Below are 57,671 nucleotides of genomic sequence, written 5' to 3' on the forward strand. Positions count from 1 at the left end.
CACGTACGCACCGCCCGGCGGAGGACTTCGAGATCGTCGCCGGATAAGGCAAGAGAAGTCCCGCGAAGCCTGTCCGGGGAGTTTTGCGCGCCCCGACCTTTCGCCGAAGACGCTACCTCCCACCAGGAGAGCGCGATGCGGGCGATCTCCCCCTTTACCCACTGGTCGTAAGGCGCGTCGCTGTGCGCGACGACGCGCAGGCGGGGTACGTCGTAGACCCGCCGGAAAAAGGCGACGTCACCGAAGTAGGCGAGAAGCAGGGCGACGGCGAGAAGCCCCGCGTAGACGAAAAGCGCTGCCCGCGCATCGTGCTTCATGGCCTGTCCCTCCCGCCAATCAGGATGCCCTGCGGCGGGAGGTTCTAAACGCCCTAGGCGCGTTTCGCACCTCGAGAGAAAAGGCGCTACTTGCGCTTCCAGAGGAGGCCGCGGAGGCGTCTCCCATAGTCGACGACCTCCCCAGCAAACTCGAACATCCGGGGAGAAACCATTCCGCGAACACGGGCCACCCTTTCCGGTCCCCCGCCTACCTCCACGGCGAGAAACCCCCCGGGCCTCAGGAGCATTTCGGCGAGAGCGGCGATCCGGGGGTAGGGGCGAAGGCCGTCGGCTCCGCCGTCGAGGGCGAGGATCGGCTCCCAGCGCACTTCCGGGGCGAGCGCGGGAATTTCCTCCGTGGCGACGTATGGGGGGTTGGCGACGATCCCGTCATACGCCGCCGCAAGCCCTTCGGGCAGGGCGGAGGGGGCAAACGCGTCTCCCCAAAGAATGCGCACGCGCCCTGCGAGCCCGAGCCTGCGGGCGTTATGGGCAGCTAGGCGAAGGGCAGTATAGGACACATCCAAAAGATCCGCCGTCCAGCGGGGGCGACGGGAGAGGAGGGCAAGTCCCAAGGCCCCGCTTCCGGTACCCAGGTCGAGGATGTGTCGGGGTTTTTCGAGGTCGTCTTGGGTGAGTGCGAGGACGGCCTCGACGAGGCGCTCGCTGTCCCCTCGCGGAACGAGGACGTCGGGCGTCACCGTAAGACGCAACCCGAAAAACTCCGCCTCGCCTACGAGGTAAGCAAAGGGGATTCCCCATCCCCGGGCCCGGAGAAAGGCCGAGATCAGCGGCTCGGGAACGCGAGGTTCTCCTCCGCGCATCGCCTCCAAAAAGGCTAGGGCGCTCAGGCCGTAAAGCCATTGGAGGTAAAAGCGGGCCTCCGCCTCCGCTTCCGAATCCCCCTTCCCCGCACGAACGAGACCCTCACGCAACGCTTCGTATGCCTTGCGAAAGGACAACGTCGGGGCACGACCGTCCTCCCTACCCCCGTACATCCCTAGCCATTCCCCTCGCGGAGCAATGCCTCCGCCTCGAAGTGAGTTTCGAGGGCGTCGAGGAGCTCGTCGAGGTCGCCGTCCAACACTTCTTCGAGTCGGTAGAGGGTGAGGCCGATGCGGTGGTCCGTGACGCGGTTTTGCGGAAAATTGTACGTACGAATCCGCTCGCTTCGTTCTCCCGTCCCAACCGCCTGACGCCGCGTCTCCGAAAGTTCCGCCTCGCGCTGGCGCGCGTAGTAATCGAAGAGCCGCGCCCGCAAGATCTTCATCGCCTTTTCCCGGTTCCGGTGCTGGGAACGCTCGTCCTGCACGGATACCGTGATTCCCGTGGGAAGGTGAACGATGCGCACCGCAGACATCGTCTTGTTCACGTGCTGACCCCCCGGCCCTCCGGCGGAAAAGACGTCAATGCGCAGGTCCTTCTCGTCGATCTCCACCTCCACGTCCTCGACTTCAGGGAGTACGGCTACCGTAGCCGTGGAGGTGTGGATTCGCCCTCCCGCTTCCGTCTCCGGCACGCGCTGCACGCGGTGCGTTCCGCTTTCGTACTTCAGGCGGCGGTAGGCCCCCTTTCCGCGAATCTGGAGGACGACCTCCCGCACGCCGCCGAGGTCCGTAGGGTGCATGTCGAGAACTTCCGCCGTCCAACCCCGGCGTTCCGCGTACCGACTGTACATGCGCAGGAGGTCCGCGGCAAACAGGGCCGCCTCCTCCCCTCCCGCCGCCGCGCGAATTTCCAAAAACACGTTCTTCGTGTCGTGCGGGTCGCGGGGAAGAAGTAGCCGCCGAAGCTCTTTCTCGAGCTTTTCTCGTTCTTCCTTGAGACGCTCGAGCTCCTCACGGGCAAGCTGGCGGAGTTCCGGATCGCTTTCGTTCGCGAGGAGCTCGCGGGCCTCCTGTGCGGCGCGCTCTAAGCGCTCGTACGCGCGGTAGCCCTCGGCGATCGGCGCGAGCTCCGCCTCTTCCCGCGAGAGCGCTTCCAGCGCCTCGAAGTCCTGCCGTTCCGCCGCCTCTGCAAGAAGGCGCGTCACGACTTCGTGGCGTGCAGCGAGTTCTCGAACCTTCTCCCACATCTCCACCACCTCCTTCGTTCGCTGATCGGGGAGCGATACGAAAAGGTGGGCCAAGGCGACGCCCTGACCCACCCTCCGCAACCTGCGCAAGAACTCTCCTCCCGTTCCGTTCGCCGAAATGCCGTTCAGAACGTCCCGGCGGGAAGTGCCCTCCCCAAAGCGTCGAATTCCGGGTAGAGCGCCCGGGGGTTCTCTCCACTCCGGACGCGCTCGGCGAGAGTTTCAATCCGGCGCACGAGATCGGGGTCTCCCGTGACGCGCACGTCCACACGCGGAAAGCGCGACGCAAGGTGGGCGCGCACGCGTTCCGACGCCCCTTCCTCCCCCGCGACGCCCACGAATACCGTGCGGCCGACGGCGAGAGCTTCCACCTGGGTTACGCCTTGGACTCCCGCAGCCTCTTGCGCCACCTGCGCCGCAAGCTCGGAAGCCTCCATCGCCCCTGCAGGAGAAACCCCAGAAGGGCGGGAAGCACGCCCATCCCGTGCGGCAAGGGGGGTAAATCCGTATCCTTCTGGAGCGCGCCCTTCCGCCGAAACCGGAGGGCCTGCGGGAAGCTCTTCCGAAGTGGGCCGTCCCGGAGCGGGAGCCGCACATCCTCCGGACCCGAACGAGAGGGCGAGGGAAAGAAAGAGCCCCGCCCAACCTACGCGTAGAACCCTCTTCACAGACAGCCACCTCCCGTCCCTAGGGTGGACGGGAGGGGAAAGTTTACGCAGGATAAGCTGTCAGGAAAGGTTGTAGCGCTTTTTGAACCGCTCGATGCGGCCGCCGGTGTCTACGTACTTTTGTTTGCCCGTGAAAAACGGGTGGCATGCGGAACAAATTTCCACGTGGATCTCTTTCTTCGTAGATCCCGTGCGAAACGTATTTCCGCAGGCGCAGATCACCACGGCGTCCTCGTAAAACTCCGGGTGAATGCCCTTCTTCATCCTCTTCACCTCGCCCTTCCGCCGATCACACGAAGGGTATTGTACTACGAAAACGTGCAAGGACTCAAGGCGACGGGGGCGAAGGAAAAGAGAAAACCCCCTCAGGGGAGAAAGGCGAGCGGGTTTTGTGGTGTTTTCTGGTACCGGACCTCGAAGTGAAGGTGTACGCCGGTGGCGTTCCCCGTCTGCCCCATCCAGCCGATTGGGTCCCCCGCCCGAACGATTTGTCCCTCCCGGACGTACCGCTGGGCGAGGTGGGCGTAATACGTCTCGTACTCCCCTTCGTGCCTGAGGATCACGAGGTTCCCGTACCCGCCGTTTGTTCCCGAAAAGACGACCACGCCGGATCGGGCGGCCAAAATCGTGTAGTCGCCGCGGGCGCTCACGAGATCCACCCCGAAATGGAACCCGCCCCCCCGAGGGCCGAAAGGGCTCGTGATGAGCGGGGCACGAACCGGCCAGAGAAAGTGCGGGGTTTCCCGCGCCGCCCGCGGCCCTACCCGCACTTCGGCGGCGACGAGCGGGACGACGGCAACGCGATCCTTGGAGGAGGCGGCAAGCTGCGCCCGTTCGCGAAACGCGCGGGCGGTGGGAGAGGTCGGGGTGGCAGAAAAAAGGAGAGAAGCGGGTTGTCCCGGGGCCCCTTCCACACCGTGGCGGGGAAGGTCTCCCGCAACGTCCAGACCGAAAAGACCCACGGTCCTCCCTCCCCTTCGAAACGTTCGTTTCGTCCTTCTCTTCAAGGTATGCAGGAAGGGGGAGGGAGAACCCAGGGAATTACGCCTCTTTTTCCGTCCCGTGGGGGACGAAGTCCTTAATCACGAGGCTCGGCTTCTGCCCGAGGCGGTGTTCCGCATCTACGAAACGCACGGTACCCGTCTTCGCACGCATGACCACGGAGTGGGTGATCGCCCTCGATCCGGTGAAGCGCACGCCGCGTAGGAGTTCGCCGTCGGTAACCCCCGTCGCGGCGAAGATCGCGTCGTCTCCCCGAACGAGGTCGTCGAGGTAGAGCACGCGATCGGGGTTGTCGATCCCCATCTCCCGCAAACGCCGAAGCTCCGTCTCGTTTTGCGGCTTGAGGCGGCCCATCATGTCGCCTCCCATGCACTTCAGCGCCACGGCGGCGATCACCCCTTCCGGCGCTCCCCCAATCCCCACGAGCATGTCGATGCCCGTGTGGGGGAAGGCGGTGCTGATGGCGCCGGCGACATCGCCATCGGGGATGAGCTTGATGCGTGCCCCAACCTCTCGGATGCGGGCGATGAGTTCTTCGTGCCTTGGGCGGTCGAGGACGACGACCACGACGTCCTCGACATCCTTCCCCTTAGCCTTGGCGACGGCCCGGATGTTTTCTTCGATGGGACGGTCGATGTGTACGTACCCCTTGGCTTCGGGGCCGACGGCGATCTTGTCCATGTACATGTCGGGGGCGTGAAGGAGGTTCCCGCGATCGGCAATGGCCACGACGGTAATCGCATTCCACAACCCCTTGGCGACGATGTTCGTCCCCTCGAGCGGGTCGACGGCCACGTCCACCTTGGGGTGACCCGGTCCGCGAAGCCCCAAGGGCTCGCCGATGTAGAGCATCGGCGCCTCGTCGAGTTCTCCTTCGCCGATCACGACGACGCCGTCCATGGGAACCGTGTCGAACATGGCGCGCATCGCCGTGGTTGCCGCGTCGTCCGCCTCGTTCTTCTTCCCCCGACCCATCCAACGCGCCGCGGCGATGGCCGCCGCCTCCGTTACGCGGACGAGTTCCAACGTCAAACTCCGGTCCACGGCCTCTCCCCCCTGCTTTCTTCCCTGCCCTGCGCGGATTTCTCGATGCGGGATGCGAAAGGTCGCGCTCCCAGGGGAGCGCGACGCACGCTCGCATCCGACTGGCCGTTGTTTACGCCTTGCCCGACGAGCCGAAGAGGCGCATCTTCGCCTTCACCACGGCCTTGATCGCCTCGCGACCGGGCCCGAGGTACTTCCGCGGGTCGTAGAGGTCGGGTTGTTCCGCGAGCACGCGGCGGACGGCTTCCGTCATCGCCTGCATGTTTTCCGTGTTGATGTTGACCTTCCCCACGCCGACCTCGATCGCCCGCCGAATCTGATCGTCGGGTACCCCAGAGGCGCCGTGCAGGACGACGGGCACGGGGATCTTTTCCGTCACGGCTTGGATGATGTGGTGGCGGATGTTCGGAACGCCCTTGTACACCCCGTGCGCGGTGCCTACGGAAAGGGCGAGGGCGTCAACTCCCGTCTCCTCGTAGAAGCGAATTCCGTCTTCGGGACGGGCGAGGAGTTCCTCTTCGTTCGTAATCTCATCTTCCGTCCCGCCAATCGCGCCGACTTCCCCTTCTACGGAAACCCCCACCGCACGGGCCATGCGCACGACGAGCTTGGTCTCGCGGATGTTCTCTTCGAGGGAGAGGTGGGATCCGTCGAACATTACGGAGGTAAACCCTGCCCGGATCGCCTGCGCGCACTGCTCGAAGCTCGTCCCGTGGTCGAGGTGCAGGACGACGGGCACGAAGGTCCGTTCCGCGAGCGTTTTCGCGATCGCTACCGCGAGGTCCCACCCGCCCATGTACTTAATCGCACCTTGGCTCACGCCAAAGATGACCGGCGAACGTTCTTCCTCCGCGGCCTCGATAATCGCCTGGGCGAACTCGAGGTTGTTCAGGTTGAACTGGCCGACGGCGAACTTCTCCTTGCGTGCGCGCTGCATGAGTTCCGTCATCGATACGAGCGGCATGCGGATCCCTCCTCGCAATTGCTCGGCCGCACAGGGCCACATCCTGTATTATAGCAAAGAATTCGAAGAGGCGCCCCCTCGAAAACGGTCCAAAAGTTCCTTCAAATGCTCTATGTCAAAAGGTTTCGCCAGGAAGGCGTGCACGCCGAGGCGCTTCGCCTCTTCTTCGATGTCGCGCTCACCGTAGGCCGTCATGAGCACTACGGGAAGGTGGGGATGGGTCTCGCGGATCTTCCGCAGGAGCTCCAAACCGCTCATCCCCGGAAGCTTGACGTCAAGGAGGAGGAGGTCGGGCGGGCCTTCGGAAAATTTCTCTAAGGCCTCGCGCGCGTTCCCGGCAAGCACGACCTGAAAGCCCTGCTGCTTGACAACTTCCGCGAGCAAAGCGCGTATCCCGACCTGATCGTCGACGACCATCACGCGCATTTTCACAAACCCCCCGGAAAAGGATCTCTCGGCCCGTCTTTCGACCTCGCTTTTCCATTATAAGACAAGCTGGGGGGAGGAAAGTTCGGCCAGGGAAAAGTTGGAAAAAACGTCGCCTTCCTCACGAACGGGAAAGAAGCAAAAGAGCCCGAGGATGTCCTCGGGCTCATCGTGTTGCCTAGCGAAGCGGAGTGCGGGCGCGCGCCTTGACGGCCGCACCGATGAAGGCGAGAAAGAGGGGGTGGGGACGCGTGGGCCGCGAGGCAAACTCCGGGTAAAACTGAACGGCGACAAACCACGGATGCCCTTCGAGGCGGAAACCCAAGAGGTACTCGCGGCCTTCGCTCCACGCCTCGGGAAGGCCTCCCCGTCGCCCGAGCTCTTCGGCCCAGGAAAACGGCACCCCCTCCCTGTGCCGCATGCGTTCCTCGATCCGCTCTTTCCCGTAGATCTCGGAAAGCATTCCCCGCGGAGCGAGTTCCACAGGACGGGCACCTACCCACCCGTATCCCGGAAGAGAAGCGCTCACGGGCAAACCCTTAGCCTCGGTCGGTCCTTCGGAACCCCAGACGCCCAAAACCTCCCGCAGGGCTACGGGGAAGCCATACCCTAAGGCGAGAAACGGAATGCCCGCACGGCGCGCGTAGCGAGAGGCCAGAGCTTTGCCGTCTTCCTCGCGGTCGTCCCACGTCCCCGGGAGGACCAGAGCGTCGAGCTTCCCGAGGCGCGCGTCCGGATTGCCGCGCGCGAGCTCCCGGGCGTCGATCCAGTCAATTTCCAACGCGACGCCGTGGGCGATGGTCGCGTGGCGCAAGGCCTCGACGAGGCTCAGATAGGCGTCGTGGAGGGCGACAAATTCTCCTACGATCCCTACGCGGACCGTACCCGAGAGGCGCGCCACGCGCTCCACCACCTCTTCCCAAGCGGAGAGGTCCGCGGGCGGGAGGGAGAGTCCGAAGCGCTCGACCACGATGCGATCCAAGCCTTCCTTCCGGAGGCGAAGGGGAACTTCGTACGGCGTGGCGACGTCGAGGTTTTCGATCACCGCCTCCGTCTCGATGTCGCTGAAGAGGGCGATCTTTTCCCGCACGTCCCGCGGAAGCGGCTGCTCCGTCCGGCAGACGATGGCGTTGGGTTGAATTCCGATGCTCCGGAGTTCCTTCACGCTGTGCTGTGTGGGCTTCGTCTTGAGCTCCCCTGCAGCCTTGAGGTAGGGGACCAACGTGACGTGTACGTAAAAGACTCGGTTGCGCCCGACGTCGTGGCGAACTTGCCGGATGGCCTCGAGGAAGGGGAGAGACTCTATGTCTCCCACCGTGCCTCCGATCTCCACGATGAGGACGTCGGCCTCCGATTGCTTGGCCAATCCGTACACGTGGTCTTTGATCGCGTTCGTGACGTGGGGGATCACCTGAACGGTGGCGCCCCCGTAGACGCCCCGACGCTCGTTGTCGATGACCTCTTGGTAAATGCGACCTGCCGTCACGCTCGAACGGCGCGTAAGGGCCACGTCGATGAAGCGCTCGTAGTGACCGAGGTCGAGGTCCGTCTCCCCCCCGTCTACGGTCACGAACACTTCTCCGTGCTGGTAAGGGCTCATCGTGCTCGGATCGACGTTGATGTACGGATCGAACTTCATGATCGCCACGCGCAGCCCGCGAGCCTTGAGGAGAAGCCCGAGCGAAGCCGCCGTAATCCCCTTGCCCAGCGAGGACGCCACGCCTCCTGTGACAAAGACATAGCGCGTCATCGTGCAAAACCCCTTCGACCCGTTTTCCCCCGCGGGTTTGTCTTCCCTTCGCCTCTACACCCGCAAGCACCCTCAACCGCACACTCGACAAATTCTAGACCGGGCATTCGTACCCGTCAAGGGGTTTCTTCTTCCCCCTCGAACTCTCCGTCCTCCTCCTCGGGAAGCGGGAGCTCTTCGTCGAGCGGTTCCTCGGCGAGGAGATCCTTTTCCAGGTCTTCGAGCACGACCTCGCCTCCCTCCTCGTCGAGCCCCAGAGGAAGGAGGTCCTCCTCTTCCGCTTCGAGAAGATCTTCCTCGAGTTCGTCTTCTTCTTCGAAGGTGGGAATGAGTTCTTCGTACTTATCGAAGGGATACCAGTCCCGAAGTCCCCACTGCCCTCCTCCTACGTGGACGAAGCGCCCGTCTACGTTGAGGGAGGTGTAAAGCTGAGCCATTCGAGCGACGTCGTCCGGTGCATATCCCTTTTGCGCAAGGACGCGGGCGGCAATCTCTTCAAACGGCATGGGTTCGTGCTGGGAAAGGCCCACCAAAAGGCGGTACGCCAGTTCAACCATCGGCGTCTCGCGGACGTACTCCTCCTCCCAACCCATCCTCATCCCTCCCGAACGAAATCGACGTTCCCATTCTAGCCCAAAACCCACCCGGCGTCCCGTCCGCACTACGGTCGGCCCTCGCCCGGAGAAAAGAGAAAGAGCAGTTCGCGTACCGCCTTGGCCGCAAGTACGGCGGTGATCCCCGTATCGTACGCAGGCGACACCTCGACGAGGTCTGCACCTACCAGGCGGACGCCGGCGCGGTAGAGACGTTCGACACCGGCATAAAACTCCTGGGGCGTGATGCCGCCCGGCTCGGGCGTCCCCGTTCCGGGTGCAAAAGAAGGATCGAACGCGTCGATGTCCAGGGTGAGGTATACGGGGCACCGGGCGAGACGATCGGCGAGTTCTTCGATCGCATCGCGGAAGACGAACGGTCGAAACACGAGGTGTTCCGCCGCCCAGGCCCATTCCTCGGCATCTCCGGAACGAATGGCAAGGCTGAAAACGCGCTCCGAACCGATCTTTTCCGCAACGCGGCGAATCACCGTGGCGTGGGAAAGCTCTTCCCCTTCGTATACGGACCGAGCGTCGGCGTGGGCGTCTACGTGGAGGACGCACAGATCCGGAAACGCCGTATGCGCCGCCTCCACGAGGGGAAGGGTGAGGAGGTGCTCCCCGCCCAAGGCAAAGGGGTATTTCCCGCGCCGGTAGACCGTCTCCCCAAAGGCGCGAATGGAAGCGAGGGAGCGGTCGCGCGCGCCGTGCGGCAGCGGGAGATCGCCCACATCTGTGTAGGAAATTTCCCGAAGGTCGCGCCGTAGGTAGGGGCTGAAGGTTTCGAGAACCTGGGAGGCGGCACGGATCGCCTGCGGACCGAAGCGCGTGCCCGGCCGAAAGGAAGTCGTGAGATCGAGGGGGACTCCGAAGAGGAGGACGTCTCCTTCCGCCTGCGCCTCGAGAAAGGCGGGGAGAGAAGTGCCACCCAAGGTCATGCTTCCCCTCCTTCCCGGAGAGCCGTGAGGAGTTCGCGCGGAAGCGCAAAGGAGGCGCGGTGCACCTCCGGCGTGTAGTACCGCGTGGGGAGGGCCTCGGCGCGTGCGGCATCGAAGGTGAGGGGATCGGGACCGAGGCTACCCAAGGTGAAGCTCCACAACCCCGAGGGATATGTGGGGATCGACGCGAGGTACGTCCACACGCGCGGGAACGCACGACCTACAAGGTGGTGGGCGCGAACCACACGTTCGCGCTTGAGCCAGGGGTTGTCGGTCTGCGCCGCAAACAGCCCGTCCGTTCGCAGGGCGCTGCGCAGCTTTTCGTAAAAGGCGAGCTCGAAGAGCTGGACGGCCGGACCTACCGGTTCGGTGGAATCTACGAGGATGACATCGTAGTACGCCGTTCGGCCGTCGAGAAAGGCAAAGCCGTCGGCGACGTGCACATGTACGCGGGAATCCCGGAGGCACTTCCCGGCTTCCGGGAAAAACGCCTCCGCCACCCGAAGGACGGCGGCGTCGATCTCTACGAGGTCTACGCTTTGCACGGAGGCGTGGCGCAAAACCTCACACGCAACGCCGCCATCTCCGCCCCCCACGATGAGCACGCGTTCGGGATGCGGATGCGTGACAAGGGGAACGTGGGCGAGCATCTCGCTGTAGACGTGGCCGTCGCGCTCCGTCGTCATGACCATGCCGTCCAGAAGGAGAACCCGACCGTAGGCTTCCGTCTCCAGGACGTCTATCCTCTGGTACGGCGACACCTCGTGGTGCAGGCTCCGGCGGACCTTGAGGCTTAACGCAACTCCCTCGGCTTGGTATTCGGTAAACCAAAGTTCCACCCGGGATCCCCTTTCCCTTCCAGGATCGGCGACCTACCGGGACGATTATACGCTTCTTACGCGGGAAGTCCAGTCGACCGACGCAAGGTTTGGCCCCGTTCCCCCGGAACCCATACTGAGAGGAAGGGGAGGGAGGGCCCGTGTGGAGACAGATCGCACACGTCTTCTTCATCCTCATCGTCCTTCTCGTGGCAGGCACGACCGCACTTGCCGTCCTCGTGATCCTCACACCCCTTCCGTACGAACCGCGCGAGGAAATCCATCACCCAACGCTCCTCTACGACGCAAAGGGCCAGGCGTTTTCTCCCTTGGGAGGGAACATCTTTCAAATCCCCTTGCGAAAGGAGGACATCCCCCCGCTGGTCAAAGCGGCGACGCTCGCCGTCGAAGACCGGAGGTTTTACCGCCACTTGGGCGTTGATCCCCTGCGCCTCCTCAAGGCGCTCTACGTCAACGCGCGTACGGGGGAAATCCGCGAAGGCGGAAGTACGATCTCACAACAGCTCGCGCGGAACCTCTACCTGAGCCACGAGCGCACATGGACGCGAAAGTTCAAAGAGCTCGTGTACGCCTTGCGCCTCGAACAGCGCCTGAGCAAGGAGGAGATCCTCGGCCTCTACCTGAACACGATTTACTACGGAAACGGGGCCTACGGGATCGAGGCGGCCGCGGAACGCTACTTCGGAAAGGCAGCCAAGGACCTCTCCCCCGCCGAGGTGAGCTTCCTCGTCGGATTGCCCAAGGGTCCCACCCTGTACGATCCGTACCGCCACTTCGAACGAGCCCGTCAGCGACAGCGCGAGGTCCTCGACGCCATGGTTGCCGCGGGAGTCCTTACCGAGGACGAGGCCGCACGGGCGTGGAAGGAGGAAATTCGCCTTCTCCCTCATCCCGAAGAAGCGAGGACGGCGCCCTACTTCGCCCGCCAGGTCGAGACCTGGCTCGAAGAAACCCTCGGAATCGACGAAGGGACGGCCCGGCGGGCGGGGCTTAAGGTCTACACGACCCTGGACCCCCAGGCCCAGGCTGCGGCCGAAGAAGCCGTGCGCCGGCACATCCCGCCGGATGCCGACCTTGAAGCGGCGGTCGTCGTCGCCGATCCCCGCACGGGGGCCGTGCTCGCCCTCGTCGGCGGAAAGGACTTCGCAAAAAGCCAGCTCGATCGCACGCGCGCGCCGCGCCAGCCCGGATCGACGTTCAAACCCTTTGTCTATCTCACCGCACTCGAAGAGGGCTACACGCCCCTCACCTTGGGTCCGAGTCGGGAAAAGACGTTCGTCCAGGCGGACGGAACGCCGTACACCCCGAAAAACTACGGCGACCGGTACGCAAATGCGGACGTCCCCCTCGCGTACGCGATCCAGACGAGCGACAACGTCTACGCCGTGGATACGATCTCCCGCCTCGGCCCGGAACGGGTCGCCGTCCGAGCCCGCGATGTGGGAATCGCCGAACCGCTCCTCCCCGTCCTCTCCCTCGCCCTCGGGACCTCCGAGGTGAGTCCGTGGTCCCTCACCCAGGCATACGCGACGCTTGCCGCGGGGGGCGTGTACCGCCCCCTCTACCTCGTAGAACGCGTCGAAACCGCAGACGGGCGACTTCTCTACGCGCACCGTCCGGAAGAACGGCGGGTCGCCGGCCAGGATACGGTCTACGTCCTCACCCACCTCCTCGAACGCGTTCTCGACGAGGGGGGGACGGGGCACCTCGTCGCCGCCCGCTTGAAACGTCCGGCGGCGGCGAAAACCGGAACGACCGCGGTGGACGGGTGGATGGCCGGGTATACGCCCTTTCGCGTCGTCGTCGCCCGAGTAGGGTACGACCAGGAACGCACGCTCGACAACCGGGAGGCCGCCCTCGCAAAGTTCATCTGGGCCGACACCTTGGAAGGGGCCTCACACGACCTTCCTCCCGAAGACTTTACCCCGCCTCCCGGAGTCACCTTCCTCTCCGTAGATCTGCGTTCGGGTTGGAACACGGGCCGGTTTACGGAGGGAAGTACGCGCCTCGCCTTCGTACGGGGAAGCGAGCCTACGCTCCTCCCCGCGGCAAAGCCTACGCCTCCTTCTCCTGAGGGACCTTCGCTTTGGGAGCGCCTCAAAGACCTCTGGCCCCGCGTCCTTCCGTAAACGCGAGGTACGCGGCTCCGAGGACGCCCGCATCCTCCGGATGCTCTCCTGGCAAGAGGAGGTCAGGAGAGAGAAACTCCGGCAAGGCGTACCGGGGAAGGGCCTCGCGGAGCGGGGCGAAGAGCACCTCTCCCGCGCGGCTCACCCCGCCGCCGACGACAACCCGTTCGGGGTTCAAGGCGTTCACGAGGCCGCCGACGACGAACGCCAGGGCTTCTGCCGCCTGCCCGAAAATCTCCCGCGCGGCGGCGTCTCCTCGACTCGCCGCCTCCGCCACGTGGCGGGCGGAAATCCGTCCCTCGCGGGCAAGAACTTCCGCGAGGTAGGGCGATCGCCCCGTTTCCGCCGCTTCGTGGCCGCGGCGGGCGATGGCGCGACCGGAAGCTTCCGCCTCCAGACAGCCGCGCTTCCCGCAAGAACACAAATCCCCGCCCTCGCGCCGAACGGGGATGTGGCCGAATTCGCCGGCAAAGCCGCGTGCCCCGCGGAGGAGCTTTCCTTCCGCAAGAATTGCCCCCCCGACCCCCGTTCCCAAGGCGAAAAAGAGGACCCACTCGGCTCCCCGAGCGGCTCCCCGCCAAAGCTCCCCGAGAAGGGCGACGTTTGCGTCGTTCTCTACGGCGACGGGGAGGGGAAGTGCGCGGGCGAGGCGATCCCGCAGGGGAACGTTCCGCCACCCCAGGTTCGGGGCGTGGCCGACCACCCCCGTTCGCCCGTCGACCCACCCCGGGACGCCGACCCCCACAACCGCCACCCCCTCCCCATTCGTAAGAAGGGACCGAACGAGGTCTAGGAGCGCCTCGAAGACGGCTTCTCCTCCTTCCCGCGGCGTCGGCACGCTTCGAAAGCGGAGGATAGCCCCGTCTTCGCGGACGACCCCTCCCTTGATCTGAGTCCCTCCAACATCGATCCCCACGGCGTACATTCGCCGACCCCCCTCGTGCGTTCGTCTCAGGGCCTTAGGGCAAAGGCGCTTCGCCGGCCAGGTGTCGTGTTAGAATGGGGAGTGCTCGTCGGACGAGTTCATCGGGCGCGAGGCGCGCGTCGAGGCGGACGAAGCGGGGTTCGGAGCGAACGAGGCGTTCGTAGCCTTCCCGAACGGAGGCGTGGAATGCGGCGTCCAGACGGTCGAAGCGGCTGTAGACCCGCCCCTCGTCGCGCGTGAGGCGCTCGAGGGCCTCCTCCACGGGGAGGTCGAGGTAAAAGGTGAGAGAAGGCCACAACCCTTCGAGCACGACTTCGTTGATCGCGCGTACCCGTTCTACCCCGGCTCCTCGAACCATCCCTTGATACACCAGACTTGAGTCGACGAAGCGGTCCACGAGTACGACGCGCCCGGCCTCGAGCGCCGGGCGAATCACGCGAACCACGTGCTCACGGCGCACCGCCGCGTAGAAAAGCGCCTCGGTCAGGGGATCGACGTCCGCAGACTCCTCGCTGAGGAGAAAGGTGCGCACCTGTTCTCCCAGGGGAGTCCCCCCCGGTTCGCGGGTGAACACGACGTCGTACCCGGAGGAGACGAGCTCCTCCCGAAGACGGAGGGCAAACGTGGTCTTCCCGGACCCTTCCGGCCCTTCCACGGTAACCAGACGGCGTCGGAGGAGGGTAAGGAGCGTCTCTTCTCCCACGAAGATTCCCCTTCTTCCCCTAGATCGTCGTCGCAATCAACCCGAGGCGACGCAGCGGGCAGGGTACGTATTCCTAGGACAACAGGACCAATTTCCCGGTCTCGTTGGCCCAAGAAGCAGGAAAGTTCCTCGAAATTGCGGAAAGAATACCAGGGAAAGCGGTTTCGAGTACTAGTCTACGAGAACTACGGATTTACGCGTAGAAAGGGAAGCGTCCATGCCGTCTTTCTTTCCGCCAAAAGACGAGGCAAGTTCGGGGTTCCCGATCCCATACCTCGATCTGTGGCGCGGATTTTTCGAACGGGGAGAGGAGAGGTTTCCCCGAGCCGAAGTCCGCGACCTCTGGCTTGCCTATCGCGATTCAAACCTTTCTCCCTACCGCGAACCGGAAATCTGGACCGTTCCCGAGGGAGGAGAAGGGCAAAAGGAGTGCCGCCGTGTCGTGGAATCCCTCGTTCGGGAACTCGTACGTGCCGGGGAGGCCGGGTTTCTCCTCGCGTGCGTAGAGGCGACGGGCGTCGCGTCGGCAACCGCGGCCGATCCGGAAGGGACCACGTTTTCCGAACGTCCGTTTGAAATTCGACCGGGAACCGTGCTCGCCTTCCCTCCCTATCCGCCCACGGCCTACGCCCTTGTGCGCCGTGGGGGAGCGGCGACCTGGCTCGTGGGCGCGGAGCACCCCCACGTGGCCTGGCACCGCTCTACGTCGTTGGCCGTATCCCTTCCCGGATCGGCACACAGGACGCTGGTGGCCTTCTTCCGGGGCTACCCCCCCGTACGCCGGATCGCCACCGCGATCCTCGCCGCCCTTCCGCGCCTCTCTCCCTCCGGAAGTTCGGAACCTCAGCCGCGACCCCAGTCTTCGCCGTTTACGGCTCTGCGGCCGCTCTTTTCGTTTCTCGCCCACGAAATCTTCAATCCCCTCACGCACATCCGCGGATTCCTCGAACTGCACGCGAAGGGTGGGGAGCGCGAAGCGCTTTTGCGTGACGCCACACACATCGAACGGACGCTCCGCGCCTTTCTCCTCCTTTCGGATCCCCAGGGCAAAGAGGGGGAGTCCGTGGTAGACTTCCGCGTCCTCCTGCGCACGGCCGTTGACCAGGCGGCCCGTATTTCCCCACTCGCCGTCGCCTTGCCGCAAAAGCCGCTCCTCGTACGCGGGGATCCGCTTCGCCTGGAAATCGGATTGCACCTCGCGCTCACCTGGCTTCAGATGCTCGGCGACCCCTTCCCCTCCCTTGTAAGCGGAACGAAGGAAGAAGAGGCGTTTTTGCGGCTGGGAGGAACGGGCCCCGTGCCCCGGAGTGCGCCGCCGGGAGAATCGACGTTGGGGCAGGGTCTGGAGGCCGAGGAGGTCCTCTTTGCCCTCGCCACACGCCTCCTCAGCGAAGGTGGAGCCCGCGTCGACCCGCCGGAGGCCGAAGGGGAGGGGTGGCGCGTCACCGTACGTTTTCCCCTCGCGCAAAAGGCAAATCCCTAAAAGCCCTTTCCCCCGGGCAAAAGGTTTGTGTGCCGAACAAACCGTCCGTGGGCGATGAGCGCGTCCTTAGGCCCTAGGGCGACGACGCGTCCTTCGCGGGCAAACGCTTCAAGGTAAGGTACGTACGCCCGCAGATCTTTTGGCGTCGTCGCAAGGACTTCGGCCCGCCGTGCGTCGAGCTCTTCGGGCGTGATCCCCGAAAAGTATTCCGCATCGCCGCGTTCTCCTTGAAGGGGGGGGCTGAGGGGTTGGTCAAGGCGGGCGATCGTGCCCAAGATGAGGTCGTGCATGTCCTCGTCCCCGAGGTCAACCTCCCGGAGGAAGGACACCGCCTCATCGTAGACGAGGATCGTCTCTTCGAGGTGGGGATCGCGGTACGAGCTCATCACGAGGCGGCCCAGACGGTCGATGCGGGCGAATGCACCGTATGCCCCGCCTTCTACGCGCACGCGGTTCCAGAGGTACTCGAGGCGGAGGAGCTGCTCGAGGACGTAGGCAGAACCGCGGTGCTCGTACCCAAGAGGTGCGAGGTCGAGCCCCTTGGCGACGTAAAACACGTCCGCGGCGGAAAGCAGAGCCTCGTCTGCGGCGGGCAAAAGCGCGGGAAGCACACCCTCCACCGGCTCTCGGTTCGGAAGGGAAGCGAGAAGGGGCGCAAACGCCGTCCGGACGGTGTCCACAAGGTCGGGGTCTGCCGTAAAGGAGACGACGGCGGGAACGCGGAAGAGCTCGCGGTAGACGCGCTCCGTTTCCCGGGCGGCTGCGGCGAGCGCCTCTTCCCCCTTTTCGAGGAGCGCCCGTAACCAGAGGATGTGTTCCACGCCGCCGGTCCGCTCCAAGACCGCGGCTGCAGGACTCATCTGCGCGAGAAGGCGCTGGGAGGCGACGAGGTGCCCGCGCGGAACGAGGTCGGATTCCAGTCGGGCGAGCCTCTCGCGTAGACGTTCGGCGAACTGGGGGAACGCGGAGATACGCGTCCCCGTGGCGATTTCCTCCATGAGCCCCGCCAAGCGGGGAAGCTCTTCGGCCAAGGCGCGGCCCCGGAGTGCCAGGTGAAGTTCTGGTTTCCCCTTCGCCCGTTCGTAGACCGCAATCGACGCGCTTACACCGCCCGTATGGCGATCGAGGAGTTCGGCCAGCGTCTCGGCGTCGTGCGCCTCCGTCGGCATGCGGCTGAGGAGAGAGGGAAGAAGGCCCGCGTAGAAGAGGTCCTCGGGGGCGAGCGAGGCGAGCGACACGTACAGGGATACGTAGGCAATCCGTCGGGTAGGGATCGGGTGCAGGAGGATCACCCCGCCTCCTTCGCGGATGACCTCCGTAGGGACCTTAGGAGCGGATCGCGGTACGTCGTGGAGGGCGAGGCGGGGAAGGAGGGCCTTGGCTTCGGGCGGGTCCGGCGTCCGCTGCTTTTCCACAAGCTCGGCCGTGCGCCGACGCAGTTCCTCCTGTGCGGATGGGGAAAGGCTCGCAAAGGAGTGGCGGAGGACGGAGGTAAGGGCCGCCTCCTTAGCCTGGGCGAGTCCGGGCTTGGGTTCGAGGACGACGAGCGCCTGATGCGTCCCCCGAAGGAAGAGTCGGGAGAGGAGGTCGGTAAAGAATCCCGTGGGGGTGCGCATGCGGATGTCTTCCAGCACGGCGGAGAAGTTGAGCGGTTCCAAGGGGTCGCCGTCGTACCGCCAACTCCGAAGCGCTTCGAGGAGGTAGACGAGTCCCTTCGGGTAGCTCCCCGTGTCGGCCTCCCGAAGCTCGAAGAGCTTGCGCGTGAGAGCCGCCTGAAGCAGCCCCAGGGGGATCTCCTCGCGGACGAGGCGCTCCACGGCGTCGCGCGCCGCGGCAAAAAAGGCAAAGGCTTGCCCTTCCGGTATTCCCTTGCCCACGAGGGCGAAGTAGGGCTGGCGAACGTCCGCCTCCACGTAGGCGTAGACGTCCTTAACGAGCCCGGTGCCGAGAAGGGCTTGCCGAAGCGGTGCGGCGGGACGGTTGACGAGGGCGTAGGCGAGGATTTCTAAGGCAAATACCCACAACGTGTCCCGTGCTTCCTCGCCGAGGACGCTCCCCCATGCGGCGTAGGTTTCCCCCTTTTCTTCGCCTTCCGGCAGGGGATAGGCTTCGAGAACCACCCGTGGGGTGGGGAAAGGAGGCTGTAGCGGGGGAAGGGGGGTCGGAGCCTTATGGGAAAAGTGGCGCAGCGCGCGATCCTCGAGAAACTCCAGCACTTCCTCCGCAGCCAAATCCCCGTATACGAGGAACAGGGCATTTCCGGGATGGTAGTGCTCTTCGTGGTAGCGGACGAAGGCTTCCTGCGTAAGGCCGGGAATTGCGTCCGGGTCACCGCCGGAGTCGAAGCGGTATACCGTATCGGGGTAAAGGGCACGTTCGAGGGCACGGGAAAGTCGGGCTTCCGGTTGGGAGTACGCCCCCTTCATCTCGTTGTACACGACGCCGCGGATGTGCGGCTCGCCGTCCTCGACGTGCAGGTGCCACCCCTCCTGCATGAGGATGGTAGGGTCCTCGTGGAGGCGGGGGAAGAACACGCCGTCGAGGTAGACGTCCATGAGGTTGAAGAGGTCTTTGGCCACACGGCTCGCCACGGGGTAGACGGTCTTGTCCGGGTAGGTCATGGCGTTTAAAAAGGTGTTGAGGGACCCCTTGGCGAGGGCGACGAACGGCTCTTTCAGGGGAAACCGGCGCGAACCGTTGAGCACCGAATGTTCAAGGATGTGCGGAAGTCCCGTGTCGTCGGGCGGCGGCGTGCGGAAGGCGGCCGCAAACACCTTGTTGTCGTCGTTCGTTTCGAGGAAAAGAACGGGGGCACCCGTCGCTTCGTGGACGAAGATCTTGGCCACGGCACCGATGTCTGCGGCACTTTCGTGCCTTACCTGCACGTACCCACGCGGCATCTCACGAGACTCCCCCTTCGTTCGGCATCTCTGTGTCCGTACCTTCCTTTGCAACCTCCGATTCCTCGCGGTTCCGCCCGATGCGGCGCGCGTAAAAGTCGCCGGCGGTTCCAACGGGCGTACCCGCTTCCAAAGGTTCCTCTTCGAGGCGTTGGAACGTCCCGACGAGATGTGCCCCTTCTTCGACGACAAGGTCTCGATAGTGGAGCTCGCCTTCAAAACGAGATCCCCGGCGCAGGATTACGGTTCCCTCGGCAATGAGCTTTCCCCGAAACCGCCCCGAAATCTGCGCACCTTGCGCCCAAACGTCGCCCTCCACTTGACCGGAAGGACCGACGATGAGCTCTCCTTGACAGTGAATGTCCCCGCGAAAGCTCCCGTCCATACGCACGGCCGCCTCGCTCGCGAGCGTACCCTCGACACGTGTCGAAGCGTCGAGGTACGTCACCCGTCCTTCCCCTGCGGGACGCTCAGTCGAGGGGCCTTTCTTCCGAGACAGCATGGACCACACCTCCAAGGTAGGGAACCGGATCGATCGGACGACCGCCGAGGCGCACCTCGTAGTGGAGGTGTGGCCCCGTGCTCCGACCCGTAGACCCCATGTAGGCGATGAGTTCGCCCTTCTTTACGCTCTGTCCTCGTTGTACGACCACCCGACTCAAATGCGCGTAAAACGTCTCCACGCCGTTCCCGTGGGCGATGCGTACGGTAAGCCCGTATCCCCCGACCCACCCTGTGTCGACGACGACGCCGGAGGCCGCCGCGTGAATCGGCGTTCCCGAAACGTTGGCGATGTCGACCCCGGTGTGCATTTGCAAGGCAAAGGTAAAGGGGTCGCGCCGCATCCCGAATCCCGACACAATCCTCCCATCGGCGGGCATGATGCTCGGCACGTGTTCGGCGATCTCTCCCAAAAGGGCGATCTTGTTTCCAATCGCCGCTCCGCGCTCCTCGCTTCCGTTCAGGCGTTCGGCGAGGGAAAAGAAGAGCGCGGACGCATTCCCCGCCGTACCGCGGGGAGGTTCTTCCCCCACGAGGGAGGTGGGCCGAGGGCCGGACGTGGACGCAGAAAGCGGAGTGGTCTCTCCCCGGGCAATAGTGCTCTTCCCCGTAACCTGCGTCTCCAGCGCCGCGGCGAGCCCCTCGAGCGCGGAGAGCTTGCGTTCCGTCTCCGTGAGGCGGCCATCGAGCACCGTAACCCGCTGTTTCCAGCGCACGAGTTCGTCTTCCAGGGCGACGTTTTTCGCCCGCGACTCGCGGGCCTCCGCCTCTGCCTGCTCCTTGGCCTGCAGTGCGCTGTGGAGCTCCTCCCGCAGGTTTCCCGACGTTGCGTACTGGTGGACGGCAAATCCCGTAAGCGCGGTGAGCCCGAACCCCGCCGCCGCCAGCGTCCCGTAAAAGGCGCGGCGGGAAACGCGCAGCGAACGGGCTTCCCCGCCGTCTAAGGGGATCAGCTGAAGGACAAAGGCGTCGGGGCGGGGATCCGATGTGAGATCACGCCACGACCGCTTGTCCCATCGCGTCTCCTTCACCGCCTTCCCCCTCCCGATCTCCCGCGTGTTCCCAAACTCCCAACCGTTTCTCGAAAATGCTCCCGGAAAAACGACGAACGGGCAATCCGCAGCGCAAAACCAGGCGCTTCACATTGTATCCCAACGAAAGAACTTACTCCACCGCGAATTCCGAAATCGGAAAATCGGCCGCCGCCTACTCCTTTTCTTCATCGGAGACGAGGGTTTCCAAGGCGAGGCGGATCATCGCCGTAAACGTCCGCTCGCGCTCCTCCGCTGTGGTCTCCTCCCGCGTCACGAGGTGATCGCTCACCGTGAGGATGGACAGGGCGCGGGCCCCGTAGGCTTTGGCGATCGTATACAGCGCCGCGGTTTCCATCTCTACGCAGAGGGTCCCGTGTTCGGCGAGCTTTTTCTCGTAGGCTTCTTTGTCCGCGTCGCCGTAAAACCGATCGGTGGTAAAGACACCGCCTACGTGGACGGGGAGCGCGAGGCGCCGTGCCGTTCGGTAGGCGGCGTAGAGAAGGGAGAAGTCGGCCAGGGGGGCGTAGTCGATGCCCCGAAAGTGTAGGCGATTCATGTTCGAATCCGTAGAAGCACCCTGAGCGAGGACGACGTCCCTGAGGCGCACTTCGGGAAGAAAGGCGCCGCACGTCCCTACGCGGATGAGCGTGCGTACCCCGTACTCGCGCATGAGTTCCGTAGCGTAGATCGCCATGGAGGGCATGCCCATGCCCGTTCCTTGCACCGTCACCCGTTCCCCGCGGTACGTCCCCGTGTAGCCGTACATCCCGCGGACGGCGTTCACTTCCACGGCATCTTCGAGGAATTCGCGGGCGATAAACCGCGCCCGCAGAGGATCTCCCGGAAGCAGGACCTTGGGCGCAACGTCCTCCCTGCGAGCACCGATGTGCAGGCTCACGACGGAACGACCTCCTCGCAGCTTCCGTTTTGCGCGCCGCCTACGGGCGCCTGGCCGAAACGGTGAGGTATTCGAGGACTTCCTCTGCCGCCCGCTCTCCTCCCGTGAGGCAGTCGGGGATCCCTACGCCGGTAAAAACCGCACCGCGAACCACGAGCGGAAGGCCAAAGTTGGCAAAGTAGGCGCGAATGCGGGCGAGGCGCTCCTTGTGGCCCACCGTGTACAGGGCAAGAGAGCGCTCGAAGCGGCTCACGAGGGCAAAGCGGACGGGGGGAAGGGGATTGCCAAAGAGGCGCACGAGGTCTTCCTCCACGGCTTCCCGAATTTCGGCGTCCGTCGAATACCGCTCTACAGAGCGCCGATCGACGAACACCCGTACGAGGGATTCTCCCGGGGGCACCGTATGCGGCCACTTCCGCGACGTGAAGGATACCGAACTTACGACGCGTCGCTCCCGCGGCGGGACGAGGATCGCCGCACCGGGGAAACCCGGGATCGGCGAAGCGGCGAAGCGAAACGCGATGTTGGCCGTGGAAGAATACGGAATTTCTTCGAGGAGGGCCGCACCGTCTTCCCGCCCCATCCCGCGCAAAAGGCGCGCGAGCTCCCACGCGGGAAGGGTGCTCACCACGACGGAAGCGGAAACGGTCTTCCCCGTGGAAAGCGTGAGTTTCCAGAGCCCGTCCTCCCAGGTGAGGGCATCCACTCCCGTGCGCAGGTGGACGGCGTCGGAAGGCAGTTCCCGGGCAAGGCGACGGACGAGTTCTTCGAGACCCGAACGGAGGGTGACAAACTTCCCCGCTCCGGGCGCCTGCCCGGCGGGCCTCGGTCTTCCCTGCGGAGACGTGCGGGCAGACCGCCGCAACCCGAGGAGGACGCTTCGGTAGCGTCGCTCGAGCTCGCGGTATGTGGGAAACAAGGTATCGAGGCTCAGGATGTCCGCCTCGGCGCCGTACACCGTGCCTACGAGGGGCTCGATGAGCGCTTCGACCACCTCTTCTCCGAAGCGCCGGCGGAAAAATTCGCCTACAGAAACGTCCCCCGGAGCTTGCAACGGAGGAAGCACGAGGTCGAGCGCGGCGCGGAGTTTGCCCGCGGGGGAAAGAAGCGGAGTGCGGATCAGGGGGATAAGGCGCCGCGGAACTCCCATTTCCGTGCCCGGGGGGAGGGGGAGGAGTCGGCCGCGGCGGCATACGTAGGTCGGCCCTGCCTCCGGATTTTGCACGACGAGGTCGTCCTCGAGGCCAAGTTCGCGAAGCACGGCAAAGATCGCATCGCCCTTGGCAAAAAACGCGTCCGGACCGCGCTCGATGATCGCTCCGTCTGCGACGTAGGTCTCCACTACGCCCCCGAGCCGCGGGGCCCGTTCGTACACGTCGACGCGCAGGTCGGGAGCGCGATCTCGGTTTCGCAGGAGGTAGTATGCGGCGGCAAGACCAGAAACGCCACCGCCCAACACGGCGACCCGCATTTCGCTCACACCTTCTCTCTCCCCGAGCGGCGTCCATCTTCCGCGTAGGCCCGCGCCTCGCGAAGTTCCTCCAAGACGAGCGCGGCGAGCATCCCGACAAAGGCCGCCGACGATCCCGGAAGGGGGAGGCGGTGGAAGGCGAGGCCGTGTTCTTCCGCCACCGCCCTCGCCTCCACGTCCAGGTCGTAGGCGACCTCCAGATGTTCGCTTACGAAGCCGATGGGAGCTACGAGAACTCGGCGCGCGCGGCGCGCGACCTCCGGAAGGACCTCCCCTACGTCGGGACCGATCCACGGAAGGCCCGGCCGCCCCGCACTTTGAAACGCGAGACGGTACCTCCCTTCCGGGATCTCGGCCGTACGGGCGACGGCGGCGGCGAGGCGTTCCAGGCTTCGGACGTACGGGTCTTCCGGCGGAACGGGAAGGCTGTGTGCCGTAAAGAGGACGTACGAACCGTCGTCCTCCCAGGCACCGCGTACGACCTCCGCCCACCACGCCACAAGGCAAGGGTGGGTGCCGTAGTCCTCGACGACGCGCACTTCGAGACCTAGCGGTTCGGCCGCACTCCGGACGCGCTCCGCGTACTCGACGTGGTGGGCTGGAGAATAGTGGGGAGCGAGGGGAAGGAGGAGGATGCTTTGGACGCCCTGAGCCGCCAACTCCCGAACCCCGTCTTCCAGGTACGGGGGCGCGTGGCGGTACGCGCTTACGAGCGGAAGATCGTCGGAAGGAAGAAGCGCGGAGAGTATCCGGCGTAGGGAGAACACCTGGCGTTCGGTCTCGCGGAGGAGGCGGTCGGTCCCGCCGACGGTCTGGTAGCGCCGGATGAGGTCGTCGAGTTCTTCGGGACTCGGAGGATGTCCGCGGCGGATGTGCGTGAAGTACGACGCGATCTCCTCCAAGCTGCGCGGCGCGCCGTAGGATGCGACGAGGACGCCCACCCTCATGGAGATCCCCCTTTGGCCTGCGCGCGTCTGCGTGCGGCCGACGTCGTGCGGACAAAATCCGTAAGGTGCTTGAGCTTTCCCAAATCGACTTCCGGGAAGAGGCCGTGTCCGACGTTGAAGATATGGCCGGGGGTTTGTTCCCCCTCTTCGAGGACACGTTCGGCGTAGGCCTCGAGAAGGTTCTCGGGGGCGAGGAGCCACGAGGGGTCGTAGTTCCCCTGAAGGACGAAGCGACCCCGGGTACGTACGGCGGCCTCGGACAGAGGAACGCGCCAGTCCACCCCGAGCACGTCCACGGAGAGATCGGAGAGCAGCGGCAAAAGTTCTCCCGAAGAAACTCCCGGATAGTAGACGAGCACGTGCCCCGGATTTTCCCGACGGAGCCCTTGGAAAAGCCGTCGCACGTACGGAAGGACGTACTGTTCGTAGTCCCAAGGGGACAGAGCCCCCACCCAGCTGTCGAACAACATGAGTACATCCGCACCAGAGCGGGCTTGGTACGTGAGATAGTCCACCGTCAGGTCGACAAGGGCCTCCAGAAGCTCGTGCCAAAACGCAGGGGCGGAAAGGTAGGCCGCCTTCGTACGGCGGAACTCCCGCGTCGCCCCGCCTTCCAAGAGGTAGCTCGCCACGGTAAACGGCGCCCCGGCAAAGCCGATGACGGGGACGGGAGCATCTCGCAGGGCAGACAAAATCTCGCCCACAAAGGAAACGCGTTCGGGCGCAAAGGCGCGCAGGCGCGCGACGTCCTCATCTCCGCGCACGGGCGGATCGATCACGGGACCTTTCCCTTCGATAAACCGCACGTCGAACCCTGCGCCGGCGATCGGGGTGAGGATGTCCGCGTAGAGGATCGCGGCGTCCACCCCGAGCCGATCTACGGGCAGAAGGGTGATCCGCACCGCGGTCTCCACGTCGCGACTCGCCGTAAGCAGATCGCGCTCGCCCTTCAAGGCGTGGTACAACGGGTCGTACCGTCCCGCCTGCCGCATGTACCACACCGGCACTCGCTCCACTGCTTCGCGACGCGCGGCGCGCACAAAGAGGTCGTTCCTACGCCGATTGGGAGGGGGGATCTCTTCTCCCCCTCGTTTGGGCCCCACCTCTTCTCCCCCTTACCCCCGCGCCCCGCCCGGGATTTTCGCCCTTCCCTGGGAAGCGCTTACGCCTTCCGCCAAAGGAAAGGGTTACGCACCCGTTCCTTCTTCGGGACGGGAAAAGTGTTCTGCGATGAAGTCTTCGAGCAGCGCGAGCTTCCGCTCAGCTTCGCCTTCGTCCGCTCCCACGACACCTAGGTATACCTTAAGCTTCGGCTCCGTTCCCGAAGGCCGTACAGCAAGCCACGACCCGTCTGCAAAGATCCAACGCACGACGTCGGAACGCGGGAGCGCCAAAGGCGTCTTTTCTCCGGTCTGCACGTCCGTGGCCGCGCGCTCCAAATAGTCCTCTCGCCGGACGAGGGGAAGGAACCCTACGGCTTCCGGCGCAAGGCGGCGAAAGGCGGCCATTTTCTTCTCCCGAACGACTTCACCGCTCGCCCCGGGATAGGTGTAGGAGAGGAGCCTTTCGCGGTGAACGCCGTACTGCCCTTCGATTTCCCGGAGGAGATCCCACGCCGTACGCCCTTGGGCGCGGAGTTCGGCGACCAACTGGGACACGAGAAGCGCGGCCTGAACGGCGTCCTTGTCGCGCACAAACGAACCGGCTAGGTAACCGTAGCTCTCCTCAAACCCGAAGACAAACGTGTGCGAGCCGGTCGTCTCGAACTCCAGGATCTTTTCCCCGATAAACTTGAACCCCGTGAGCACATCGAAGACGCTGAGTCCGTACGCCTCGGCGATCTTTCGCCCGAGTTCTGTGGTGACGATGGTCTTCACCACCGCGCCGTTGGGCGGTAGAGTTCCCTCCTCTTTCCGCCTGCGCAGGATGTAGGCGAGGAGGAGAACGCCGAGCTGATTTCCCGTAAGGCGCCGGAGGATCCCGTCGGACCCACGGACGAAAACGCCGAGCCTGTCGGCGTCGGGATCGGTCGCGAGGACGAGATCGGCCTCGAGCCTGTTGGCCCAATCGAGCGCCAGGCGAAAGGCCTCTTCCTCTTCGGGGTTAGGAACGCGTACGGTGGGGAAGTTCCCATCCGGCTCCCGCTGTTCCGGGACGAGGAAAAGCTCGGAAAACCCCTTCCGCCGGAGCACCGTCTCCACGGGCTTGCCCCCCGTCCCGTGCAGGGGAGTGTAGACGATGCGCACGGAAGCCGCACTGCGCTGACCTTCGGGAGTGAGGGGGAGGAGGTCGAGGACGCGCGCGTAGTACGCCTCGTCTACGGCCTCACCGACGTACTCCACGAGGCCGCGCGCCTGGGCTTCGGCAAGGGGAAGCATGGGCACTCCGAAAGGATCGGCGATGTGCTTCATCTCCCGTGTCAGGGCTTCGGCAAACCGCAGGGTGATCTGCCCTCCGTCCTCGCCGTACACCTTGTATCCGTTGTACTCCGGCGGATTGTGGCTTGCCGTGATCACGATCCCGGCAAGGGCCCTGAGGTGCCGTACGGCAAAGGAGAGCTCCGGTGTCGGGCGTACGTCGTCAAAGAGGTACGCGCGCACCCCCGCAGCGGTGAGAACGCCCGCGGCCTCTTCGGCAAACAACCGCGAGTTGCGGCGAGAATCGTAAGCGATGACCACACCCCGCGCCCCGTCGCCGTACGTCCCCAAAAGGTAGCGGGCCAAAGCCGCAGTAGCGCGCCGGACCACGTACCGGTTCATGCGCGCCGTACCTGCGCCCATGATGCCGCGCAGTCCTCCCGTGCCGAAGGGAAGGTCGCGGTAGAACCGGTCGAGGATCTCTTCAGACGTGAGCCGGCGGAGTTCCCGAGCCGTGTCTTCGTCCACGGGAGCCGCCAACCACCGCGCGTATTCCCGCTCGGCGCGCTTTTCCCATTCGGCGAGAGCGCGTCCTTCCACGCTTCGCACCCCCTTTTTGCCGGCCCTCCGTGTTCTCGCACGCACGTTCTGCGAGCCATTATACCAGAATCTCACTCCTGCTTGGCCTTTTCCGCGTCCATGCTCCCGAGTTCCACCTCCGCCTCCGACCTCTCTTCGCCGCGCAAGAACTCGATGCGTACCCGCTCTCCGGGACGATGGCGGGAGTAGAGGACGGCCCGTAGGTCCGCCGCATCGTTCACGGGTACGCCGTCGACGGCGACGATCACGTCTAGGGGGCGAAGTCCCGCTGCGTCTGCCGGACCACCGGGGAGGACGTCTACGAGCACCACGCCGCGCGTGGGCCTCTCGGGCAGGTGGAGGGTGTGCGCCTGCTGTTCTGCGGGGATTTCCCAGGTGTTTTTGGGCTGCACTCCGAGGTACGGACGAACCACACGCTCCCCGCGGGCAAGGGCCTCGAGAATCGGCTTCGCCACGTGGCTCGGAATGGCAAATCCGATCCCTTCCACGCCGACGGCGGAAATCTTTGCACTCGTAATCCCCACAACCTCTCCCGCCCGGTTGAGGAGGGGACCGCCGGAATTTCCCGGGTTAATCGCCGCATCCGTCTGAATGACGTCGAGTTCCCAATCGACCTTCCCGTCTCCGCTCAGGTCGTAGGGGATCGTGCGCTTGGGCGCGCTGATCACCCCGGCGGTGACGGATCGAAAGTAGAGAAGCCCCAAAGGATTGCCGATGGCCAAAGCGGGTTCGCCGGCGCGCAGCCGAGTCGAATCTCCGAAGGGGAGAAGGGCGTAGGCGACGTCGGGCCTGGGAAATACGAGCACGGCGAGGTCGCTCGGGGGATCGGCTCCGACGAGGCGAGCCTTTCGCCTTTGGCCGTCGGAGAGTACGACGTCGATTTCTTCTGCCCCCGCCACGACGTGGTGGTTCGTGGCGACGTAGAGAGAGCCTTCCTTTTCGGAAAAGAGGATCCCCGAGCCCGTGCCTACGGGAACGGGTCGGGGATTTCGTTCCCACAATCCGGGAGCGCGGGAGAGGTTGACAACCCCGACGACACCCAAGGCCGCCCGCTCAGCAACCTGGGCGAGGTCGTCGGAAAGAAGGGCTCCGACGGGCGCGGGGGGACTCGAGGGCACGGGCGCCTCCTTCGGATCGGGCCGAAAGAGAAAGAGGACGAGGGCAACGAGAACCGCCCCAAGAAAAGGGAAACGGGCAAGCGGGCGCAAACGCACGCCAAACCCTCCTTTCGCCATGCGCTCTCGTTGCCCTTAGCGTGCCCGACCCGGCCCTCCTTTAGCGGGAAAATCGCCCGAGCGGAGGTGAGCAAAGGTCTTCCCTCAAGGTTGCAGACGGGGGGTTCCTTGCTGCAGGAGGAGGCCGAGAAACCCGCTTACGTCGTACACTTGGTCTCCGACGGTCGCTCGCCATACGGGGACGATCAGGCGGAGGGGGTCCTTTTCCCCGTAGGGCACGAGGCGGAAGCCAGCTTCGAGCCGATCGATCTTCTTTCCCGGGGGGAGGACTCCGGCATCCGCAAGCACTTGGGCGACGCTTTCCGGAGGGATGAGGAGTCGTGGTGGCCCCTTTTCCCGCGGCACGACGGGGTGGAGGTGGACCGTCCTTCGGTCTTCCTCGACCTCCACCCATCCGTCGAAGACGGGATACCCGTCGAGGAGTTGGCGGTAGACCGTCCTTCCGCCCGCCTTACCCACCAAGCGGAAACTGCGCGCGTAGGGGAAGTATTCGGCGAGCGCAACCTCTTCTCTTCCCTCGGGCAGAGGAGTCGGAAGGAGAGCGGTCCACTCTCCCCGGCCTTCCGCTACGAGCCGAACTTCGGGAAGCGCGAGGTTTGCGTACGTCTCGTCTACCGTCCAATAGGAGAGGTACGGCTGGTCCCGCCCGATCCCCGCGGGAAGTCCAGCGGTCCGCGTATCCCCGGGGAGGAGGGGGCGAAGACCCTCGTACACGAATCGCTCCCCGAGCCAGAGGACGAGGAGGAAAGCGTCGAGGACGAGAAAGAGGACGAGGAGGTAAAGGAGCGGTTTCGCCTCTCTCACGACCCTCCCCCCCTTCCTTCAGTGGGGACAAACCGACGCGTCTGCGGCAACCACCAGTATGCGCGCGGACGGGCGATTCCCTGTCCCGGCGTGTCGCCTTCGACGAACTCGTAGGCGACGAGCCAAAGGGCATCCGGGGTCGGCCTCTGGATCTCCCCACTCGGGGGAGGCAAGGTGACCGCCTCCGGGAGCACTTCGAGGGAGACACGCTTCCGCAGGGGCCATCGTCCCTCCACGACCTGCGGTCCGTTCATCCGGAGCTCGATCTCCCCGAAGGGAACAGGGCCGGTCGGCCCCGGCACGAGAAGGGGAAATCCCTCCACGTGCTCGACGAGATGGAGGATCACGTCGCCGCCTTCGCGTTCCTCACCAACGAAAGCCGCGGGGAAGAGGAGTCCCCCGTGGCGATTCAAAAACACCGCCGCAGAAGAGAGGGGGGAGGGGTGCGTGCCCTCGTCTCGCCGTAGGGCCGGAGCGAAGTACGTAACCTGACCGTCCCGTCCGAAGCGTACGCTCTCCACCCCGTTCGTGAAGATCTGGGCGCCCGTTCGCTCGCGAAAGGCGCGAAAGTTGGGTGCGTCGAAAAAGAGGCGCGAGAGGAGCTCTTCGGGAGAAGGGGTTTCGTAGGCGAGGCGGTAGACAGGGAGGCGGATTTCCGAGGTGGGAACTACAAAAGGCACCCGTCCTTCCCCTCGGGGAAACTCACGTGCGGGCACGCTTCGGTCGAGGTACGGCGTGAGGGGCGTCCAACCTTCGGGGACCGCCTCTCCGACGTACAGCGTCTGTCCGGCGCGGAGAAAGCTCCCTCCGCGCGCCGGACGCTCCGCGAGCGGAAGATCTTCCCAAAGACCGAATTCCTCAATTTCTCCTGCTTCGACGCCGGCAAAAGGAAGCGAAGGGGAAGAGGGAAAGGGCGACAAAGGGGTAAAGGTGAACGTGCGGTAGGGGGAGGGTAGGAGGGATCCTTCCCGCCAAGGGCCGCGTACGGCAGAGGCGAGAGAGCCGATCGGTAGTCCGTAGACGATCCGTACGTCGTCTCCTACGCGGTAGATCCCAACCCCCCACAGGAAGTCCGCAGGAGTAAGCTGCCCCTCCTTCTTGGGAGCGGGTTCGACGGCGCGGGCATAGGGAAGGAGGGGAGGTTCTTCCTGCCAAATTCGGTACGTGAGAAACACGCTCACCCCCACGAGAAAGCCAAGGAGGATGCCGAAGAGGCGTTCAGCGCGCACAATCCCCACCTCCGGGGAGGTAGAGCGTGACCGTCGTCCCCGCACCCTCCTGAGAGTGGATGGAGATATCCCCGCCGTGCAGGCGGACAATTTCCCGGGAAATAGCGAGGCCGAGCCCCGTTCCTCCAGGGTTCCGAGTGCGCGAGCGGTCTACGCGGTAAAAGCGTTCGAACACGTAGGGGAGATCGGCGGCCGGGATTCCCACGCCCGTGTCGGATACGGAGATGCGCAGTCGCCCGCCTTCTTCCCCTACCTCGAGGCTCACCTTCCCTTGGGAAGGGGTAAACTGCAGGGCATTGTCCAAGAGGTTGTCGAGCACGCGGTTCATGCGCTCCACGTCCAGAAACACGCAAAGCTGGCGTTCGGGGAGACGGTACGTAAACTCCACGTCCTTTTGGCGAAAGCGCATGGCAAAGCGCTCGACGACCTCAGCAATCCACAGTCGGACGTCCGTAGGGGCGAGGCGGAGGGTCATCTCGCCGGCGTCGATGCGGCTCAAGGTGAGGAGGTCCGCGATGAGGCGCTCCATCCTCCGAGCCTCCCGCAGGGCTACGGTGAGGAAGTGCCGCGCGTTCGGCGAAAGTTCTTCCTCCTCGGCCGCCTCCAAGTACGCCCGGATGGCCGTGAGGGGCGTCCGCAGCTCGTGCGACACGTGGGCGACGAACTCCTTCTGCCGCGCCTCGCGCCGCATTTCCTCCGTGACGTCCGTGACGGCCACGACGACGCCACCGTCGGGCAGGGGGTTCGTCTTGATCCGGAGGTTTCGGTTTCCCCTCTCCAGGAGAAACGCCCCCGCTTCGCTAAAGAGGTTTCCGAGGTCCTCGTCCGACGGGAGGGCAAAGAGCTCCGAAAGCGTACGTTCCTCAGCCTGGGAAACACCCAGGAGGTCGAGGGCTACGGCGTTCGCCGCGTAGACCCGACCGCGGTCGTCGGCGGCGAGAATCCCTTCCGCCATGTGGGCGACGACCGCCGCGAGGCGACGGCGTTCCGCTTCTAACGTGTGAAGGGCATCGCGAAGTGCCTCGGCCATCCGCACGAACGCGCGGTCGAGACGGCCGAGCTCATCGGCCTCCTCGCTCGGCCTGCGCGAGGGAAACTCGCCGCGCGACAGGGCTTCCGCTTCCGCCGTAAGGGCGACGATGGGAGCCGATATCCCCCGGGCAAAAAAGAGGACGACAAGGGCGCTCACCCCGAGGGCGATGGCCCCCGAGGTAAAGAAGAGCCTCCGCAGGTCGGCGATGAGCCGAAACGTCTCGGCGGCCGGGACGTCCATGACCACCGCACCGACGACGTTCCCCTGATCGCGGATGGGAAAGGCGGCTACGCGAAAGACCTCCCCTTCCTCGCCGCGGACGAACGGACCCACCGTGGCCACTCCCTCCAGGGCGCGTTCGACCCCCTCGTGGCGCAACTTGTGCCCCACAACCCGCGCGTCGGACGGAACACTCGCGACCACAAAGCCGCGGTTGTCCACCACGTAGACGCGCCCGCTCGTCAGCGGGGTGAAGTTGCGAACGATCGTCTCGATGTCTTCGAGGAGGACGTCCTCCCGGGCGGGGAATTCCGCGGAAAGGTAAGGGGCGAGGTAAAACGCCAAGAACTCCCCCTCCACGCGCACAGCGTCGTCCAGGCGGCCGACGTAAAACGCCTTCAGGTTCGTAGCGAAAAGCGCGCCCACGAGCTCGAGGGTGAAGAGGAGGAGAAGGGTAAAGATGAGCGTGAACTTGAGCCACAGCGGTGTGCCGCGGGCGTGAACCGTCCGGGAAAACCACCTACGTACGTTCGTCATCTTCATGGGGGATGTAGTACCCCGCCCCCCTCCGCGTACGCACGATTTCCGGCCGCGCGGGGTCGCGCTCTACCTTTTCCCGCAGGCGGCGAATCGTTACGTCTACCGTGCGCACGTCGCCGGTGTATTCGTATCCCCACACCTCGCGCAGGAGTTCCTCCCGCGACACTACGTTGCCCCGCCTTAGGAGGAGGTACGTAAACACCTCGAACTCCTTTTGCGTCAGAGGAAGGACCTCATCGCCCCGGCGCACGACGAGAATTCCCAGATCCACCGTGAGGTCGAACACGCGAAGGATTCTCTTCGGCTCCTCCCGCCGCTGCCCTTGTACCCGACGAAGGTGAGCTCGCACGCGGGCAATGAGCTCTCTTCGGCCGAATGGCTTGGTCACGTAGTCGTCTGCCCCAAGTTCGAGTCCGAGGACCTTGTCGAGCTCCTCGCCCTTGGCCGTGAGGATGAGGACGGGTACGTCGCGCACCCTCCGCAGCCGCCGAAGGAGTTCGAAGCCGTCGAGCTTGGGAAGCATGAGATCGAGGATCACGAGATCTACAGGGGCTTCCAAGGCTAGGCGCAACCCAGTTTCTCCGTCGTATGCGGTGAGCGTGCGGAACCCTTCCTTTTCCAGGTGGTACTTTACGATCTCGGCGATCGCCTCTTCGTCTTCTACGATGAGGATGGTCTCCGCCATTTCCCATCCCTCCGAGCTCCATTATACCTTGCGCCCGATTGCCGTACGGAGACCGCCCCGTACCGAATAAAAAACCCCGGGCCTTTTGGCCCGGGGAAGGACGCAGACGGTCAGCGCGCCCGATAGTAGCTCAGAGGGTTCGTGGGCGTTCCGTTCTTCCGAATTTCGAAGTGGAGGTGAATGCCGGTGGCATACCCCGTCATGCCCATGATCCCAATCTTTTGCCCCTGTTCCACGCGTTGACCTGCGGAGACGAGAATCTGCGCCAGGTGGGCGTAGTACGTGGAATACCCGTTCCCGTGGTCGATGATCACGAGGTTCCCGTACCCGGACATCCAGGCGGCGTAGACCACGGTCCCCCGGTCGGCTGCGACGATCGTTCGATCCTGCACACCGGAGATGTCGATCCCCGTGTGGAACCCGCCCCACCTGGGGCCGAACGGACTCGTCACGTAGCCGCCCATCGTAGGCCAGATGAAGTTCCCGGTACCTTCGTACACGGGGTATCCGCCTTGGGGCGTGAATGAGTACGCGACCTTCGTCCCGATCGCGACAACCTCATCGACCGGAGGCTCGAGGACTTCCTCTCGAAGCACTTCCTGCTCCTTGAGGAGCCCGTTTTCCATGACCACGCGATACACCAGGCGCTTCTTACCGGGTTGCCCCTTCACCTTGACGACCCGCTTTCCGGCAGGGAGCGAATCGTCCTTTACCTCTTTCGTTCCGTAGGGGATGTCCACCTCGACCGTCTGCGTCGACTCTTCGCGCACGGTGAGGAGTGCCTTCGGACGCCCCACGTTGAGCTGCTGACCCGGGTGGAGGACGTCGTCGGCGGAAAGCCCCGGGTTCAGGCGGACGAGGTCGTCCACGGTGATCCCGAATTTCTGCGCCACTCCCCACAAGGTGTCTCCCGGCTGAATCTGGTAGAGTTCGGGCTCGCTCCCGGAAAGGAGAAGCGCCTCCACCGCAGACGGTTCTGCGAGTTCCTCCGGGGAAACGATGGTGGGGACGACTTCGACCGATTCTTTGAGCTGGATGTTCTTCTCGGGTTCGGAGGAGCTCCCTTCTGCCGGAGCCGCGAGCGGGACGACGTGGACGGAGGGTTCACCCGTGTACACGAGTTTCGTCCCGCCGAGCTTGCTCAACGCATCGGACAGAAGGGCACGCGCTTGTTCTTCGCTTGCGAGGTAGGCGATGTGCTGGCCGTTCACCCGGAGCGCATACGCATGCACTCGGACGGCAATACGGTCGCCCAAGCGTTCGAGGACGGCATCGTCTTCCGCCGAACCGCGGAACACCTTCACCCGTTCCAGGGCGATGGGCGTCACCGCAAAGGCCCGGCCACCCGCTGCATGCCCAATGCGTTCGAGGCGATGGACGAGGTAGTCCTGCACGACGGAAGCGGAAGATGCGTATCCGAGCGGTTCGCCGTCCGCATAGACACGGACGAGTTCGACCGTTTGGCTGCGGACGAACGCCCACGCACCGCCCGCTAAGGCGACTGCGGCGATTCCCGCAGCCGTGGAGTACCTGACCTGCGGCGGTAGGGCGCGAAGGCGATGGACCGTTTCTCGGATGCGCAAGCGAACGAGGAGTGCGCGCGCTTTCCTTCCGGCTTCCGGAAGGCGATGGGTGAACGCTACCACCCGTTCCCGAACGTTCGGCCACCGGGAAAGGAGACCCAACATTGCGGCACGTACGCGCAGCACTCTCTCCGTCGCCAAACCCATCCCCTTCGGGAGGGAAAGCGACAGTCGCACGCTAAGCTCTTCCTTCTTCCGATTCCATGCTTCCCGCAACCGCTCCCACCCAGGGCGCGGCGCGGATGAGCGCGACGTAGGATCCTGCATGCACGGCCTCCCTCGATCGCGCTCCGCAGGCCGGGGCTCTCTCTGTCTATCTAGGAAGCAAGTCTAGCACATCTCGCGTGTGTTCTACAAGACTTTCTTTCTTTTCCCGTCGCATTTCCGCCCGTCCGCTAAGCATGCGGGGCGAGCGAGACGAACTTGCTGAAGCTGCGCAAAAACCCAAGAACCACCTTTCCCGTGGGGCCATTGCGGTGTTTCTTTACCAGAACCTCGACCTTCCCGGCAGCCTCCGTGCTCTCGTTGTAGTAATCCTCACGATAGAGGAAGGCCACGACGTCGGCGTCCTGTTCGATGCTCCCGCTTTCCCGCAGGTCCGAAAGTTCGGGGCGTTTGTTTTGCCGCTGCTCCACGGCACGGGAAAGCTGGGAGAGGGCGATGAGCGGGACTTCGAATTCCCGGGCGATGGCCTTTAGCCCTCGGGAAATCGCGCTGATCTCTTGTTGGCGGTTTTCGTAGGCCCTGCGGCCCGCCTGCATGAGTTGGAGGTAGTCTACGACGACGAGGCCGAGGGGCCCCACCTCGCGCGCGAGGCGGCGCAGGCGGGTGCGCATGTCGATCAGCGTCAGGCCCGGAGAGTCGTCGACGTAAAACGGCGCTTCGGAAAGTTTGCCCATGGCGAGGGTGAGCTTGTCCCAATCCGCGGGGCCGAGTTCCCCCGAGCGAAGGAGTTGCCCGTCGAGATTGGCCTCGGCGGACAGGAGGCGCAGAGCGAGCTGCTCCGCGGGCATCTCCAGGCTGAAAAAGGCAACCGGCTTGCGCGCCCGGAGGGCTACGTGGTGGGCGATGTTCAGGGCAAAGGCCGTCTTCCCCACGGAAGGACGGGCGGCGATGATAATGAGGTCGGAACGGCGAAGCCCTGCGAGCAGTCGGTCCAAATCGAGAAAGCCTGTAGAGAGGCCGCGGACCTCCTTTTCCCCTTGGGCGAGGCGTTCCAACGTCTGATAGAGTTCGACGAGCACGTCCTGCAGACGTCGAAACCCTTCCTCCGGCCGAGATTCCACGAGCGTGGTGATTAGCCTCTCGGCCTCTTCCAAAACCTCGCGGGCCGAGCCCCCCGTATAGCCGTGGGCGGCAATCGCCTCGGCCGCGTCGATGAGCTTACGGAGGAGAGCCTTTTCCTGAATGACTTCGGCGTAGTACAGAGCGTTCTTGGGCGAAGGGACACTCGCCGCGAGGTCGAAGAGGTAGGTGTCCCCTCCGACATCCTCCAAAATCCCCTGCTCGCGGAGCTTGGCGGCTACGGAGACGACGTCTACGGGCTCTCCGTTCTCGGCAAGGGCGAGCATAGCTTCGTAGATGCGCCGATGCCCTTCGCGGTAAAAGTCTTCCGGCGCGAGAATTTCAGAAGCCCCCAGGAGGACTTCGGGGTCGAGAAAGATCGACCCGAGGAGCGCCTGCTCCGCCTCCACGCTGTGCGGCGGCACGCGAAGTGTGCCGCTCTCCTCTCCGAGAAACGTCATGCCCTACACCCCCGGCCCTCCCCCGCCCGACTCAGCGACCTTCCCCTTCCGGCACGACCTCGATGCGCAGCTCTGCGGTGATCTCTGCGTATAGCTTGACGGGGACGACGTACGCCCCGGGGTGGCGGATGGGATTCTCGAGGAGGATCTGCCTCTTTTCCACGTCGATTCCCCGCTCCCGCAGGAATTCTGCGATCATCTGCGAGGTCACCGCCCCATGGAGGCGCCCCGACTCCCCCAGGCGGACGGGAATGCGCAAGGTGAGAGACTCCAAGGCCTTCTTCCGTTCGAGGGCCGTTTTGCGCTTGCGCGCTTCCCCTTGCGCGTGCTTTTCCTTCTCGTGGGCGAGGTGGCGCAAAACCCCTTCCGTTGCCGGTTCCGCCAACTTCCGCGGAAAGAGAAAGTTGCGGGCAAACCCGTCGCTTACGTCCTTTACCTCGCCCTTGCGCCCGTGGCCGGGAACGTCCGCGAGAAAGACGACCTTCACGTCCATCCCCCTCCCCTTCCCTCGGTCCGAGAAGAAAAGAAAAGGCGAACGGGCCTCCCGTTCGCCCAAAGTGCGGCCGCGTTCACACGTCGGTCGTAAAGGGCAAGAGCGCGAGGTGGCGGGCGCGCTTGATGGCCCGCGTGAGCATGCGCTGGTAACGAGCCTTCGTCCCCGTCACCCGGCGGGGGAGGATCTTCCCCCGCTCGTTGATGAACTTCCTGAGGAGCTCGACGTCCTTGTAGTCGATGCGGTCGATCTTGTTCACCGTAAAGTAGCAGACCTTTTTCTTCTTCCGGCTCCTGCGCGCCAAGGTTTCCACCTCCGTAAATCGAATTTCCCCTGAGCCGTCGCCTGCCGATGTCCTTTAGAACGGGAGGTCGTCTTCGCTCAAGTCCACTTCTTCCGCGTCGAAGAACGGATCGACCGAACCGCCCGCCGCAGGGGCAACCTCTGCCTCCCCGTCCTCCCGCCGTCCGCGCGGCGAGTCGAGGAAGAGGATGTTGTCCGCAACGACCTCCGTGACGTACACCCGCTGCCCGTCGCGGTTGTCGTAGCTCCGGGACTGGAGCCGCCCTTCTACGGCGACCTGCCGCCCCTTTTTCAGGTTTTCCCCTACGATCTCCGCGAGCTTCCGCCAGGCGACGATCGAAATGAAGTCCGCCTTTCGGTCTCCGTCTGCACCTACGAACGGGCGGTCTACGGCAAGTGTGAACGTCGTCACCGCGACGCCGTTTTGCGTGTACCGCATGTTCGGATCGCGCACGAGACGGCCAACCAAAACGACCCGGTTGATCATCCTCCCCCGCCCCTCTCCACGCGCAGACCTTCGGGAAGAAGGCCCTTGCGCTCAGTCCTCGTCCGTGCGGACGATGAGGTGGCGGATGATCGACTCGTTGAGGCGGATGACGTGTTCGAGCTCGTACGCCGCCTTGGGCGGGGCGGTAAACTCGAACACGGTGTAGATTCCTTCGCGAAACTTATTGATCTCGTAGGCGAGGCGCCTCTTCCCCCACGGGTCGACCTTCGTCACCTCTCCTCCGCGCTCAACGATCGCGGAGACGATGCGGTTGCGTTCCTCGGCAACTTCTTCGTCGCGAAGGTCGGGTCGGTGGATCGTCACGAGCTCGTAACTCCGCTTCATCGATACCCTCCTTTTGGACATCTGGCCCCTTTCGGAGCAAGGAGTCGGACGCGAGGTCCGAACGGACGTCATCGTATTATACCAGAGTTCTTTTCTCATACGCAAGAAAGGCGGCCGTCCCCTTCGGCGGCCGCCGCGAACGATTCTCCCCGTCTACGCCGAATGCCCGGACGAAGGAGCGCCCTCGCCGCGCCGGGAGCGGGCGAGTTCCCTTCCCAAGGCCTTGAAAAAGAGGAGAAAAAACGTCATCCCCTCCCGCACCTCCGGGTCCCAGAGCATGCGCAGCGCCCCCATGGGGGTGAGGGGTTCCTTGAGTTCGGCCCGCGCCTCGCGCGCGGCGCGCAGGGCGGAAACCGCACTTCCCGCCAAATCCCCCGCTCCTGCCTGCAGGGCGTCGTCCAAAAACTCGACCCCTCGGACGGCCCAGCCCGTATACTCGGACATCATCTCCGCCGTAAAGCTCGTCTTGAGGGTGGCGAGAAACTCGGAGATCTCGATGAGGACGCGAAGCATCCCATACTCCTGCATCTCCGCGAGGCCCGACAGAGCCTCTCTGAGCCCTTCCGACGCCGTGGGCAGCGTCCGCAACACCTCGAGCACTTCCGGAGTGAAAATCTCGTCCAGCGACGCCGCGGTCCGGCGTTCTCCCTCGCTCACGGGTGCCACCTCCTGAATCTCCGTTAGAGAAGTCCGCGTGCGGTGAGCCAGTACATTTCGTTGTACATTCCCTTGAACCAGTAGAGGAGTTCGGTGGACGGGATGGGCCGCGGAGGCGTGTTGTAGTCACAGCCGATGAAGCTCGACTCGTGGAGGTCGGAGACGAGGAAACAGGCGAGTTTCCCGTCGTAGCGCGCCGTCTCCGGAAGGCCCCGCAGGCGGTGGACGATGTTGTTTACGAGGGACTCCGCCTGGTAGTGCGCCGCCGATCCCGCCTTGCTGATCGGGATGTTTGTGGCATCTCCAATCACGTACACGTCGTCGCGTCCCGCGAGCTTCAACGTGTAGCGGTCGGTGGGCAAAAACCCGAGCGTGTCCCCCAATCCCGACGCCTCGATCACCGGAGCACCGCGGTGCTTCGGTATAGCGATGAGGAGGTCGTATTCGTGCGTTTCCCCCTTTTCCGTGCGCACGACGCGTTTCTGGGGATCGACCTCTACGACGCGTACTTCAGGAAGAAAGGTGTATCCCCGGGCGGCAAAGCGCTTGGCGATGAATTCGGCGATCCCGGGTTCGTGGTGTAGTTGGGGGGAGGGGTGGCTGTAGATGAGTTCGACGTTCTGCCGCCGGCCTTGGGAACGTAGGTAGGCGTCGATGATAAAGAAAATTTCGATAGGCGCTACAGGGCACTTGAGGGGCAAGTCCTGGACGATGAGGATGCGCCCCTTCTCGAAGTTCGCGAGGGCGTCGCGCAGGCGAAGCGAGCCTTCGACCGTGTAGAAGTTGTGGGCCCCTTCGCGCATTCCCGGAACGAGGTCGAAGTCCGGACGCGCCCCCGTGGCGAGGACGAGGATGTCGTAGGAATACGTGTTGCGCGCCGTACGCAGCTGTTTCCGCTCGACGTCGATGCGCTGCACCTCTTCCATGAGGAGGCGGACGCCCCGGCGCACGAGCGATTTCTGCGGCCGCGTGTAGTGCTCGATCTCGTGCTCTCCCGTGACGACGAAGAGAAACCCCGGCTCGTATACGTGGACCTCTCGGTTGGCGAAGAGGAGGAGCTGGACCTCGTGGTCTTCGATCTCGCGGGCGAGGCGGCGGGCGAGGCGGTTTGCGAGGAGGGTGCCCCCCGCACCTCCCCCGACTATGGCTACGGTCTTCACGACGTTCATCCCCTCGCTTGTATGGGATTCCGAAAAAATACGGCGGAGGCAGACAGGATTCCCTTTCGCTCCCATTCTACCACTTCATACCTCCGGGCAACCCCGGTGGAGTGCGGATACGATTGGGGATGTCGCCGTCCTACACGTGGAAGCGGAAGAGGATCACGTCCCCGTCCTGAACAACGTAGTCGCGCCCCTCGAGACGGACGAGCCCCTTCCGGCGTGCCTCCTCCATGCTTCCGGCACGGACGAGATCTGCGTACGCGACGACCTCCGCGCGAATAAACCCCCGTTCAAAGTCGGAGTGGATCACGCCGCCGGCTTGGGGGGCCTTCGTCCCCTCGCGAATCGTCCAGGCGCGGGCCTCCTTTTCCCCCGCCGTAAAGAACGTGATCTGCCGAAGCAGCCGGTAGGCCGCCGCGATGAGGCGGTCGAGCCCCGGCGCCGGAAGTCCGTAGGCCTGGAGAAACTCCCGCCTCTCCTCCGGAGGTAGAGACTGGAGTTCGGCCTCCAGGGCCGCGGAAAGCACAACGACTTCCGCCCCCTCTTCGTCGGCACGGGCGCGCACCGCGCGGACGAGCGGGTGGTCTTCGGGATTTTCCGCGAGCATCGCCTCGGAGACGTTGGCGACGTAGAGGACCGGCTTCGCGGTGAGGAGGTGGAGTTCGGCGAGGAGGTCTGCACATTCCTCGGGTTTCCACATGCGTGCCGGTCTTCCCTCTCCAAGGTGCGCCGCCAATTCTTCGAGGCAAGCGGCTTCCTTGTGCGCCGCTTCTTCGCCTACGCGCGCCCTCTTCCCCACCCGTTCCAGGCGACGCTCCACGGTTTCGAGGTCCGCAAGGAGAAGTTCGGTGTTCACGATCTCGATGTCGCGCGCGGGATCTACCCGTCCGGCGACGTGCACGACGCCCGGATCTTCGAAGGCGCGGACGACGTGCACGATGGCCTCCACCTCGCGAATGTGGGCGAGGAAGCGATTCCCCAGCCCCTCCCCCTTGCTCGCCCCAGCCACGAGGCCGGCGATGTCTACGAAGCGAACGGTTGCGGGGATTTTTTCCCGCGAACGGAACATTTCCGCCAGAACGTCGAGGCGCGGGTCGGGAACGGGGACGACTCCAACGTTGGGATCGATCGTGCAAAAGGGAAAGTTTTCCGCTGCGGCCCCCGCCTGCGTCAGGGCGTTGAAGAGCGTGGATTTCCCGACGTTCGGCAAACCGACGATTCCTGCGCTTACCGCCACTCCGCTTCTCCTCTCTTGAGGTGAACTCCGATCCGACAAGGAAACCCGCCGACGAGGCGGTACGAAGTCAACGCCCCGACGGCGGGAAGAAGTTTCCTTCCGCGATGACCTCGCGGAGCTTTCGTTCCAACTCCCAACGGGGAAGAAGGAGGATTCGCCCGCACGTCGTACAACGCAGGCGCACGTCCGCACCGACAAAGAGGACCTCCCACGTGTCTCCGCCGCACGCGTGGGGCTTTTTGAGCCTCACCCGATCGCCTACCCGAAGTTCGGAGATCACGTTTTCGCCCCCCCGTGGTTCGGCCTGGCCTCGTCTTCCCCCGCCTCCGTCCGCCCTTCTCCCTCGCGGTAGAGCTCGGTGAGGGCTTCCTTAATCCGCGCGGCAAACCCCTCCGCATCCTCGCCACTGCGCGGAAAAAGAGGACGTCCGTATACGAGGACCACCCGAGCCGGCCGGATAAAGCGCGCCCCCTTGGGAAACGCGCGGCCCGTTCCCACGAGGGCAACGGGAAGCACGGGGATCCCCGTCTTAAGGCTCACAAAGGCCGCCCCGTGCTTGAGGGCTGCTTCCGCAAGTCGCGGGTTGCGCGTGCCTTCCGGAAAGATCCCGACGTTTTTTCCTTCCTGGAGAAGCCGGAGTGCCCGGCGCACGGCGCCGATGTCGTACGCCTCGCGGTTTACGGGAAAGGCGCCGAAGGCGCGGACGAGCGGCCCCAAAACGGGAGAGGCGAAGAGTTCCTTCTTCGCCATGAAGTAGATGGGCCTGGGGAAAAACGCGTCGAGATACACCGGATCGAGGGCGCTCTCGTGGTTGCCCACGACGACGTACGTCCCAAGCGGATCGAAGCGCTCCCGCCCTACGATGCGGACGCGGTGGTAGGCGCGGATGAACTCGCGCACGAGCGGCCGCAGAAGGTAGAAGTACCACACGGAGAACCCCTCCGGAGCCCCTCTTTTCCCTAGGGAAGCATCGCCATGGGTTCGGGAACTTCCTCGGAAATCCGCAGTTCCTCACGCCCTCGGGGAACGAAGATCCAAAGTCGCCTCGGCTCGACCGTGAGACGAAGGGGTTCCTCGCCGAGAATCTCCCCGTCTGCCTGCACGGGAAAGGACGCCAGACGAAACCGTACGCGCACGTTTCGACCGCGTAGGACGGTGACGTACGGCGTCCGCGTGTGCAATCCCGTGTATACGAGGGGAAAGATGAGGAGAAACGGGAGCCGTCCGACGCGGTGGACGACGCACACGTCCACCAATCCGTCTTCTGGACTCGCCCCCGGACAAATCCGCATCCCCCCAGCAAAGAAAGGGTGGTTGGAGGCGACGACGAGCCACACGCGGTGAAAGAGGTAGACCCGATCGTCGACGACGATCCGGGCGCTCCGCGGACGAAACCGAACCCACTTCGCGAGAAGGAGAAGGACGTACACGAACTTGGAAAGGGAGGTCGGCCAACGTCCGCTTCCCTTCAGGCGATTTGCCGCGTCGGCGACGACGCCGTCGATTCCCACCCCTGCGGCGTTGAGAAAGTACCGTTCACCTAAACGCCCTACGTCCGCCCTGCGGACGGTACCCTGAAGAACCGCCTCGAGCGCCGCCTCCCAGGAAGAAAAGCCAATCCCGTGGGCGAGGTCGTTCCCGGATCCCGCGGGGATCACCCCGAAGGGGAGAGAGGGCGCCGTCCGCAAGAGGGCGTTCACGACTTCGTTTGCCGTTCCGTCGCCCCCTACGGCGACGACGGCGCGGTAACGTCCGGTGCGCAGGACGCGAAGGGCTGTGTCGTATCCATCGGCCTCGGGGGTCGTAAAGACGGCTTCGTACGCGGTTTGGGACGCACGGAGCCGCCCTTCGACCGCCTTCCAAATCCGCTCGGCCCGCCCGCTTCCCGCGCGGGGATTTACGACGAAGAGCAGAGGACGCTGCATACCGATCCCCCCGGCCCTACACGAATAGAGCCAACAAGCCTGCGACGACCAAGGCGGGCAACATGTTTGCCACGCGCAGGCGCGTGAGCTCGAGCAGGTTGAGTCCGATGGCGAAGATGAGAACCCCCCCGACGGCGCTCACCTCTGCGGTGATCCTGAGAAGGAGGTCCTCGGAAACCGCGCGCGTAAGCCAGCGTGCGGAAAGCGCTATCGTCCCTTCGTAGAGAAACACGGGAACGGCGCTCAAGGCGACTCCCGGACCCAACGTGCCCGCAAAGAGGACGGCCGTAAACCCGTCGAGAAACGCCTTGGTGTACAACACATGATGCTCGTTTCTGAGCCCGCCGTCAAGAGCGCCGACGATGGCCATCGACCCGACGACGTACACGAGAGACGCGGTCACGAAGGCATTGGCTACACCCCCCCGCCTTCCCGCGCTCAGCCGCGCCTCGAGTTCCCTTCCCAAGGCTTCGAGTTTCCCGTGAAGGTCCCACCGCTCCCCGAGGAGCGTGCCCGAGGCGAGACTCGCGACGACGACGAGGAAGTGCGGGGACGCGAGAACCATCTGAATCCCGAGGATGGACACGGCGAGGGCGATGCTGCGAAGAACGGCGTCTGCCGTGGACGCCGAGAGGCGAAAGACGCGCACGCCGAAAAGCGTACCGACGAGTATGGCTGCCGTGTTCACGACGGTGCCCCAAAGTGCGCTCACCGAGCCCCGCCCTTCCCCACGAGGAGTTCGGCGATGCGCTCCAGGTCCTCGCGATCGAAGAAGGCGATCTCTACCGCCCCCGCCGCACCGGAAGCGCGGATCCGCACGGGTGCGCCGAGCGCTTCGGACAGTTCCCGCTCGAGAACCGCGTATTCGGACGGGCGTCCCGCCGTTTCCTCACGCCGCACAGTGCTGCGACTTCCCCGCCTCTGTCTGCGGAGGAATTCCTCGAGCCTGCGCACGCTCCAGCCCTCGCGCACGACGCGATCCGCGAGCTCGCCGATCGTCCGGGGGTCTTCGAGTCCCGCGAGCATCTTCGCGTGTCCCATGCTGAGCGTTCCACGTGAAACATATTCCTGAACCCGCTCGGGAAGGGCGAGAAGGCGGAGGTAGTTCGCCACGAGCGAGCGGCTCTTCCCCATCTTGCGCGCGACCTCGTCCTGCGTGAGGGAAAAGCGTTCCATGAGCGCGCGGTACGCGCGGGCGATCTCGATGGGGTCGAGGTCTTCCCGCTGGACGTTTTCGATGAGCGCGACCTCCATCATCGTCGCGTCGTCAAAGGAGCGAAGGACCGCCGGAATCCGCTCCAGTCCCGCCAATCGCGCGGCGCGCACGCGGCGCTCGCCGGCGATGATCTCATAGGCCTCACCCCCCGCGAGTGGCCGCACGAGGATGGGCTGAAGGACGCCGTGCTCGCGAATGGAAGAGGCGAGTTCCTCCAACGCCTCGGCGTCGAACGTGCGCCTGGGCTGGTACGGGTTGGGCCTTAGGGAATCGAGGGGAATCTGGACGACTTCCTCTCCCTCACGTACTTCGAGGGTGGGAAGGAGCGCGTCAAGGCCGCGCCCAAGGGCCGACTTTCTTTTCATGTTGTTCGAGCACCTCCCGCGCAAGCTCTACGTACTGTTCGGCTCCCTTGGAACGCGGATCGTACACGGTGATCGGAAGCCCGTGGCTTGGAGCCTCGCTCAATCGGACGTTGCGCGGAATGATGGAGCGGTACACCTTTTCCTTGAAGTAGCGCTTCACCTCTTCTACGACCTGAATGCTCAGGTTCGTCCGCGCGTCGAACATCGTGAGGAGCACGCCTTCGACGGTGAGCTGCGGATTGAGGTGCTTTTGCACGAGGCGAATCGTGTTGAGGAGCTGACTCAGCCCTTCGAGGGCATAGTACTCACATTGAATGGGAATGAGAACGCCGTCCGCCGCCGTGAGGGCGTTCACCGTGAGCAAGCCCAGGGACGGCGGCGAGTCGATGTACACGAACTCGTAGGCGTCCCGAATTCGCTCCAGGGCGCGCCGAAGGCGAAGCTCGCGCGACATGGTGGGAACGAGTTCGATTTCCGCCCCGGCGAGCTGAATCGTAGAGGGAAGGACGTCCAAGCCTTCCACCGCCGTGGGGCGCACGACCTTCTCGGGGGGCACTTCGTTGATGAGGACGTCGTACACGTCGAATGTGACGTCCGCCTTGCTCACGCCTACCCCACTCGTCGCGTTCCCCTGAGGATCCATGTCCACGAGGAGGACGCGCTTCCCGAGCATCGCGAGGGCGGCCGAAAGGTTTACGGCGGTCGTCGTCTTGCCCACTCCACCCTTTTGGTTTGCGATGGCGATTACCCGCCCCACGCTTCCTCCCTACCTCTCTACGCCCGTTTTCGCAACACGACGCGGAGGACGACCTGTCCCTCCTCGACGTGTTCTTCCACCTCCGCGTCGATCCCGGCCTCCCGCACCATCTCCACCGCTCGTCGCAAGGTATTCAAGGCAATGCGCAGATCGCGAGCGACACCGCGCGTATTCCCGCGAAATACGCCCTTTGCCCCCTTCCGCGACGTTCCCCGCTTTCCCTCGACCAGTGCCCGCACGCGTGCTTCCGTCTCTTTGACCGTGAGCTCGCGCTCCGTGATTTCCGCCAAAAGCCTGCGCAGCGCCTCCTCGTCTGTCACGGCGAGAAGCGCCCGGGCGTGGCGCTCGGAAATCCTGCGCTCCGCGAGCGCCTCTTGCACGAACTCCGGCAGGGATAAGAGCCTGAGCTTGTTGGCGATCGTCGATTGGCTCTTTCCGAGCTCCCGGGCGAGGGCCTCTTGCGTCAGGCCGTGTAGCTCCATGAGTTTCTGGTAGGCGATCGCTTCCTCAATCGGCGAAAGCGACTCGCGCTGCAGGTTTTCGATGAGGGCGAGGGCCGCCGCCTCGCGATCGCCGAGCTCGCGCACGATGGCAGGGATCGTGGGAAGTCCTAGGCGCTTCACCGCCCGAAGGCGCCTCTCCCCGGCGATGACCTCAAATCCCTCCCCGACCGGCCGGACGACGATGGGCTGGATGAGGCCGTGGCGGCGAATCGTCTCCACGAGTTCGTCGATTCCCTCGTCGGAAAAAACGCGCCTCGGTTGGTACGGCCCGGGAAACACCTTGTCCACAGGGAGTTCCTGTACGCGCTCCGCGGGAACTCGGTCCCCGCCCGACTTCCCCCAGAGTCGCCTAAGCGGTCCGGACATCTTCCTCCGCCCCTACCGATCACCAAGTGTACTCCTTCTCTTTGTTCTCCTCGGGATCGGCGCTTTCCTGCCGGCCCCGCACCCGAAGGCGTTTCACGTGAAACATCGATCAACCTCGCTTTTCGGGCCGCCGCCGGAACCAGAGGAGGACGCGTTCGCCAAATCCCTCGGGGAGAGAGAGCGTCTCTTCCCCGAAGAGATCCCAGAACGCCTCGATTTCCGTCCGTGCTGCGGGGATCTCTTCCCGAACCCCGGGACCTTTCATGGCCAAAAAAACTCCCCCCGGAGACAAAAGGGGACGCACCCAAGGGAGCAGACGCGCGAGCGGCGCAACAGCCCGGGCTACCGCGAAGCGGTGCCGTTCCGGGTGCGACCGGGCGTAGTCCTCAACTCGCGCGTGCAGGACCTCGACCCCTTCGAGCCCGAGGCGTCGGACGACCTCGCGGACGAAGAGCACGCGCTTCCGCGTAGCCTCGAGACCCAAAATCCGGAGGGAGGGCCGGAGGATCTTCATGGGGAGGGAGGGAAACCCGGCTCCCGTCCCCACGTCCACCAAGAATTCCTCCTGCGGAAAGTAAGGCGAAAAGAGGGGGGTAAGGGAATCCCAAAAGTGCTTGACGTATACCCCGAGGGGATCCGCAATCGCCGTGAGGTTGACGCGTTCGTTGGCGCGAACGAGGAGGGTGTAGTAGGTGCGAAAGGCCTCGCGACGCCATCCGTCCAATTCCACCCCACGGGCAGCCAGAAGCGCGGCGAGGAGTTCCTCGCTTCGTTGGAGCTCCTGGGAAACGTCGTTCACCGCGTCGCCTCCTTCCGCCGCTCCCGCTGCGCGAGGTAGACGAGGAGGGCCGAGACATCTGCCGCATGCACCCCGGGCACGCGGGCCGCTTGCCCCACCGTAAGGGGACGAACGCGGCGGAGCTTTTCCCGCGCCTCTTGCGAGAGGCCTGGAACGGCGTCGTAGTCCAAGTCGGGGTCGAGGCGTTTGTCCTCCAGGCGGCGCATGCGCGCGACTTCCTGGGCCTCCCGCGCGATGTACCCTTCGTACTTTGCCTCGATCTCCACAGCCTCGGCCACGTCGCGCGGAAGCGGAGAAGGCGGGGGCAGGACCCGAAGGAGGTCGGTGAACGAAACGTCGGGCCGTCGGAGGTACTCGTAGGCCGAGAGCGGTTCCCGCGGAACGGGAAGGCCGTGGGCGCGGAGCACCTCCTCGTCCCCCGGACCGACGCGCAGGGTGGTTAGGCGGCGTCGCTCGGCCTCGATCGCTTCGACCTTTGCGAGGTAGGCGCGATAGCGCTCCTCGGACACGAGCCCCACCCGGTAGCCGACGGGAACGAGGCGGCGATCTGCGTTGTCGAACCGGAGGAGGAGGCGACGCTCCACGCGCGACGTGAGCATGCGGTACGGTTCGTCCACGCCGCGCGTGACGAGGTCGTCGACGAGGACGCCGATGTATGCCTGGTCGCGCCCCAAGACGAGTGGCGGCTCCCCAAGAACGAAGCGGGCGGCGTTGATCCCCGCGAGGATTCCCTGGGCGGCCGCCTCTTCGTACCCAGAGGTCCCGTTAATCTGCCCAGCGGTGAAGAGGCCACGCACACGCTTCGTCTCGAGGGACGGCCAGAGCTCCAAAGGGTCTACGGCGTCGTACTCGATCGTGTAGCCGACGCGGAGGATGCGCGCGCCTTCCAATCCGGGAATGGTTCGCAAAAGTTCCCGCTGTATGTCTTCCGGAAGGCTCGTAGAAAGTCCCTGCACGTACACTTCGTACGTATCTGCACCGTCAGGCTCGAGAAAGATCGGATGGCGTCCGCGGTGGGGAAAGCGCACGATCTTTTCCTCGATCGAAGGGCAGTAGCGGGGCCCTACGGCGTCCATGGCCCCGGAAACCTGAGGTGCCCGATCGAGGTTGAGACGGACAATTTCGTGCCCCGGAGGGGTCGTGTACGTGAGGTACGTGGGAAGCCCCGCGCTCGTAAGCCCTTCCTCCGCCCGCGACGTGTAAGAAAAGTAAGGGGCATCGGGATCGGGATCTTGCCGTTCGAGGCGCGAAACGTCGATCGTCCTTCCGTCGAGACGGGGCGACGTGGACGTCTGAAGCCGGAGCACGCGAAAGCCAAGCCGAACGAGTTGCTCCCCCAAGGCGCGCGCCGCGGGCAGGTTCTCCGGACCGCTCGGGGTGCGGCGTTCCCCAACGATGACCACGCCGTTCAAAAACGTCCCCGTGGCAAGGATGACGGCCGCCGCCTCGTACACGGCTCCCGTATCCAAACGCACCCCGCGGACGCGCCCGTCGGCGACGTCGAGTGCCACCACCGCCCCTTGCCGCAGGTCGAGTCCCGGCGTTTCCTCGAGGACGCGCCGCATGTACCGCGAATACGCCGCCCGGTCGACCTGGGCGCGGAGCGCGCGAACGGCCGGACCCTTACTCGTGTTGAGCATCCGCCTCTGAAGGGCGGTCCGATCGGCCGCCCGGGCCATCTCCCCTCCGAGGGCATCCAGCTCTCGAACCATGTGGCCCTTTCCGGGGCCACCTATCGAGGGATTGCAAAACATCCGGGCGATGAAGTCCAGGTGCAACGTGACGAGGAGCGTACGTCGACCGAGGCGCGCAGAGGCGAGGGCAGCCTCTACGCCGGCGTGCCCCCCTCCTACGACGATCACGTCGTACGCTCCTGCCCAAAAGCCTTCCGCCACCCGCTCACCCCCCACTTTCACTTTCCCACGCAAAATCGAGAGAAAATCTGGCGTACGAGGTCCTCGCCGACGTCGATCCCGAGGATCGCCCCGAGTCGCTCGGACGCCACGCGCAGGGGCAGGGCCACGAGGTCTAAGGTCGCCCCACTCCGCATCGACGCCTCCGCCTCGGCCAGCGCCGCCTCCGCCTCCTCCGCCAGACGGAGATGCCTCTCGTTCACGAGAAGAACTCCCTCCCAACCCCCGTCCCCGAGAACCGAAAGCCGAAGCCGATCTTCCAACTCCTCCAGTCCTTCCCCCGTGGCCGCCGACACAAAGACGATCGGCGAACTCGGCACAAGTTCGGCCAAACGCCGGTCTTCGAGTCGTCGGGGCAGGTCCGACTTGTTCACGACGACGATCGTCGGAACGGACAACGAGGCGACATACCGCGCGATCTCTTCATCCTCCTCGTCGAGAGGTGAGCTTCCGTCTACGACCAAGAGGACGAGATCCGCCTCGCGCAGCGCCTTCCGCGCGCGCGCGACACCGATGCTTTCCACCGGATCCTCCGTGGCGCGCAGCCCCGCAGTATCCAAAAGGCGAAAGCGGAAGCCCGCGAGCTCCAGCTCCCCCGTGACGACGTCGCGCGTCGTCCCCGGAACGGGTGTCACAATCGCCCGCTCTTCACGCAACAAGGCGTTGAGGAGGGAGGATTTTCCGACGTTGGGACGTCCCGTAAGCACGACCGCCGGTCCTTCGCGCACGAGACGGGCGAGAGCCTTTCCCCGAAGGAGGTCTCCGACACGCCGGCGGAGGACTTCCAAGCGCCGAAGAAATTCCTCTCGATCGATCTCCCCTTCGTCGTGCTCAGAAAAGTCGAGTTCGAGCTCTACCTGCGCCCTCAGGGCCTGCGCCTCTTCGAAAAGCCCGCGAACCACCTGCGATACGTCGCCCGCAAGCTGGCGCAACGCGAACCGGCGTGCGTGTTCCGTCCGCGCGCGGATGAGGTCGAGGACGGCCTCCGCCTGGGCGAGGTCCAGCCGACCGTTGAGGAAGGCGCGAAGCGTAAATTCCCCGGGCTCCGCAAGGCGCGCCCCGGCAGAGAGGACAGCCCGAAGTACGCTCCGGAGGACGAAAAAGCCGCCGTGGCCCTGAATCTCCACGACGTCTTCGCGGGTAAACGTGCGGGGCGCCCGCATCACGAGGACGAGGGCTTCGTCGAGCACTTCCTCCGTACGCGGGTCTACGACTCGCCCGTAGTGTACGGTATGGGAGGGGGCGTGGGCGAGGCGGACGCGGCCGCGAAAGACCTTGTCCGCGACGGCTACGGCCTCGGGCCCCGACAGGCGAACGATGCCGATGCCGCCCTCCCCCGGCGGGGTGGCGATGGCCGCGATCGTGTCGCCCCGTACCACCGCAGCTTCGGCGCTGTCCTTCACGCCTCCCGCTCCCCCCCCTCCTTCGGAGACCCCTTCTCCCGGCGGCGTCGGAGGAGGAGGAGTTCGTAGATGAGGTACGTCTGGAAGAGGGAGAAGAGGTTCGTCATCACCCAGTAGAGGGAAACGGCGCTCGGCAGACTCAAGGCGAAGAAGAAAATGAGCGCCGGAGAGAGGTAGAGCATCCCCCGCTGCATCGCGAGCTGTTCCTTCGGCAGCTTTACGGGGGAAACCTTTTGGGTGTAGCGAAATTGAACTTCGCTCATCACCAAGGTGACGAGGCCCGCAAGCACCGGCAGGATGTACAGAGGATCAGGCGTTCCGAGAGGAAACCAGAGAAAGCTCGCCCCGTGGATGTGCGGGCTTCTGCGAATTGCGTCGTAGAGGCCGATGATCACCGGAAACTGCAAGAGAAGCGGAAGGCAACCCGACGCCGGGTTGATGTCATGCTCGGCGTAAAACTTCACGAGTTCCTGGCGCAGCCGCTCCGGATCCTTGCGGTACTTTTCTTGGATCTTTTGGATTTCAGGTTGAAACTCCTGGATCCGCATCGAGTTCTGGTACTGCTTGGCGGCAAAGGGAAGAAGGAGGAGGCGCACGACGACCGTCACAGCGAGGATGGACAACCCGTACGAACCCCACAAAATCGAGGCAAACCAGTCGAGGAGGAGGTAGATCGGGTAGACAAAGAACGCGTCCAAAAACCCGTTGCGCGGATCGGGAGGGACGTTCACGGGGGCACCGCATCCGCCCAAGAACGCCACCCCAAAGAGCACGAGCGCCAGAAGCGCACGGCGTGTCGACGACCTCCGCATTGCGCTTTGTTCACTCCTCTACGGAACCGGATCGTACCCACCGGGGTGGAAGGGATGGCAACGCGCGACCCGCTTGGCCCCCAACACAAGCCCCTTGACGACCCCGTACTTTTCCACGGCCTGGACCGTGTACTCCGAGCACGTCGGATAAAAGCGGCACGAAGAAGGTTTCAGGGGGGACACGTACCTCTGGTAGGCGCGGAGTGTTCCCAAAACAATCCTCCTCACGCCTCATCCCTCCGATTCTTCGCCTTCCGCGCCACGCGTTTCCGGAGCGCCTTCCTCCCCTCCGGAAGGCAGAACACCCTCGTCCTCCCGCCAGAGGTTTGCCCGCTTGAGGAGGCGTACGAGCGATGCCTCGAGCTCGGAAAACTCTGCCCCGATTCCGCCGCGACGCACGAGGACGACGAGATTGTATCCCGGACGGATGTGGGGAAGTGCGCGCCGCAGGATTTCCCGCAACTTGCGCTTGTAGTGGTTGCGCAACACCGCATCCCCCAACCGCCGCCCCACGGAAACCCCAACGGCCCGTCCCCCGTCGTCTCGCCTCTCATAATAAACAACGAGGCGGGGATCGGCTACCGATTTCCCGCCCGTGATCACGCGCTCAAAATCTTCGTTCTTTCGCAGGCGATCCTTTCGGGAGAGGCCCACATCCCCCAACTCCTTAACGCCGCTCTGTAACGGCGAGGCGCTTCCGTCCCTTCCGGCGGCGCGCCTTGATGATCTTTTGCCCAGACTTCGTCCGCATCCGAACGAGGAAGCCCAGCGTCCGCTTCCGCCGCCGCTTGCTCGGGTTGTATGTCGGTTTCCCCATCGTGCGATCCCTCCCGTGAAATCGTACCCAATTATATGGCGCCCACCCGCCCCCGTCAAGAAATCCCGAACATAGGGTTTTCCACAGAGGAATCCGCAGTCCACCCACATGTCCACAGGATCCACATTTTTCGCCGCACGGCTTGTGGATTCTGTGGATTGGGCGCGGGGATCGTTGAACCGTTCTATCCTCCTTTGCTAAGATGGACTCACCCTCAACTGTGGACGAGCGGCGTCATCCACAAATCTATCCACAGGGTGTGGATATCATGTCGCACACAATGCACAACCTTCCCCGCTGGTCGGCGGGGGTATCTCCGGCCCAGGAACTCTGGGACCTCGTCCTCGGGCGGTTGCAGTCGCGGCTGCCGAAACCCAGCTTCGACACGTGGTTTCGCGATACGCGGGCCCTCCGCTTGTCGGAAAACACGCTCGTCGTCGAAGCACCGAATCCGTTCATCAAAGATTGGCTCGAAGAACACTACCAAACGGCCTTGGAAACCCTCCTGTCCGACATCGGAGGAAAACCCTTGCGCCTTCGCCTCGTGACCGAAGACGAACTCGAACCGCCGCCAAGCGCTCCACCCGGCAGCACGTTTGAAAGCTCTCCCCTCAACCCCAAGTACGTCTTCGAGACGTTCGTCGTGGGCAGCGGCAACCGCTTCGCCCACGCCGCTTGCCTGGCCGTTGCCGAACGTCCAGCTTCTTCGTACAACCCCTTATTCATCTACGGCGGAGTGGGGCTCGGGAAAACCCACCTCCTGCACGCCATCGGACACCACGTACGCCGCCACCACCCCCACATGCGCGTCTTGTACATCTCTACAGAAAAGTTCACGAACGAGTTCATCGCTGCCATCCGCGACAACCGCGCCGAACAATTTCGGCAAAAATATCGAACGATCGACGTCCTGCTCATCGACGACATTCAGTTTCTTGCGGGAAAGGAGCAGACGCAGGAAGAATTCTTCCACACGTTCAACACGTTGTACGAGGCGAGCAAGCAGATCGTAATCACGAGCGACCGGCCGCCCAAGGAAATCCCGACGCTCGAAGACCGCCTCCGTTCCCGCTTCGAGTGGGGCCTCATCACGGACATCCAACCGCCGGACTTAGAGACGCGAATCGCCATCCTTCACAAAAAGGTTCGTGCGGAACAACTCGAGATCTCCGACGAAGTGATCGCCTTCATCGCCCGGCAGGTGCAGACGAACATCCGCGAACTCGAGGGCGCGCTCACCCGTGTTCTCGCCTACGCGTCCCTGATCAACCGAGATATCACCGTAGACCTAGCGGAAGAGGCCCTGCGGGACCTCGTCCAGACAAACAAATTGCAAAAGCACCTCACCATCTTCGACATCCAAAAGGTCGTAAGCGACTACTTCGGGATCCGCCGCGAAGACCTCGTCGGAAAAAAACGCACCCGCAACCTCGTCCTCCCCCGGCAGATCGCCATGTACCTCGCACGCGAACTCACCGAACATTCGCTTCCCAAGATCGGCCAGGAATTCGGCGGTAAAGACCACACGACGGTGATCCACGCCCATGAAAAGATCCGTAGGGAAATCCAAAGGGACAAAAACCTCGCGCGCATCGTGAACGAACTCAGGGAGCGCCTCAAGGTATTCACAAGTGGATGACCGTGCCCAAAGAAATCCACAGGCCACTCCCTTGGGAATTCGTGGTCGGACACGTTGTCCACAGGTTCCACGGACTATGACGGGTACGACGTCTTTCTTTTTCACGAGAAGAAGAGAAAGGATGCGTATCCTCCATGCGGCTTCACGTCGAACGGGAAGTGCTCTTTCCCGCCGTGCAACGGGCGATCCGCGCTGTCGACGCGCGCGTCGCCTTGCCGATCCTTGCAGGACTTTATCTCGAAGTTGCGGACGACCGCCTCGTAGTTGCCGGCGCGAGCGGCGAGTTGTACGTACGCGCATGGGTCCCCGTGGACCTCGCCGCCGAAGAGGGACGCACGGTGGTCCCTGCGCGCTTTTTCTTTGACCTCCTCCGCCGCCTACCTTCGGGTCCTGTGGAAATCGCCCTCGAAGAGGAACGCGTACGCGTCCGACAGGGCGACGTGGAGTTTCGCATAAGCCCCATGGATCCCGAGGACTTCCCCCCCTTTCCCGAGGAAGTCGAGGCAGTGAGCCTTCCCCTCGCCGGCGAAAGGTTGGAGCGGGCCCTAAGGAGTGTGCTCTTTGCGGCCAGTTCGAGCGATACGCGTCCCATTCTCAAAGGCGTTCGCTGGCGTGCGGCCGACGGGGAACTCGTCTTCGTCGCCACGGACAGCCACCGGCTTGCCCGACGGGTGCTCCCCCTCGAAGTGCCTGTAGACGCTCCCGTCGAAGCGATTCCCCCTGCCTCCCGCCTGGAAGACATCCTCCCTCTCTTAGACGAAGCCGATCTCTGGCGGATCACCTTCGGGAAGAGCACCCTTGGCCTTCGGAGCGAGGGATTGGAGATCGCCATTCGCCTCCTCGAAGGGGTGTATCCGGAAACGGACAACCTCCTCACCTTGGAGGCCCAGACGACCTTCTTCGTGGCCGTAGAGCCGTTTCGCGAGGCGCTTGAACGCGCGGCCCTCGTGGTGCAGAAGAGCGCCCAGCCTACGGTTCGGCTCGATGCCGAAGGCGGAGCCCTCGTCCTGAGTGCCAACCACCCCGAGCTCGGAAGCTACCGGGAGATCCTTCCCGTAGAAGGGTTCGAAGGCGAAAAGCTGACCATCTGGTTCAACGTGCGCTACCTCCTCGAGGCGCTCAAGGGTTGGGAGGAAGAAAGGGCCGTCCTTCAATTCAACGGATCGTGGAAGCCGTTCCTCGTGCGTCCCGAGCTCGATCCCGGGTGGGTTCACCTCATCGTCCCCGTGAAGATCCCGTAACGCGGATTCGGGCAGGGGTGACGCGTGCGACTCGAATCGTTGGAAGTTCGCGGATTTCGCAACCTCGACCTCACCGCTGCGTTTGCGCCGCGGCTCAACGCGATCGTCGGGCCCAACGGCCAGGGGAAGACCAACCTCCTCGAAGCCATCGCCGTTCTCGCGTGGGGGACGTCCTTCCGCACGCACCGCCATCGGGAGTGGTTGCGTTGGGGCGTGCGGGAGGGGAGGATTTCTGGTGAGGTTGTACGTGACGGCCTCCGGACGACCTTAGAAGTGCGCTTTACCGTACGGGAAAAGGTCCTTCGGGCGGACGGAAACGCGATCCGCCGTCGGGTGGATTGGTTTCCGCATCTACGCGTCGTGCTCTTTCTCCCCGAAGACATCCACCTCGTGGACGGGGCCCCCGATCTGCGCCGGAGGTTTCTTGACCGGGCGTTGGGAAGTGCCGACGTGCGCTATTTGTACCTGCTCGGCCGATATAATACAATTTGGAAACAAAGATCCGTGCTGCGCCAGAGAATCGCCGCGGGGCAAGCCGATGTACAGGAGCTCGAACCGTGGGACGACCAACTTGCACGGGTAGGGGCGGAAATCGCCCTCCGGCGGAGGGAGTTCTTGCGAGAGCTCGAACCGAGCACGCGCCGCTTTTACCGTGAGCTTAGCGGTGAGGGGGAAGGCATTTTTTTTGCCTACGCCTCATTGGCCGAGCGTCACACCACGTGGGAGGAGCTGGTGGCGGTACTCGCCGAAGAGCTTCGGCGTCTCCGGCGGGAAAGTCCGCTGGCCCCCGTTCCGGGCCCGCACCGCGACGACGTAAAGTTCTACCTAGGCGGGCGGGAGGCGCGTCTGCACGCCTCGCAGGGACAAAAGCACAGTTACGCATTAGCCCTCGCCTTCGGCGTTGCCGAGTGGTTTGCCTCGCGCTTTGGAGAACCGCCGGTTCTCCTCCTCGACGACGTTGTCGGCCCGCTCGACGCCTCGCGCCGTGCGGCTCTCGCCGAGCTCCTCCGGCGTCGGGAGTGGCAGGTGTTCCTAACCGCAACCGAACTCGCGGCGGATTTCGGAACGTCAGACCGCCTATTTCGCATGTGGGCGGGGAAGCTCACCTCGGGAGAAGGCGGCCACGCAGGCTGATCGGAACTCTCAGCGCGTGTTGCTGGGAAACCGATCGGGACGGGGAGGTCGGCCGTCCCGTTTTTCGTGCATTTTGGCCAAAGGCGGTGAAGGGATGGACGAAGCGCGTCGGTACACCGTAGACGAGATCCAGGTCCTCGAAGGCATCGAAGCGGTCCGCCGTCGCCCGGGCATGTACATCGGATCTACGGACGAACGGGGACTCCACCACCTCCTTTGGGAGGTCGTGGACAACGCCATCGACGAAGCGATGAACGGGTACGCCGACCGCATCGAGGTCGTCCTCCATGCCGACGGATCCGTAAGCGTTCGGGACAACGGTCGGGGGATTCCCGTAGACATTCACCCTCAGACCAAGACGAGCGGCGTGGAGACGGTGCTCACGCGTCTGCACGCCGGAGGGAAATTCGGCAAAGGAGGGTATCGGGCGGCGGGCGGCCTTCACGGCGTGGGGATTTCCGTCGTAAACGCGCTTTCGGAGACGCTCGAGGTAGAGGTGCGGCAGAAGGGGCGGCGGTACTTTCAACGCTACCACCGCGGCGTTCCCGAGGCGCCGCTCGCGGACGTAGGTCCGTCGGAGGGAGAGACGGGGACGTGGGTGCGGATCGTCCCCGATCCCGAGATCTTTCGGGAGACGACGCAGTTTCGTCTCTCGACGATCGCCGCACGCCTGCGCGAACTCGCGTACCTCAACCCGGGCGTAACGATACGCCTGGTCGACGAGTCTACCGGTGAAGAGCACGAGTTTCGCGAGGACGGCGGAATTCGCGCGTACGTAGAAGAACTCGCCCGAGGAAAGTCCCCCTTACACCCCCCAATCGCTTTTGCCGTTCAGGAAGGAGAAACCCGGGTCGAGGTAGCCCTCGTCTTTACGGAGGCCCAGTCGGAAGAAATCCTCTCCTTCGTGAACAACATCCCCACGCGCGAGGGGGGCACGCACGAGAGCGGCTTCAAGGCTGCGCTCACGCGCATCGTGAACGACTACGCCCGCAAGGCAGGGCTCATCAAAGAAGGCGATGCGAACCTCACGGGCGAAGACGTGCGGGAGGGGCTCGTAGCCGTCTTGAGCCTTCGCCTCCTCGAGCCTCAGTTCGAAGGCCAGACGAAGACCAAGTTGTCCAATTCTGAGGTGAAGCCTCTCGTCGAGCAGCTCGTGGCTACGGAGTTTGCGCGGTTTCTCGAGGAGAACCCTTCGGTTGCGCGAGTGATCGTCGAACGGGCGATTCTCGCCGCCCGCGCGCGGGAAGCCGCCCGTAGGGCGCGCGAACTTACGCGGCGCAAGGGAGCCCTCGACTCCGCCTCCCTTCCGGGGAAGCTCGCCGACTGCACGAGTCGGGATCCGCGGGAAAGCGAGCTCTTCATCGTCGAGGGCGACTCCGCGGGCGGTTCGGCAAAGGACGGTCGCGACCGCCACTTCCAGGCGATCCTCCCCCTTCGCGGGAAGATCTTGAACGTGGAGAAGGCCCGGCTCGACAAGATCTTTCAAAATGAAGAAATCCGCAACCTCGTCACCGCCATAGGGACGGGCGTCGGCGAGGAGTTCGACCTTTCTCGCCTTCGCTACCACAAGATCATCCTCATGACCGACGCCGACGTGGACGGGGCGCACATCCGGACGCTTCTTCTTACGTTTTTCTACCGCTACATGCGTCCGCTCATTGAAGGCGGGTACGTGTACATCGCTCAGCCCCCGCTTTACAAAGCCACAAAAGGGAAGCGCTCGCGCTATCTCTACTCGGATGCCGAACTCGAGGAACTCAAGCGCGAGTGGGCCGACGTTCGGGGGGAGCTCGTCGTCCAGAGGTACAAGGGGTTGGGGGAGATGAACCCTGATCAACTTTGGGAGACGACGATGAACCCGGAAAACCGCCGCCTCTACCGGGTGACGATCCAGGATGCAGAGGAGGCGGAACGGATCCTCCAAACCCTCATGGGCGAGGACGTGGAACCGAGGCGGGAGTTTCTTCGCGCCTACGCGCACGCCGTGCGCAATCTCGACATTTGAGAATTGCGGAGCCGTGTTTGGGATCCCCGCGATCTAAGGAGGGGTAGACGTGGCTTTGCATTCCCGCATCGAGCCGGTGGACATCGCCCACGAGATGCGGCAGTCCTTTCTCGACTATGCGATGAGCGTCATCGTGAGTCGCGCCCTTCCCGACGTTCGGGACGGGCTAAAGCCCGTGCAGAGGCGGATTCTGTACGACATGCTCGAGGAGGGTCTCACTCCCGACAAACCGTACCGGAAGTCCGCGACGATCGTGGGTACCGTGTTGGCGCGGTACCACCCGCACGGGGATGCGGCCGTATACGAGACGCTCGTACGCATGGCGCAACCCTTTTCCTACCGCTACCCCCTCGTAGACGGCCAGGGAAACTTCGGTTCCGTGGACGGGGATTCGGCGGCGGCGATGCGGTATACGGAGGCGCGCCTCTCCCCCCTCGCTCTCGAGCTCTTGCGCG

58 protein-coding genes (2 of these 58 cut by a window edge) are annotated in these 57,671 nt (G+C 64.2%); 7 read left to right on the top strand and 51 right to left on the bottom strand.

The window, feature by feature from the left end; translation table 11 throughout:
* From C7438_RS07550 to speE, 13 genes are all read right to left on the bottom strand, one after another.
* Positions 1 to 317, bottom strand: partial view of a stage II sporulation protein R gene (locus C7438_RS07550; protein ID WP_121444762.1) — the 5' portion only. It extends 427 nt beyond the left edge of the window; only the first 317 of its 744 coding nucleotides appear in the window; the start codon lies at positions 315 to 317; its stop codon lies off the left edge, out of view.
* Between the two features lie 86 nt (positions 318 to 403).
* Positions 404 to 1,315, bottom strand: a complete 912-nt coding sequence (locus tag C7438_RS07555; protein WP_121444763.1) for a N5-glutamine methyltransferase family protein — start codon at positions 1,313 to 1,315, stop codon at positions 404 to 406.
* Between the two features lie 2 nt (positions 1,316 to 1,317).
* Positions 1,318 to 2,391 (bottom strand): peptide chain release factor 1, encoded by a 1,074-nt coding sequence (gene prfA, locus C7438_RS07560; RefSeq protein ID WP_121444832.1) that lies wholly within the window; start codon positions 2,389 to 2,391, stop codon positions 1,318 to 1,320.
* 125 nt (positions 2,392 to 2,516) lie between these two features.
* Complete coding sequence (locus tag C7438_RS07565; RefSeq protein WP_121444764.1) at positions 2,517 to 3,059, bottom strand: YhcN/YlaJ family sporulation lipoprotein; 543 nt, start codon at positions 3,057 to 3,059, stop codon at positions 2,517 to 2,519.
* Between the two features lie 60 nt (positions 3,060 to 3,119).
* Entirely contained in the window at positions 3,120 to 3,323 is a 204-nt protein-coding gene (gene rpmE, locus C7438_RS07570) for a 50S ribosomal protein L31 (RefSeq protein ID WP_121444765.1), read from the bottom strand.
* Positions 3,324 to 3,424: 101 nt separating this feature from the next.
* Positions 3,425 to 4,021, bottom strand: a complete 597-nt coding sequence (locus tag C7438_RS07575) for a M23 family metallopeptidase (RefSeq protein ID WP_170143639.1) — start codon at positions 4,019 to 4,021, stop codon at positions 3,425 to 3,427.
* A 79-nt stretch (positions 4,022 to 4,100) separates the two neighbouring features.
* Positions 4,101 to 5,105, bottom strand: coding sequence for a class II fructose-bisphosphatase (gene glpX, locus C7438_RS07580; protein ID WP_121444767.1), 1,005 nt, complete (start codon positions 5,103 to 5,105; stop codon positions 4,101 to 4,103).
* A 112-nt stretch (positions 5,106 to 5,217) separates the two neighbouring features.
* Positions 5,218 to 6,069: a class II fructose-1,6-bisphosphate aldolase gene (gene fba / locus C7438_RS07585; RefSeq protein WP_121444768.1), complete on the bottom strand. Its 852-nt coding sequence runs from the start codon at positions 6,067 to 6,069 to the stop codon at positions 5,218 to 5,220.
* A 48-nt stretch (positions 6,070 to 6,117) separates the two neighbouring features.
* On the bottom strand, positions 6,118 to 6,495 hold the full coding sequence (locus C7438_RS07590) for a response regulator (RefSeq protein ID WP_121444769.1): 378 nt from the start codon (positions 6,493 to 6,495) through the stop codon (positions 6,118 to 6,120).
* A gap of 178 nt (positions 6,496 to 6,673) precedes the next feature.
* Positions 6,674 to 8,245, bottom strand: a complete 1,572-nt coding sequence (gene pyrG / locus C7438_RS07595; RefSeq protein ID WP_121444770.1) for a CTP synthase — start codon at positions 8,243 to 8,245, stop codon at positions 6,674 to 6,676.
* A 116-nt stretch (positions 8,246 to 8,361) separates the two neighbouring features.
* A complete protein-coding gene (rpoE, locus tag C7438_RS07600) occupies positions 8,362 to 8,838 on the bottom strand; it encodes a DNA-directed RNA polymerase subunit delta (RefSeq protein ID WP_170143640.1) in 477 nt (158 codons plus the stop codon).
* A 68-nt stretch (positions 8,839 to 8,906) separates the two neighbouring features.
* Entirely contained in the window at positions 8,907 to 9,776 is an 870-nt protein-coding gene (gene speB, locus C7438_RS07605; RefSeq protein ID WP_121444772.1) for an agmatinase, read from the bottom strand.
* Positions 9,773 to 10,615 (bottom strand): polyamine aminopropyltransferase, encoded by an 843-nt coding sequence (speE, locus tag C7438_RS07610; RefSeq protein ID WP_121444773.1) that lies wholly within the window; start codon positions 10,613 to 10,615, stop codon positions 9,773 to 9,775. Before speE ends, speB begins: the two co-directional genes overlap by 4 nt.
* A 140-nt stretch (positions 10,616 to 10,755) precedes the next feature.
* On the opposite strand from speE, the gene C7438_RS07615 reads away from it, so the two are divergent.
* Positions 10,756 to 12,744, top strand: a complete 1,989-nt coding sequence (locus C7438_RS07615) for a transglycosylase domain-containing protein (protein ID WP_121444774.1) — start codon at positions 10,756 to 10,758, stop codon at positions 12,742 to 12,744.
* Here C7438_RS07615 and C7438_RS07620 read toward each other — a convergent pair.
* A complete protein-coding gene (locus C7438_RS07620; protein WP_121444775.1) occupies positions 12,713 to 13,669 on the bottom strand; it encodes an ROK family protein in 957 nt (318 codons plus the stop codon). The two genes, C7438_RS07615 and C7438_RS07620, sit on opposite strands and share 32 nt — an antisense overlap.
* Positions 13,670 to 13,703: 34 nt before the next feature.
* Positions 13,704 to 14,372 carry a dTMP kinase gene (tmk, locus tag C7438_RS07625; protein WP_211322142.1) on the bottom strand — a complete coding sequence of 223 codons (669 nt, stop codon included), beginning with the start codon at positions 14,370 to 14,372 and terminating at the stop codon, positions 13,704 to 13,706.
* A 217-nt stretch (positions 14,373 to 14,589) separates the two neighbouring features.
* Between tmk and C7438_RS07630 the strand changes: the two genes are divergently transcribed.
* Positions 14,590 to 15,855, top strand: coding sequence for a HAMP domain-containing histidine kinase (locus tag C7438_RS07630; protein WP_121444776.1), 1,266 nt, complete (start codon positions 14,590 to 14,592; stop codon positions 15,853 to 15,855).
* Here C7438_RS07630 and C7438_RS07635 read toward each other — a convergent pair.
* From C7438_RS07635 to rpmH, 36 genes are all read right to left on the bottom strand, one after another.
* On the bottom strand, positions 15,852 to 18,755 hold the full coding sequence (locus C7438_RS07635; protein WP_121444777.1) for an insulinase family protein: 2,904 nt from the start codon (positions 18,753 to 18,755) through the stop codon (positions 15,852 to 15,854). The two genes, C7438_RS07630 and C7438_RS07635, sit on opposite strands and share 4 nt — an antisense overlap.
* Position 18,756: 1 nt before the next feature.
* The gene (locus C7438_RS07640) at positions 18,757 to 19,203 is read right to left on the bottom strand and encodes a bactofilin family protein (RefSeq protein ID WP_211322143.1); all 447 of its coding nucleotides are present in this window, start codon (positions 19,201 to 19,203) and stop codon (positions 18,757 to 18,759) included.
* A gap of 22 nt (positions 19,204 to 19,225) precedes the next feature.
* Complete coding sequence (locus C7438_RS09280) at positions 19,226 to 20,287, bottom strand: M23 family metallopeptidase (protein ID WP_211322144.1); 1,062 nt, start codon at positions 20,285 to 20,287, stop codon at positions 19,226 to 19,228.
* Positions 20,288 to 20,462: 175 nt separating this feature from the next.
* A complete protein-coding gene (gene deoD, locus C7438_RS07650; protein WP_121444779.1) occupies positions 20,463 to 21,188 on the bottom strand; it encodes a purine-nucleoside phosphorylase in 726 nt (241 codons plus the stop codon).
* Positions 21,189 to 21,228: 40 nt separating this feature from the next.
* Complete coding sequence (gene hemG, locus C7438_RS07655) at positions 21,229 to 22,659, bottom strand: protoporphyrinogen oxidase (RefSeq protein ID WP_121444780.1); 1,431 nt, start codon at positions 22,657 to 22,659, stop codon at positions 21,229 to 21,231.
* A gap of 5 nt (positions 22,660 to 22,664) precedes the next feature.
* Entirely contained in the window at positions 22,665 to 23,606 is a 942-nt protein-coding gene (hemH, locus tag C7438_RS07660; protein ID WP_121444781.1) for a ferrochelatase, read from the bottom strand.
* Entirely contained in the window at positions 23,603 to 24,709 is a 1,107-nt protein-coding gene (gene hemE / locus C7438_RS07665; RefSeq protein WP_211322145.1) for a uroporphyrinogen decarboxylase, read from the bottom strand. The genes hemH and hemE overlap by 4 nt, the downstream gene beginning before the upstream one ends.
* An 84-nt stretch (positions 24,710 to 24,793) precedes the next feature.
* Positions 24,794 to 26,563, bottom strand: a complete 1,770-nt coding sequence (locus tag C7438_RS07670) for a phospho-sugar mutase (protein ID WP_121444782.1) — start codon at positions 26,561 to 26,563, stop codon at positions 24,794 to 24,796.
* A gap of 71 nt (positions 26,564 to 26,634) precedes the next feature.
* Positions 26,635 to 27,777, bottom strand: coding sequence for a S1C family serine protease (locus C7438_RS07675; RefSeq protein ID WP_170143641.1), 1,143 nt, complete (start codon positions 27,775 to 27,777; stop codon positions 26,635 to 26,637).
* A gap of 105 nt (positions 27,778 to 27,882) precedes the next feature.
* Positions 27,883 to 28,602 (bottom strand): hypothetical protein, encoded by a 720-nt coding sequence (locus C7438_RS07680; RefSeq protein ID WP_121444784.1) that lies wholly within the window; start codon positions 28,600 to 28,602, stop codon positions 27,883 to 27,885.
* Entirely contained in the window at positions 28,599 to 29,831 is a 1,233-nt protein-coding gene (locus C7438_RS07685; RefSeq protein WP_121444785.1) for a hypothetical protein, read from the bottom strand. The genes C7438_RS07680 and C7438_RS07685 overlap by 4 nt, the downstream gene beginning before the upstream one ends.
* A complete protein-coding gene (locus C7438_RS07690; RefSeq protein ID WP_121444786.1) occupies positions 29,821 to 31,626 on the bottom strand; it encodes an ATP-binding protein in 1,806 nt (601 codons plus the stop codon). Before C7438_RS07690 ends, C7438_RS07685 begins: the two co-directional genes overlap by 11 nt.
* Positions 31,604 to 32,308 carry a response regulator gene (locus C7438_RS07695; RefSeq protein WP_121444787.1) on the bottom strand — a complete coding sequence of 235 codons (705 nt, stop codon included), beginning with the start codon at positions 32,306 to 32,308 and terminating at the stop codon, positions 31,604 to 31,606. The genes C7438_RS07690 and C7438_RS07695 overlap by 23 nt, the downstream gene beginning before the upstream one ends.
* Before the next feature lie 110 nt (positions 32,309 to 32,418).
* The gene (locus C7438_RS07700) at positions 32,419 to 34,068 is read right to left on the bottom strand and encodes a peptidoglycan DD-metalloendopeptidase family protein (RefSeq protein ID WP_170143642.1); all 1,650 of its coding nucleotides are present in this window, start codon (positions 34,066 to 34,068) and stop codon (positions 32,419 to 32,421) included.
* Positions 34,069 to 34,286: 218 nt separating this feature from the next.
* A complete protein-coding gene (dnaB, locus tag C7438_RS07705; protein WP_121444789.1) occupies positions 34,287 to 35,636 on the bottom strand; it encodes a replicative DNA helicase in 1,350 nt (449 codons plus the stop codon).
* A gap of 31 nt (positions 35,637 to 35,667) precedes the next feature.
* A complete protein-coding gene (gene rplI / locus C7438_RS07710) occupies positions 35,668 to 36,123 on the bottom strand; it encodes a 50S ribosomal protein L9 (protein ID WP_211322146.1) in 456 nt (151 codons plus the stop codon).
* Positions 36,124 to 36,205: 82 nt separating this feature from the next.
* A complete protein-coding gene (gene rpsR, locus C7438_RS07715; RefSeq protein ID WP_121444791.1) occupies positions 36,206 to 36,433 on the bottom strand; it encodes a 30S ribosomal protein S18 in 228 nt (75 codons plus the stop codon).
* 54 nt (positions 36,434 to 36,487) lie between these two features.
* On the bottom strand, positions 36,488 to 36,919 hold the full coding sequence (locus C7438_RS07720) for a single-stranded DNA-binding protein (RefSeq protein ID WP_121444792.1): 432 nt from the start codon (positions 36,917 to 36,919) through the stop codon (positions 36,488 to 36,490).
* A gap of 51 nt (positions 36,920 to 36,970) precedes the next feature.
* A complete protein-coding gene (rpsF, locus tag C7438_RS07725; RefSeq protein WP_121444793.1) occupies positions 36,971 to 37,264 on the bottom strand; it encodes a 30S ribosomal protein S6 in 294 nt (97 codons plus the stop codon).
* 153 nt (positions 37,265 to 37,417) lie between these two features.
* Positions 37,418 to 37,921 carry a DUF1641 domain-containing protein gene (locus C7438_RS07730; RefSeq protein WP_121444794.1) on the bottom strand — a complete coding sequence of 168 codons (504 nt, stop codon included), beginning with the start codon at positions 37,919 to 37,921 and terminating at the stop codon, positions 37,418 to 37,420.
* Between the two features lie 23 nt (positions 37,922 to 37,944).
* The gene (locus C7438_RS07735; protein WP_121444836.1) at positions 37,945 to 39,090 is read right to left on the bottom strand and encodes an NAD(P)/FAD-dependent oxidoreductase; all 1,146 of its coding nucleotides are present in this window, start codon (positions 39,088 to 39,090) and stop codon (positions 37,945 to 37,947) included.
* 130 nt (positions 39,091 to 39,220) lie between these two features.
* Positions 39,221 to 40,321 carry a redox-regulated ATPase YchF gene (gene ychF, locus C7438_RS07740; RefSeq protein ID WP_121444795.1) on the bottom strand — a complete coding sequence of 367 codons (1,101 nt, stop codon included), beginning with the start codon at positions 40,319 to 40,321 and terminating at the stop codon, positions 39,221 to 39,223.
* Between the two features lie 67 nt (positions 40,322 to 40,388).
* Positions 40,389 to 40,601, bottom strand: coding sequence for a DUF951 domain-containing protein (locus C7438_RS07745; protein WP_245956577.1), 213 nt, complete (start codon positions 40,599 to 40,601; stop codon positions 40,389 to 40,391).
* Positions 40,598 to 41,251 (bottom strand): lysophospholipid acyltransferase family protein, encoded by a 654-nt coding sequence (locus C7438_RS07750; protein ID WP_121444796.1) that lies wholly within the window; start codon positions 41,249 to 41,251, stop codon positions 40,598 to 40,600. The genes C7438_RS07745 and C7438_RS07750 overlap by 4 nt, the downstream gene beginning before the upstream one ends.
* 29 nt (positions 41,252 to 41,280) lie before the next feature.
* Positions 41,281 to 42,246 (bottom strand): diacylglycerol/lipid kinase family protein, encoded by a 966-nt coding sequence (locus C7438_RS07755; protein WP_121444797.1) that lies wholly within the window; start codon positions 42,244 to 42,246, stop codon positions 41,281 to 41,283.
* A gap of 16 nt (positions 42,247 to 42,262) precedes the next feature.
* Entirely contained in the window at positions 42,263 to 42,958 is a 696-nt protein-coding gene (locus C7438_RS07760) for a DUF554 domain-containing protein (protein WP_121444798.1), read from the bottom strand.
* Positions 42,955 to 43,827 (bottom strand): ParB/RepB/Spo0J family partition protein, encoded by an 873-nt coding sequence (locus C7438_RS07765; RefSeq protein ID WP_121444799.1) that lies wholly within the window; start codon positions 43,825 to 43,827, stop codon positions 42,955 to 42,957. Before C7438_RS07765 ends, C7438_RS07760 begins: the two co-directional genes overlap by 4 nt.
* Complete coding sequence (locus C7438_RS07770; RefSeq protein WP_121444800.1) at positions 43,793 to 44,584, bottom strand: ParA family protein; 792 nt, start codon at positions 44,582 to 44,584, stop codon at positions 43,793 to 43,795. Before C7438_RS07770 ends, C7438_RS07765 begins: the two co-directional genes overlap by 35 nt.
* 17 nt (positions 44,585 to 44,601) lie before the next feature.
* Positions 44,602 to 45,453, bottom strand: a complete 852-nt coding sequence (gene noc, locus C7438_RS07775; RefSeq protein ID WP_121444801.1) for a nucleoid occlusion protein — start codon at positions 45,451 to 45,453, stop codon at positions 44,602 to 44,604.
* 109 nt (positions 45,454 to 45,562) lie between these two features.
* Positions 45,563 to 46,252 (bottom strand): 16S rRNA (guanine(527)-N(7))-methyltransferase RsmG, encoded by a 690-nt coding sequence (gene rsmG, locus C7438_RS07780; protein ID WP_121444802.1) that lies wholly within the window; start codon positions 46,250 to 46,252, stop codon positions 45,563 to 45,565.
* On the bottom strand, positions 46,249 to 48,147 hold the full coding sequence (gene mnmG, locus C7438_RS07785; protein ID WP_121444838.1) for a tRNA uridine-5-carboxymethylaminomethyl(34) synthesis enzyme MnmG: 1,899 nt from the start codon (positions 48,145 to 48,147) through the stop codon (positions 46,249 to 46,251). The genes rsmG and mnmG overlap by 4 nt, the downstream gene beginning before the upstream one ends.
* A 17-nt stretch (positions 48,148 to 48,164) precedes the next feature.
* Positions 48,165 to 49,568, bottom strand: a complete 1,404-nt coding sequence (mnmE, locus tag C7438_RS07790) for a tRNA uridine-5-carboxymethylaminomethyl(34) synthesis GTPase MnmE (RefSeq protein ID WP_211322148.1) — start codon at positions 49,566 to 49,568, stop codon at positions 48,165 to 48,167.
* The gene (locus C7438_RS07795; RefSeq protein ID WP_121444803.1) at positions 49,565 to 50,380 is read right to left on the bottom strand and encodes a YidC/Oxa1 family membrane protein insertase; all 816 of its coding nucleotides are present in this window, start codon (positions 50,378 to 50,380) and stop codon (positions 49,565 to 49,567) included. The genes mnmE and C7438_RS07795 overlap by 4 nt, the downstream gene beginning before the upstream one ends.
* A gap of 18 nt (positions 50,381 to 50,398) precedes the next feature.
* Positions 50,399 to 50,608 (bottom strand): membrane protein insertion efficiency factor YidD, encoded by a 210-nt coding sequence (gene yidD, locus C7438_RS07800; RefSeq protein ID WP_121444804.1) that lies wholly within the window; start codon positions 50,606 to 50,608, stop codon positions 50,399 to 50,401.
* A 3-nt stretch (positions 50,609 to 50,611) separates the two neighbouring features.
* Positions 50,612 to 51,034: a ribonuclease P protein component gene (gene rnpA, locus C7438_RS07805; RefSeq protein WP_170143643.1), complete on the bottom strand. Its 423-nt coding sequence runs from the start codon at positions 51,032 to 51,034 to the stop codon at positions 50,612 to 50,614.
* Between the two features lie 13 nt (positions 51,035 to 51,047).
* The gene (gene rpmH, locus C7438_RS09170) at positions 51,048 to 51,197 is read right to left on the bottom strand and encodes a 50S ribosomal protein L34 (RefSeq protein WP_170143644.1); all 150 of its coding nucleotides are present in this window, start codon (positions 51,195 to 51,197) and stop codon (positions 51,048 to 51,050) included.
* Between the two features lie 280 nt (positions 51,198 to 51,477).
* Here rpmH and dnaA point away from each other — a divergent pair, with 280 nt between their 5' ends.
* The 5 genes from dnaA to gyrA form a co-directional block, all read left to right on the top strand.
* Positions 51,478 to 52,836, top strand: a complete 1,359-nt coding sequence (gene dnaA, locus C7438_RS07810; protein ID WP_121444840.1) for a chromosomal replication initiator protein DnaA — start codon at positions 51,478 to 51,480, stop codon at positions 52,834 to 52,836.
* Between the two features lie 134 nt (positions 52,837 to 52,970).
* Positions 52,971 to 54,077 carry a DNA polymerase III subunit beta gene (gene dnaN, locus C7438_RS07815; protein ID WP_121444806.1) on the top strand — a complete coding sequence of 369 codons (1,107 nt, stop codon included), beginning with the start codon at positions 52,971 to 52,973 and terminating at the stop codon, positions 54,075 to 54,077.
* 24 nt (positions 54,078 to 54,101) lie between these two features.
* Positions 54,102 to 55,211 carry a DNA replication/repair protein RecF gene (gene recF, locus C7438_RS07820; protein ID WP_121444807.1) on the top strand — a complete coding sequence of 370 codons (1,110 nt, stop codon included), beginning with the start codon at positions 54,102 to 54,104 and terminating at the stop codon, positions 55,209 to 55,211.
* Positions 55,212 to 55,305: 94 nt separating this feature from the next.
* Entirely contained in the window at positions 55,306 to 57,216 is a 1,911-nt protein-coding gene (gene gyrB, locus C7438_RS07825; protein ID WP_121444808.1) for a DNA topoisomerase (ATP-hydrolyzing) subunit B, read from the top strand.
* A 49-nt stretch (positions 57,217 to 57,265) separates the two neighbouring features.
* Positions 57,266 to 57,671, top strand: partial view of a DNA gyrase subunit A gene (gyrA, locus tag C7438_RS07830; RefSeq protein ID WP_121444809.1) — the 5' portion only. It continues 2,048 nt past the right edge of the window; 406 of the gene's 2,454 nt are visible here — the first part of the coding sequence; its start codon is at positions 57,266 to 57,268; the stop codon falls past the right edge of the window.

This window comes from Brockia lithotrophica (genome assembly GCF_003633725.1).
GTDB lineage: Bacteria > Bacillota > Bacilli > Thermicanales > DSM-22653 > Brockia > Brockia lithotrophica.

Bases quoted from the DNA above. Each gene is read 5' to 3' on its own strand.
- C7438_RS07635 (WP_121444777.1), bottom strand. From the start codon at position 18,755: ATGCCGCGTGGGTACGTGCAGGTAAGGCACGAAAGTGCCGCAGACATC.
- C7438_RS07555 (WP_121444763.1), bottom strand. From the start codon at position 1,315: ATGTACGGGGGTAGGGAGGACGGTCGTGCCCCGACGTTGTCCTTTCGC.
- hemG (WP_121444780.1), bottom strand. From the start codon at position 22,659: ATGCGGGTCGCCGTGTTGGGCGGTGGCGTTTCTGGTCTTGCCGCCGCA.
- C7438_RS07755 (WP_121444797.1), bottom strand. From the start codon at position 42,246: ATGCAGCGTCCTCTGCTCTTCGTCGTAAATCCCCGCGCGGGAAGCGGG.
- speB (WP_121444772.1), bottom strand. From the start codon at position 9,776: ATGACCTTGGGTGGCACTTCTCTCCCCGCCTTTCTCGAGGCGCAGGCG.
- C7438_RS07720 (WP_121444792.1), bottom strand. From the start codon at position 36,919: ATGATCAACCGGGTCGTTTTGGTTGGCCGTCTCGTGCGCGATCCGAAC.
- prfA (WP_121444832.1), bottom strand. From the start codon at position 2,391: ATGTGGGAGAAGGTTCGAGAACTCGCTGCACGCCACGAAGTCGTGACG.
- C7438_RS07590 (WP_121444769.1), bottom strand. From the start codon at position 6,495: ATGCGCGTGATGGTCGTCGACGATCAGGTCGGGATACGCGCTTTGCTC.
- dnaA (WP_121444840.1), top strand. From the start codon at position 51,478: ATGCACAACCTTCCCCGCTGGTCGGCGGGGGTATCTCCGGCCCAGGAA.
- rpsF (WP_121444793.1), bottom strand. From the start codon at position 37,264: ATGAAGCGGAGTTACGAGCTCGTGACGATCCACCGACCCGACCTTCGC.
- C7438_RS07735 (WP_121444836.1), bottom strand. From the start codon at position 39,090: ATGAACGTCGTGAAGACCGTAGCCATAGTCGGGGGAGGTGCGGGGGGC.
- gyrB (WP_121444808.1), top strand. From the start codon at position 55,306: ATGGACGAAGCGCGTCGGTACACCGTAGACGAGATCCAGGTCCTCGAA.
- pyrG (WP_121444770.1), bottom strand. From the start codon at position 8,245: ATGACGCGCTATGTCTTTGTCACAGGAGGCGTGGCGTCCTCGCTGGGC.
- hemH (WP_121444781.1), bottom strand. From the start codon at position 23,606: ATGAGGGTGGGCGTCCTCGTCGCATCCTACGGCGCGCCGCGCAGCTTG.
- rpoE (WP_170143640.1), bottom strand. From the start codon at position 8,838: ATGGGTTGGGAGGAGGAGTACGTCCGCGAGACGCCGATGGTTGAACTG.
- rpmH (WP_170143644.1), bottom strand. From the start codon at position 51,197: ATGGGGAAACCGACATACAACCCGAGCAAGCGGCGGCGGAAGCGGACG.
- C7438_RS07795 (WP_121444803.1), bottom strand. From the start codon at position 50,380: ATGCGGAGGTCGTCGACACGCCGTGCGCTTCTGGCGCTCGTGCTCTTT.
- rpmE (WP_121444765.1), bottom strand. From the start codon at position 3,323: ATGAAGAAGGGCATTCACCCGGAGTTTTACGAGGACGCCGTGGTGATC.
- dnaB (WP_121444789.1), bottom strand. From the start codon at position 35,636: ATGACGTTTCTCGGAGAGGAGAGCGGCACACTTCGCGTGCCGCCGCAC.
- C7438_RS07690 (WP_121444786.1), bottom strand. From the start codon at position 31,626: ATGAAGATGACGAACGTACGTAGGTGGTTTTCCCGGACGGTTCACGCC.
- noc (WP_121444801.1), bottom strand. From the start codon at position 45,453: ATGTCCGGACCGCTTAGGCGACTCTGGGGGAAGTCGGGCGGGGACCGA.
- fba (WP_121444768.1), bottom strand. From the start codon at position 6,069: ATGCCGCTCGTATCGATGACGGAACTCATGCAGCGCGCACGCAAGGAG.
- dnaN (WP_121444806.1), top strand. From the start codon at position 52,971: ATGCGGCTTCACGTCGAACGGGAAGTGCTCTTTCCCGCCGTGCAACGG.
- C7438_RS07620 (WP_121444775.1), bottom strand. From the start codon at position 13,669: ATGTACGCCGTGGGGATCGATGTTGGAGGGACTCAGATCAAGGGAGGG.
- C7438_RS07765 (WP_121444799.1), bottom strand. From the start codon at position 43,827: ATGAAAAGAAAGTCGGCCCTTGGGCGCGGCCTTGACGCGCTCCTTCCC.
- C7438_RS07695 (WP_121444787.1), bottom strand. From the start codon at position 32,308: ATGGCGGAGACCATCCTCATCGTAGAAGACGAAGAGGCGATCGCCGAG.
- C7438_RS07630 (WP_121444776.1), top strand. From the start codon at position 14,590: ATGCCGTCTTTCTTTCCGCCAAAAGACGAGGCAAGTTCGGGGTTCCCG.